Raw genomic sequence first — 57,325 nt, 5'->3', positions numbered from 1 at the left:
GAAACTGGTTTGAATTATTTGATGGTGAAAGAGGTCCCAACTTCCCAAATTATGCACAAGAACTCCCAACGCAGACAGCGCCTACTCAATTCGCACAGCCACAAGTATCTCCAACACAACAATTCGTTCAACGGAATGTGACAAACACAGTTGTGCCACACTATCATCCATCACACTTAACTACAGTAAATCAACACTATATTAATAATCAGCACTATTTTCCACATACTGAATCCGTAGTAAATGAATGCTTTGAAACGAATACAATGTGCGGAACGCCATTTAGACCACACACATGTGGTTGTTCAAAACGTAGACACTGGTAGAGGTTTGTTTGATTAAAGATGTATGCTTCTTTTCTTTACAGGATCTATTTCACATTCACCTTCTTCTTATATAAATTGAAATTATTTACTTTCCCTTAAAAAAGGCTGCGTCATGCATCATAAATTAACATGTTGTTCAATAGCACGCCCCGAAAGTGACTATTTAAAACTTTTGGAGCGTGTTTTATTTTGCAAATATGTAGATATTAATAAAAAGGCTAAAAATAAACACATTACTATGTGAACAAGAATAAGATGTTCTTTGTAGAAGTACCTTAGAGGTAGGTGTTCAAAAGTGAAAAAAAGCTGGATGGCTTTACTATGTATAGTATGCGCAATTGTATTAGCAGGATGTCAGGGGAAATCGGAGAAAGAAAAATCGTTAGAGAAAAAAGTAGTCGAATTGGAACAACAAATTAAGGAAATTAAAAATTCGGCTTCTGACGAGCAAGAGGAGGAGCCAGTGAATGGTCCTTTAATGATAACGATTGTTGATCCAAATACATTGGAAATCCTACACACGCTTACGCCACAAGACTTAGGTTATGGAGAAGGCTATGAAACGTATAAAAATAATATTAAAAAGTTAGCGAAGGAACTTGCAAGAGGGACGGAAAATAACCCTGGATATGACAAACGCATGGTGCTGGATCGTTTAGATGAAAATGGAGAAATTATAAAAGGAAGTCCTATGGTTTTGTTAAAGGAAAGTGAATTGGTAGAAAAAATTCTTGCTGCGTCGGCGATTGGAGGAAATGTTGAACTACCCATATATGTGACAGAAAGTGGCTATGATTCACAGGATATACCGTATCTAGATGATGTATTAGTTGGCTCCTATACAACGTATTTTAATGCTGCGGACGCTAATAGAAATAAAAACATTGAATTGTCGGCAAAGGCTATCAATAATGTCATCGTTGGAAGTGGCGATTATTTTTCCTTTAATACGGTTGTTGGCCCGAGAGATGAGGCGAGCGGCTATCAACCCGCACCAGAAATCATCAATAAAAAGTTAGTCATGGGTATTGGGGGAGGGATTTGTCAAACGTCTTCTACGCTATTTAATGCAGTTGATCAAGTACCTATAAAATTGGTGGAGCGTCATTTTCATTCATTAGATGTCGGTTATGTACCAAAAGAAAGAGATGCAACGGTTTCTTATGGCGGACTAGATTTCCGATTTCAAAATGCAAGCGATGCCCCTTTCCTAATAAAAGCAATTTACGGAAAAAACTTTGTTACAGTAGAAGTAAGAACAGCTTCCAAATATGAAAAAATTTTGAAAGAAAGATAAGCTTTATTAATTTAAAGATGAAATATTGGATCTAAAACATTGTTTGCAATGTTTTAGGTCCTTTTTGCTGTTTGATGAAGCGAATTAAAAATGAGCAGTAAAGAACCATTAATCATATTATTGAGTGTCGTTGCAAAGATAAAAAAGCTTGGAGGTATATTTTTTTGCAGTGAGGGTAATTAACTTAAAGAATGACTTCATTGAAGTTACATTCTTAATTCTAAACTTTAGCCAGTAGGAGGGATCGGTTTGAAAGCAGTAACATATCAAGGTGCAAAAGATGTGCAAGTAAAAGAAGTCCCAGATGCAAAAATTGAAAAGCCAGATGATATTATTGTCCGAATTACCTCAACCGCTATTTGTGGTTCAGATCTGCATATATACCGTGGAGTAATTCCGACAAAAGAAGACTTTGTGATTGGACATGAACCGATGGGTATTGTTGAAGAGGTTGGCCCAGAAGTCACAAAAGTAAAAAAGGGTGACCGGGTTGTGATTCCCTTTAATGTATCTTGTGGGGAGTGCTTCTACTGTCAAAATGAAATGGAAAGTCAGTGCGATAACGCCAATAATAATCCGGAAATTGATTCCGGTGCTTATTTTGGTTATACAGAGCGCTATGGGAATTTTCCAGGGGGACAGGCAGAATATATGCGTGTACCGTATGGGAATTTTATCCCGTTTAAAGTGCCGGATTCTTGTGAGTTAGAGGATGAGGCACTGCTGTTTATATCGGACGTCTTACCAACTGCTTACTGGAGTGTGGAGCACGCAGGCGTCAAAAAGGGAGATACTGTCATTGTGCTCGGCTCTGGTCCTATCGGTTTAATGGTTCAAAAGTTTGCATGGATGAAGGGCGCAAAACGTGTGCTTGTAGTAGACCCTCTATCCTATCGCCTGGAGCATGCTAAGAAAAAAAATAATGTAGAAATATTTAATTTTGATGATTTTGATGATATAGGCGGACATCTCCGTGAAATTACACAGGGCGGCGCAGATGTTGTGATTGACTGTGTAGGTATGGACGGCAAAATGTCACTATTTGAAAAGGTAGAGCAGAAGCTGAAGTTACAAGGCGGAACATTAAGTGCTATTAATGTTGGTATTAAAGCCGTGCGTAAGTTTGGGACAGTTCAGCTGACGGGTGTATACGGTTCGATGTACAATATGTTCCCTCTAGGTAATATTTTCGAGCGCAATGTAACGGTGAAAATGGGACAAGCTCCAGCTATCCATTACAGTCCGATGCTTTATGATATGGTTGCGCAAGGGAAGATTGATCCTACTGAAATCATTACGCATAAAATGCCGCTGTCAGAAGCGAGTGAAGCATACCGTATGTTTCACGATCACGAAGATCAAAGTATTAAGTTTATATTAAAACCATAGCTTTCTATCCAATTAAGTTGGGGCGCGAAAGATAGGAGAAATACTAGTCCTCCAAAACACTAATTAGTGTTTTGGAGGATTTTTTGTTTTCTATTTTAGTGAAGCTGCTTTTAGGGCTCGGTTCCTTTTACAAGATTAGTATAATAAATAGGGAATCATTAGAAATTAAAGAATTGTAGAGCTTATATGTTACTTCACCGCTATTTCTTATAAAACAGCATAGAAGTTTGGCAGTGGCATAAAAAAGTTCCAGTCTTTTGTAACGAAATACAATTTTTTTAGATATATAGGTGAAAGGAGGGACGATGTGGAGCGGTTAACCGAAATTTATGAGGAATATTCAGAGCTTGTCTTCAAATATTTAATGACCCTATGTAGAGATTCACACATAGCGGAGGAATTAACGCAGGATACATTTTACAAGGCAATTCAGTCGATTGAACGATTTAACGGCACATGTAAGATGTCCGTTTGGCTTTGTCAAATTGCAAAGCACACCTATTATCAATATGTGGACAAACAAATGAAGCAACCGGAATTGGTAACGTTACAATCAGGACCTTCTATAGAGCAACTATTAATCGCTCAAGAGGACAAAATTGAAATTTACCGTAAAATGCATCAATTAAAGGAGCCCTTCAGAGAAGTATTACATCTAAGGCTTTTAGGTGGACTAAGTTTTCAAGAAATTGGTGAGGTGTTAGGGAAAAATGAAAATTGGGCTAGGGTTACATTTTATCGAGCAAAGGTCAAATTACTAGAGGAGGGCAAGCAAAATGAACCAATGTGAAATTGTAAAGGATTTGCTGCCGATTTATATTGATGAGTTGTGCAGTGAAACAAGTAGCATATATGTAAAAGAGCACCTTGAACAGTGTGAAGATTGCCGCTTCGTTCACCAGCAAATGATGACTGAATTAAGCGAGGAGCATTTAGAAGTGAATAAATTGTCCATGCAACAAAAACGACCATTTGAGAAAATGAAAAAGGTTTTTAATTCTTACCGCTATATTTCAAAATTATTAGAATGGATGACGGTCATCGGCGTTGTTTTTGTTTTATTATTATTTGGTAAAGCATTTTTCGATATGAAACAAGTTACAAGTGATTTTAAGCATCAACAATTTATTGAAAATGAGCAAAAGGAAATTATGGAAAATGCTTTTAATAGCGTGGCTAAGGGCGGTCAAGCAGGGTTAGAGGAGCTCTCTGAGAAGTATCAATACAAAATCAATTATATAGCGCTATTTGATGCAACAGAGGTAGAGCCTTTATCTCCGGTCAATTCATTTCCGAAAGCTATTTATCCGATTCCTTATGAAAAAGCGGTTGCCACGTATAGGAATGGTCAATTGAATACGGAACAAATCATTCCAATGGACTATGATATTGCTACAATGGCAATGGAACGTGATGACTATATAATTCAATTTGAATATACACCTGAATATATACAGAGTGTAGAGCGTGCTTTTCAAACGAAACATTATGCACCTTCATATATAGAAATCTTCACACCTGCCTTTGTAGCATTAATTATTACAATGTGTATGTTTATCCTATGGAAGACCATTAAAAGGACAAATAGAAATGCGCAAAGCTTGATAGAATAAATATGAAGACTACTCGTTACATTATTAACATAAGAACCTGTTAACAACAGCGCCCAACATTAAGAAGTGGTGCTGTTTTTTCTTAATGATATTGGAAGTTGTTATTTTGTGGTATAAAATGGGATTTAAAACACGGAGGACAATTAACGTTAAAGAAGGGGAGATATGGTGAATTTTATGGATGTTCTAGTTACCCTAAATGCAACCATAAAATGAAGTTATCAAGAAATTTCCTATGACCTACAAATGAAAGGGAGAGTACATGATTGAATTTAGAGAAATAGACAGACATAATTTTTTTGAAGTAATTGATTTAACAGTAGAAGAAGAACAAAAAACATTTATCGCAACGAATCTATTCTCTTTAGCGCAAGCGAAAGCATATCCTGAGTGTATTTGCATAGCAATATATTATGAGGATAGTTTAGTAGGGTTTGCGATGTATTGTATCGATGCTGAGGATCATGAATATTGGATTTACCGATTCATGATAGATAAAAGATATCAGGGCAAAGGTTTTGGAAAGGCAGCGATGAAGAAACTTATTGATCGAATTAAAGAGGATCATACACATCGTGTCGTTTACTTAAGCTTTGAGCCAGATAATTCCTTAGCCAAAAAATTATAAGAAAAGCTTGGTTTTAAAGCGGATGGTCGAGAGATAGATGGAGAAATTGTTTACAAACTAAATTATTAATGATTAACGAATTCCTATCATTGGAATTCGTTTTTTGTATAAATTAAACGAAAAATAACAAACTAATAAGGCAATTTTAAAATGCATTAGGAGGTTAAATAATTGAATGATAAGCAGAAGAAATCCAATAATGCGCTAAGTCTTGGGAAGATGATTAATAATACGAAAGAGAATATAAAGGAAGCGGAAATTAGTAAGGAATTCGCGGGACCTGAGGAACTCGAAAATTTGGAAGAGAAAAATGCTCGCCGTAAACATTCCATTGACATAATGGAACAACAAATGCGGGATGAGGCAGCATTTAAAGAGCGAAAGAAAAGTTTTGAAGATTAATTAAAAGAACATCCATCAGTACTGACTCCAAAACCTGTAAAGCGAAGATATTTTTCTTCTTCTTCATCACAAAAATTGAGAACTGCTGCGAAATTTAAGTAGCTAACTAATGAAATTAAGTGAGCTCAACTAGCCTTTATAATAGTTGTTACTATTATGAGGCTTCCTATACATAAACATTTAAGTAACTCTTTTAAAAGGGTTGCTTATTTTTTAGTAATAGTGGGTAATGAATGAAATAAATAAAATAAATATAACCGTAATACAAAACAGTCATATTTAATACAGTAGCAATGAGTCTTTTTTTACTTGTATATTTTTTACACTTTTTAAATATATTGAAATAAAATAATTAGCGTAAGGAGAAATGAATATTCCTAAAATATCTTCTATTGGAACTTATACGCCACCTTTTTCATTGGCTCAGTCAAATATTGAACAATTAACAAAAGAGCTTTTTCAACACAAAATTTCAAAACTAGAACGACTATTAAAAGTTTTTGAAAATGGTGAAATTGAAACACGAAATTTTTGTGTTCCTCCAGATTGGTATCGTGAGGATCATACGTTTGAGGAGCGCAATGAGCTTTATATTGAGCTAGCTACGAAATATAGTGTGGAAGTTATTCAAAGGTGCTTGACGAACCGCACATTTTTATCCAATGATCTTTCTACCGAGGATATTGACGCCATTATTTTCGTTAGTAGTACGGGCATTTCCACACCGAGTATTGATGCACGTGTTATGAATATTCTCCCTTTTTCTGATCAGCTTGTTCGAATTCCTATTTGGGGACTAGGCTGTGCAGGAGGAGCGGGTGGTATTAGTAGAGCATATGACTATTGTAAAGCTTATCCACATGCTAAAGTTTTAGTCGTTTGTATCGAGCTTTGCAGCTTAACATTTCAAAAAGATGATTATTCAAAAAGCAACTTAGTAGGTACATCATTATTTGCAGACGGCGCGGCATGTGTACTCGTATGTGGAGACAAAGTAGAACTTGAACAATCTATGTATTTGCCACATATTCTTGGGAGCGGCTCGAAGTGGATGCCAAACTCGGAAAATGTAATGGGCTGGAATGTGAAAAGTGGTGGATTACATGTCGTGTTTTCTAAAAGCATCCCTGTAATTATTTCTACGTGGCTTGGTCCATTTATTCATGAATTTTTAAGTAAATACAATATACAACCTGATCAAATCGGAAATTTTGTTGCTCACCCCGGTGGCAAAAAGGTATTGAATGCTTACGAAGAAGCACTTCAATTAACGAAGGCACATACAAATGTTTCACGTGAAATATTAAAAGCTCATGGCAATATGTCTTCTCCAACTGTATTGTACGTTTTAGAGCAATTTATGCATAAGGAACATACAGCCAATACGTATGGCTTAATGGTAGCGTTAGGACCAGGATTTAGTGGTGAAGCACTGTTATTAGAATGGAGGAAGTAGTTTGTTTTTTTATGTCGTTTTTGCTTTAGTTATTATTCAAAGACTTGTAGAGTTGCTCATAGCAAAAAGAAACGAAAAAGCGTTGCTTGCAAAAGGTGCGTATGAAGTAGGTGCTTCCCATTATCCTTTTATGATAGTGTTACATGTAAGTTTTTTTATTAGTCTACTTGTAGAAGTGATGTATTTTAAATCAATACAACCTCCAAATGTCATATTACTTGTTGATTTTTTATTATTACAATTGGCAAGAGTTTGGTGTCTATTATCACTTGGTGCATTTTGGAATACAAAAATCATAATCTTACCAGGTGCTAATGTAGTTGCAAGAGGGCCATATGCTTATATACGTCATCCTAACTATTTAATCGTTTGCCTTGAAATTGCGCTATTGCCCCTTATGTTTCAGGCATACTTTACAACGATTTGCTTTACTATTTTAAATTTCATTATTCTTTCAATTCGAATCCCTGCTGAAGAAAGGGCATTAAAAGAAGCAACGAACTATAGTTTGTATATGGAGCGGAAAACGATTCATTAAAGGTGTAGACAAGCTTTCATAAAGATAAGGCTAGTCTCCAAGTGGACAAGGAAACTAGCCTTTAGCTATAACTATATATGGGGATTATACTCTTATAAAGCGCATGCGTAGAATTGCTAGTAAATAACAAAGAAGCGCTAAAAATAATGTAATTGCAATCCCTTTATACCAGTCGTGCCCAACAGACATTATTGTCTCTTTCGTAAACACATATTGGAAGGGGTTCAACCATTCCTTTGAAGGAAATGTTAGTTGACCAAGTAACAAATAACCCCCAATTAGAATGACCGTTATAATGAGTAATGTAGCAATTGAGTGTTTAAAAATAAGGCTAACTAATAAGCAAAGAGCAATAACGAATAGAGCAATTACCGTTGTAGAAGTTAGTGCGAAAAAGAGATACTCTGAAATTGTCAAAAAGTTAAGTTGGTCACCTTGTTCAACTAATAAAGGGTATAAAAAAGTACCTTGTTTGCCAAACATAGCACTAATTCCAAAGGCGGTGGCTAGTCCACAAAATATAACTAAGCCATACACAACAACTGCACTCCAAAACTTACTATGGATGATGGTACTTTTTTTCAACGGTTGAGTATATAAAAAATTGATACTTCGTTGCTCAAATTCAACGGTCAGCATATCACCTATTACAATAAGTATAATGATAATAGCCCCGAAATTTACAAGAATATCCACAACCTGTTTCAAATAATTTGGCACTGCAATACTATAACCTTCAGCTTCGGGAGGGATATTTGATGTAAGTAGTTGCTTATTCGTAGCTACTGTTCGTTGTATCGTATCGTTAAGTAGAGCGTAATCTCCGCCAGCTGCTTTAAATGCTAATACATCGTTTAAAAATTGATTTTCTTTCTCTAGCTCCTGTTTCCAATCATTTTCGATAAATGCTGTTCGGGTTTCGTATAACGTATCTACCATGCTTGTCATCATGACAAGCAATGCCTTCGTATTTTCATCATTTGGATCTTTAACAAGTGTTGTTTGATATTGGTTAATAATTTTTTGACCTTGTTGAATGTACGAAATTATTTGTTGTTCTCGTTCTTTCATAATCGATTCTTGAAAGGCAAAGTTCCTTGCAAACAATAGTGCAATTCCAATTAGAAGAAAGAGCAACAAGTAAAGAAGTCGTTTATTAAAGAAAATCTTCTTTATCTCAAATTGAAACATTCTCATCTCGCCAACTCGCTTTCAAAAAGCTCCATATAACGTTTTTCAGCACCAATTTTATAGTTTTCTATTTTGTTAATTTCCATGCCGTTAATATTAAGACTATGAATAACTGATTGGAGTGACACTTCCGTTTCTTCAAACAAAATGGTTGCATCGTCAAAGGAAATATTCACATCTTGTCCAGCTAATACTTCCTTTGCCTTCTCGAAATCAGATACAGTCAGTTTGTAGCGACTTGTTGAATAATCCTCTAATGATTCTTTTAAGAGAACACCATCCTTCATGAAATAAATATTATTTGTCAGTTTATCAATTTCATCTAAATTATGAGAAGAGATAATAATAGTTGTTCCTTTTTCATGTAAATCTAGAAGGATACTCCTCATGTGAATGGCACTAGTTGGATCAAGTCCATTAACAGGCTCATCAAGTAAGATTAATTTTGGCTGATTAATAATCGCCATTGCCAGTAAAAGATGTTGCTTCATACCGAGAGAATAACTGCGGACACGTTTTTTTAAGTAGCTTTCCATACCTACATATGCTGCTACTTCTTTTATACGAGCGCGAGGGAGTTTTTGAATGCGACATATGAAACGTAAGTGATCGTAACCAGTTAGATCTCCATATAAAATACGGTTATCTTGTAAATAGGAAACCTCATAAAATAAGGAAGTATCGTTATGCTTTTTCCCTAGAATCCGAATGCTACCTTCATGGAAAGGTAATAAGTTCATTAAACTGTTCATTAAAGTGGTTTTTCCCGAACCGTTAGGACCTACTAATGCAATAATCTGAGGTTCTTCTATTTGAATATCAATACCTTTCAATACGAGCTGTTTCTTATATTTTTTAAATAACCCTTTTACCTCGACAATCATCCAATTCCTCCTTTTCTAAACTTTGCAATAGTAAATGTCAGAGCTAATAGCACAATACTACTTATTAAAAGTGACAATAATCCTACTTGTAATGAAAATGAAAATTGATCATGAAGGAATGCATATTCATTTGTTACTATTTTGAATACATTTACATAGTGAAATGGTATCCAATGAGAAAAATTATATTGGAAAGTTTGAGGTACTATTTGCGTACCTAATATAAAGGTCGTAATGGTCAAACCTAATGCCAGGATAGCACGATTTGTAATAATGGAATAAAAGAATAAGAGCGAATAGCTAAATAATAAAAGTAGGATAAATAAACTAAAGCTCCTAATTAAAAATTCTCCCATTGCCATAAATGATAAAACATCATTTGCTCCATAAATAAGTACAGGATAGTACCAATCACCAATATCATCAAAAATAATACCGAGAAGCAAAGCGATTCCCCATATTAGAGCTATAAGGAATATAGAAATAAGTAATACCGTAAAAAGCTTCACAAATAAAATCTGATATCGTTTTATTGGTTGTGTTCTTAAAAATTGGATTGGCCCATTTCGCCCATAGCCCTCTTTTGTTACAATATCGCTAAAAAGGAACAGTAAAAATATAATTCCGATAAGAGAAAGTCCATATTCGAATAATTCATAGGAAAAATACATCCCAGTCGATGAATGCTTGTTAAAGGATGTTAGAACGAAATTTTCAATAACCGGATCAGTAAATTCCTCATCATAAGCCGTCATCCATGAAAAGTAATGTACAGGAAATACAGGTTTAATTGCATGTTGCTGCATCCACTTATATTTATCACCAAGGGATATGGTAGTGTACGGTGTTGGATACATATATTTATTAATTGATTGTTGAAGCAATTCTCCTTTCGCTATTTGTACGGAGGATTCGTAATTTTTAGCGAGTAGAGTGGAGTAAGTGGACCAGTCTTGTTTTTCGAGTGCATCTAGTATTGCATAATTTTGGGCAAGTATTTGTTCAGTGATTTCTAAATCTTGTTGTAGATTACGGCCAGGCTCCTCGATCCCCGCATCAATTTTATTTTTAATCTCAGTTACTTGTTGCTCAGCGAGGTATATCATATCCTGTTCACTAGCTATAATCGTATCAATGGACGTTGTATTCGCATAAGCGTATACATAGAAAGAAATTACAACAACTAGTAAAAAGGTTAGTAAAAACTTGAAGTATGAAGAACGCGATAATTTTTTTATTTCAAATAGAAAAAGTCGAATCAATTTACCACCTCCACAGAAATGTCATTTGTCAGAAAATTTAAGATTTACGATGTTTATAAGTCTATGAGGATGAAGAGTAGTCGTTTAATTACAGCTATAAAAACAGCCAGTAGCGAAGACAACCTGCTACTGGCTGTTTTTATTCAATTTCAGATAGATTGTAGGTATAAGATAAGTTCCACCGTAAATAAAAATACATGTACTTTTATATATTCGATTATATTTTATTGATTCCTTCAAAAAATTAATATATTTATTTTGTTATTAGTATATTGTTTTCTTTAATTGTGTACGTCTTTGATATCATCATCATCAGGACCGAAAGGCACAACATAATCAAAAAAAGCTTTCTCAGAATTTGTAGAAAGAAGCAGGTTACTTGAAAGAGAGATAGACCATATTAAACAAGTAGAAACGAATAAAATCTTTAACACTTTTTTCATTCTTGAAACTCCTCCTCATTTTCTCCATCTTTATAAAGTAAATTATTAATTACTTTAATGTTTTCAATTTTCCCTTCTATCTCAAAAATGGTTTTTGCTTGAGTTAAAGCAAATTTACCATGGTACCAATCATTTGTTTTTATATAAATGCGCCCTTTTTGGAAGAGCAGTTCCCCAAGTAAATAAAGGGATTCTTGTTGAATAGCTAGTTGAATAGCAGATTCACAATAAAGTAATGCAAGCTCATATTGTCCATTGTATAAATGAACTCTCGATAATCCGAAATATACTTTTTTAACGATGCTCGTATCTACATCTTTAATTTCTTTAATAAGATTTAGACAACGTTCATATTCTTCTAACGCAAGTGTGTAGTTACTTTGATTGAAATGGATGATTGCGCGGCTATTTCGAATTGAAATAGGCAATGTGCTATTAGAATCTAGAGGAATTTTGAGTGCCTTTTCAAAGAGAGTAAGTGCGCTTAGGGCATCCTTTGAAATCTCCCATTCGCAAATACCTTTGTGCCAGTACAAGAAAACCAACTCTTCAGAAGATAAATTAAATTTTTTTTCTAATTCTGCCTCTACAAGAATTTTTACAGAAGGATAGTCATGCTGGGAGACGAGCTTTCGAATTAGTTGATGAATATGGTTATGGTTATCTAAAAGTTTTGTTGAGGGCTTAAGATCGGTGAAGAATTCATTTATATCAATGGACAAACGGTCAGCTAATTCATATAAGACAACACTTGATGGGATTGATTCTCCTTTCTCAAAGTGGCTAATCATTGCTTGTGTACAAATTCCATCGGCTAATTGCTGCTGTGTTAATCCTTTTTGTTTTCTAATGAGTTTTAGTTTACTTCCGATTTCACTTTTCAATTAGTTTCATCCTTTAATAAGTAATATGTAACCTTATATAATATTATTTCTAGCTGTATCTAAAAATACCTTCAATTAATTTAATTTATAAATAAATTAATGCAGATTGAACATGTTATGATGTCATGTATAATTGTGGTATATATTTACAGTAGGAGGGCGAAGGATGAAACGACTTTTATTAATTTTTGTTACATTTTTTATTGTAAGCGGATGTACAAATAATGATGAAATTCTATCCATAGAGAACACACAATCTGTTTATGTGGGAAATGTTGAACCTCGTGAAGTGAGTATTATTATAAAAGATGCAGCATTTAGTGCTTATCCAGATCGATTTTGTTGGAACAAAGATATAAAAGTGTGTAAAAAAATGGAACCCCGTCATCCGAAAGATGTTGAAGTGAAACACAATTTACCTATAGGGAGAGTTGAGATTGGGGAAGTTGTTAAAATTCAATATGATTTTAGTAATTACAGCACGTTACCGAAAGGAAATCATTTTGAACTCATGCTTTACCAAGGAGACGAGATTATCCCAATTGAGGTGAAAGAGGAGTCTTTTATTGTACCTGATATAAAAGGAATGCAATATTATGTATATAAAGTGACATCGGATAAGGAGTATAAAGGTATTGCCTATCATACGTTTGTGTTAAATGCGCAAGAATAAAAGGGCTTGAGGTTCAGGTAAGAGTACGCCCCTAGAAGGTATACTCGGAGCGAAAATCAATTTCTATAGCAAAATCAGGCTTTTCTTTTTAAAGAAGCCTGATTTTTTATTAGGTGCTGCTCTTTTATTGTGCTTTAATTTCCTCGGCAATTTTAAGACATTTATTTAATGCCCAATCATAGTGATGAACAGTATTGGCTGCGAAATAACTATAGAGATTGCTTGTTTTTGTCCATTTGTAATATTTTTTTGTGAAAATTTGTTCATCGGTATGCGCCTCAATAAGTTGAATTACTCTATGATGACTAAGTGTTAGTTTTTTAATGGCACTAGATAATGTAACATCCTGATAATGATCCCAAATTTTCATATTTAATTGGTGGAGTGTACGCCATTTATAACCTGGGGCAGGCATTGAGGGGATATCGCCACACATTCCTTCAACGTACCATCTTTCCAGCATTGCATGCCACTCATACAAATGCATTAAAATATCTCGGAAGTTCTTATCTCGATCTGCTGTCTCGATGGATAGTAATCTCTTTCGAGGAGGTATCTTTTCAATTAGTTGTAATAAACGGTCAAAGCTTTCTTGGCAATTTTCAATTAGTAATTGTTTGTGAGGATTTTCCATAATCATTTCTCCAATTCAATATGTTTTATCAAGTGTATAATTTGATTATAAGTAATAGTTGTAAAATAATGAATATTTTTATACTTTGAGAGAAAAATATGAGTAGTTGTTTCGAATTGAAAAATATGGTTGAATAGCATTAGAAAAAAGGGGAGTTGAAATTACAATGTATTCACGAAATAAACAATTTTTATTCATGCTTATCATAATGGCACTTGCAGTAGTATTAACTGCATGTAATAATGATTCTTCAAAACAGGATGCAGAGCCACAAAATTTAGACTATGCATCAGAAGTAAAAGAAAATCCAATTGTTACAATTACAATGGAAAATGATGAGCAAATTGTGATGGAATTAGAGCCTAAGGTAGCGCCAAATACAGTGGCCAACTTTATTTCACTTATAGAAGAGGGCTTTTACAATGGGTTAATCTTCCACCGTGTCATTCCAGGCTTTATGGTCCAAGGCGGCGATCCAGATGGAACAGGAATGGGAGGGCCAGATTATACAATTAAGGGTGAATTCTCTTCTAATGACTTTGAAAATACGTTAGCTCATGAGCGCGGTGTTGTATCAATGGCACGTACAAATGAACCTGATTCAGCAGGATCACAGTTTTTCATTATGGTAGAAGAGACAACAGATTTAGACGGGAAGTACGCGGCTTTTGGTAAAGTCATCGAAGGTATGGACGTTGTGGATGCAATCGTTGGAGCTGAGCGTGATGGTAATAATAAACCAATAGAAGATCAAAAAATGAAAAAAGTAGAAGTAGATACAAAAGGCTTTGATTACCCAGCGCCTGTCGTACAAAAATAAATAGTAAACATCCCATTTGCTAGTAGAGATATCTCTTTTAGCTAGTGGGATGTTTTTTATTTGAGCACTTTTTAAATAAATCCAGCCATTTCTGTTAAAAGAAATGCATCCATCTTCATTAATTCGATTTGATTCATCGGGCCGTGCTTCTCCAAAAAAGATTGGATGATTCGGTAGCCCGTACAATAACCTATCCATGGAGGCAAACCTACTAGCTCATCTCCAAACAAAAACGGTTTATGATTGTGTAGTCCTTTTATTTGAAGAGCAGAGACGAAATGAGTTTGCCAATAACTTTTTACTTCATCCATTGTATATAGCTTAGTCCACGAACTTAAAGCGTGCTCACCAAATAGCTCCTCCACTGCATGTTCTGCAAGTCCTTCCATAATAAGCGAGTCGAGTAATGTTGGGGGCTCCTTTATAAATTGGCGATGGCACATATGGTGATATTCGTGGGAAAATAAGGCATGTAATTCTTTAATCGTTACCCTTGGAGAGACGAAGAGACAAATTCCGTTTTGATAAGCTACGCCATTTTTTACAAATCCATTTTTAATAGGAAGGATATAAATAGGAATGTCTGGACCATCCCATACGTGCATCAGCTGTTGAAGCTGATGATTTACAAGTGCCCAAACATCTAGTGTTAACAGAATCTTACCATTCTGCATTAAGCCTTGTTGGAGTATTTCATATTGAATTGCTTCAGGGGGGACTCCAGTAAAAATAGGGAGTAATAAATCTCTTACAAGAAGATCTCGATTTACGGTATTTTCAAAAAGATGTTTTGTATCGATAACGGGCATTTCAATCCCCTTTTTCACAATATATGAATTAGACGATGCGCTCGTGTGTGCGCAAAATTGAAACATATATTAGAAGATAGTCTTGGTGAAAGGAGGGGAAACAACGATGAATGTATCCGATGCCTATAATTTATGCTGTAAATATCAAGGAAAGCGTGTACGAATTACGGATAATCGAGGCAATGTACACATGGGACGTATCACAAAAGTAGATAATCGGAAGGTTTGGCTTATGCCTGATAATGTTGGCGGTGGGTATGGCATTGGCTTCTGGGGATTCGGTGGCTTTGGTTACGGCTACGGTTACGGAATTGCACTAGGTGCAATTACTGGTATTGCATTGGCCTCACTATTCTTCTTTTAATATTAAAAGGTGGATCCTTTTGGAATCCACCTTTTCGCCAATTTATTGTGAGAAAATTAATCATTTGTAAAGAAAATAGCAATTGTTCCACGGCCTACATGGGCACCAATAACAGAGCCAATCGTTGTTTGTTCAATCACCCTTGGGTTTAATGCCTCCTCAATAGCAACCTTTACTTCATATAAAAGGGTTTCATCATTGCTATGAGAAATACCAATTGTTTTATTTGAAAAATCGCCACCACGTTCTTTCATTAACGCAATCATACGTTGTGTCGCCTTTTTAAAGCCGCGTGTTTTTTCAAGTGGAACAAGCTTCCCATCTTCAACATTTAAAATAGGCTTAATATTGAGTAGTCCACCAACAAAAGCACTCGATTTTGAAACGCGACCACCTTTTGCTAAGTAATTTAAATCGCCAACAGTAAATAAATGCTCCATCGATTGTGCCATTTTTGTTAAAGATTCAACTACTTCATCAAAATTAATGCCAAATTTATTTAACTTCACTGCTTCTTTGACAATTAGCCCTAAGCCGTATGAAGCACATTTTGTATCAATAATAGCTAGTTGTAAATCTGGATAGCTTTCAAGAATTTGATTTTTGGCCATTATAGCAGTTTGGCATGTACCAGAAAGCTCAGATGAAAAGGCAAGATAAATTCCTTCCTCCCCTGATTTTGCAAGCTCTTCAAAAGCTGTTAAAAAAACGTCCAATGAAACTTGTGATGTTTTAGGCTGTTCTCCTTGTTCGATTGCAGCATATACTTGATCGGTAGTTATGCCAACAATATCGTCATATTCTGTCCCATTGACTAATACGCGAAGTGGAAATAAATGAACCTCTTCCTTTTCAAAAAAGTCCTTTGATAAGTCAGAACCGCTGTCTGTAAAAATTCGCATAAAAATCCCCCTATTCCATTCAAAACTAATTTTATATTGAATAACATAGATGAACTAATTACATTTGTCATGTGTTGGCAGTGATGTTTGTACCATTTATTTTTTAAAGATATATTATTACTTCTTCATTTGTTATAAAATCCCTTTATATTATGATGGAATTAATATATTTGGAAACGAGGGGAACTATGCAGCGTACTGTAAAAAATCAAGTAACTGGTGAACAAATTACTTTTGTAGAAACAGCAAAAGAAACGAAAGGGCAATATTTATTGATCGAGGTATCATTACCACCTCAAGGAGTTGGACCACCTTTACATATTCATGATGAGTTCGAAGAGGAATTTGAAGTTATTTCAGGAAGTTTAACCGTAACAGTGGGGAAGGAAATACATATTCTGAAGTCAGGTGATCGTCGTTTAGTAACATTAAACATGCCCCATACATTTACAAATAACCATGATGAGCCTGTCATTTTTCATGTTCGCTTAACTCCACCTAGTGATTTCGAGGATTCTGTACGAATTCACTATGGACTAATAGACGATGGACTTGTAGATGCAAAGGGAAACCCGAAAGATATTGCTTACACGGCCCTTATTTTATCGATGCAAAATACGCTAGTTGCAGGAATTCCGTACTGGTTACAACGTAATTTATTTAAATTTATCGTTAGTCGAGCGCATAAAAAAAATCGATATGCCGCATTAGAGAAATATACAGGCAAGGTAATAAAAAAGTAGAAATATATTATTTAAAAATACAGAATTTAACAACAATAATACAAAAAATGCTTACAATTGTTGTTAGTTTTCTCGTTAATTACAACCTTTTCAATTGCTTCCTGCTAAGGGATTTGTATATATTTTAATCTTTTAACAATTGTGTTACACTACAATAAGGTAATAAATGATACAGAATGAGTAGGATTTCTTTTATTATTTTGTCGATAATAAAGGGAGCGCTTACATTAGTTCTGCAAATCTTAATATATATATAAGGGAAGGTAAAAATGAGTAACAAGCATATCAAATCAGACGTTATCTTAATTGGTGCCGGAATTATGAGTGCAACTTTAGGAACTTTACTTAAAGAATTAGCACCGGATTGGAAAATTACAGTTTTTGAGAACTTAGCAAAAGCTGGTGAGGAGAGTTCTCACGAATTAAACAACGCAGGAACAGGACATGCCGCTTTATGTGAGCTGAACTATACAAGTGAGAAAAAAGACGGGACAATCGATATTACAAAGGCAATTAATGTAAACGAGCAATTCCAAGAGTCTTTACAATACTGGTCTCACCTTGTAGCAAGTGGTCAAATTTCAAATCCACAAGATTTCATTATGCCATTGCCACATATGAGTATGGTTCAAGGTACGAAAAACGTAGAGTACCTTAAAAAGCGTCATGAAACAATGGCAAACAATCCATTATTCGAAGGTATGGAATTCTCAGATGATCCTGAAACTTTAAAACAATGGATTCCATTAATTATGAATGATCGTAATTCTGAAGAACCGATTGCAGCAACAAAGATTGATTCGGGTACGGACGTGAACTTCGGTGCATTAACACGTATGTTAATCGATAACTTACAAAAGCAAGACGCTGACGTGAACTACAACCACAATGTGCGTGACGTAAAACGTTTAAAAGATGGTACTTGGGAAGTCAAAGTACACGATAAAGATAGCGGTAAAGTAGAATACCATACAGCGAAGTTTGTCTTCTTAGGTGCTGGTGGCGGTAGCTTAGAGTTATTGCAAAAATCAGGTATTCCTGAATCTAAGCACGTTGGTGGATTCCCGATTTCCGGTTTATTCTTAGTTTGTAAAAACGAAGACATTATTAACCAACATCATGCAAAAGTATATGGTAAGGCGGCAGTTGGTGCTCCACCAATGTCAGTACCTCACTTAGATACTCGTTATATCGATGGTAAAAAATCATTATTATTCGGACCTTTCGCAGGCTTCTCTCCGAAGTTCTTAAAAACAGGTTCAAATATGGATTTAATCGCTTCCGTGAAGCCACATAACTTATTTACATTATTAGCTTGTGGTGCGAAAAACATGGATTTAACAACTTACTTAGTTGGGCAATTACTATTATCAAAAGAAAAACGTATCGAAGAGTTACGTCAGTTCGTTCCAGCTGCTAAGAGTGAAGACTGGGATATTATCGTAGCTGGTCAACGTGTACAAGTTATTAAAGATACGGACGCTGGTAAAGGTACATTACAATTCGGTACTGAAGTAATTAACTCTCAAGACGGATCAATCGCTGCATTATTAGGTGCATCACCAGGTGCTTCTACTGCAGTATCTGTAATGTTAAAAGTAATCAAGCAATGTTTCCCACAAGAAATGAAAGCTTGGGAGCCAAAAATTAAGGAAATGATTCCTTCATACGGCACAAAATTAGTAGAAAACCCAGAATTACTAAAAGAAATTCATACGACAACAGCAGAAGCTTTACGCTTAAAGTAAGCTAATTTTTATAGAAAAGAACCTTTAATCTGTGAGAGATTAAAGGTTCTTTTAATTACAATCTGTCGTAATTTTAATATTTGAAGGAAGGGTGTATCGATATGTATACGTTAGATTATGTTTCCCCCCTTGGTATTATTGAAATAAAAGGAACTGAGGAAGGAATTTTCTCTGTATTATTTGCCAAAAGAGAACAGGAGCTTTATACGAAACAAGCCAATACGCCCAATGTTGTTTTGCAATGTTTCGAACAATTGAATGAGTATTTCTTAGGAGAACGTTTGGTGTTTACTGTTCCGTTCATCCTGGAAGGAACAGTATTTCAAAAAACAGTATGGCAAGCGTTGACAACAGTACCTTATGGAAAAACGGCTTCCTATAAAGAAATCGCCTCGTTTGTAGGAAATGAAAAGGCAGTACGTGCTGTTGGGACAACGAATGGGAAAAATTTGATTAGTATTATTGTGCCATGTCATCGAATTATTGGGGCGAATGGAAAGTTAACAGGTTATGCAGGTGGATTATGGCGTAAAGAGTGGCTCTTAGCTCATGAACAGAAATTTAGAAAGAAGGGCTAGGCGGGTCAGATGAATGAACAACAGTATGAAAAGCATTTAAATATTAATACATCAGGATTTCAATATGGATTTCCAAAACTTGTTCAGTACCATCGCTATGAACCGACACCCTATAGTGGGTTAGATCAGTTGTTTGAGCACTATGAGCTTCCACCAAATGCACATTTCCTTGATATTGGTTGCGGTAAAGGTCGTGTGCCAATTTATATTCATCATCAATTTGATATTCCTGTTACGGGCATTGAAATGGATCCGAAATTTTTTGTAGAAGCTGAGCACAATAGGGAGCAATATTTAAAAAAGATGAAGAAAAAGGGGGCATCCATCCGCTTTATAAATGTTTTAGCTGAAAATTATGAAATTAAAAAGCAAGACAATGTGTTCTTCTTCTTTAACCCCTTTTCGGTGCATGTATTTCGTCAATTTATAAAGCAAATATTTAATTCAATTGAAAAAAATCCCCGTCTTGTAGACCTCATTTTATATTATCCCTCGCCAGAATATATAGCGTACTTACAAAAGGAATTAGCAGTAGATTTTCTTTTAGATGTAAAGCTACCACACGAAAAAAACGAAAATGAACGAATTGTCGTTTTCAGAATGTAGTAAGTCTGAGTTGATTAAATTTTACAAATTATCGACAAGTAATTGATTGTAAATTTAATCAACTCAGAATATACATAATTTACAGAAAAATCACACTAGACTAATAATTATGTTTCTATTACAATACAGAAGTTGGAATAAATGAGAACAATACTATTGTTCAGAATATTTTAAATTTAGATTGTCGTAGAGTAGGGTATTCAGTATAATTATCAGAAATATCAAACATTTTACTTTTTTAGGGGGAGTCAATGATGACAAAGTACAGAAAGATGAAGAAATATGGCTCATTATTTATGGCGACAGCGCTTGTGACGGGGGCATTAGCAGGTTGTGGAACAAGTGACGATTCAAGCTCTTCAAGTGGCAACACAGTAACTGGAGATGTCATAAAAATTGGTGCTAACTTAGAGCTTTCAGGTGGCGTAGCCTCATATGGTTCATCAATCAATGACGGTGCAAAATTAGCTGTTGAAGAAATTAACGCTGCAGGCGGTATTGACGGTAAAAAAATTAAGCTAGTTGCTGTAGATAATAAATCAGAAACAGCAGAAGCAACTGCTGCAGCGACTCGTTTAGCAGAGCAAGAAAAAGTAGTAGCAATGCTGGCGCCAGCTACTTCGGGTAACTCAGTAGCAACTGTTCAAATTGCAAAACAGCATAAGGTGCCAATTGTAACTGCATCAGGTACAGCGCCTAATGTAACTGTAAATGATGATGGTTCAGTAAATGAATATGCATTCCGTACGTGTTTTATTGATCCTTTCCAAGGGACGGTTGCAGCAAACTTTGCAACAAATGAGCTTGGTGTAAAAAATGTAGCCATCTTTGCAGATAATGCTTCTGATTATGCAAAAGGTTTAGCTGCCTCATTTAAAGAAACGGTTGAAGCGAATGGTGGGACAGTAGTAGCTGAAGAGGCGTACGTAGCAAAAGATGTAGATTTCAAATCACAATTAACAAATATTAAAGGAAAAAATCCAGACTTCATCTTTATTCCTGGCTATTACGAAGAGGTAGGTCTTATTGTAAAGCAAGCACGTGAATTAGGCATCAATGCGCCGTTAATGGGTGCAGATGGTTGGGATTCACCAACTTTAGTGGATTTAGCTGGTGCAGAAGCATTAAACAACACATTTATTACTAATCACTATTCTTCTGAAGATCCAGATGCAAAAATTCAAGGCTTTGTAGAAGCGTTTAAAGCGGAGTATAACCAAGCACCAAATGCATTCCACGCTTTAGGTTATGATTCTATTTACTTTATTGTAGATGCAATTAAGCGTGTGGATGGGGAGATTACAGGGGAAGCAATTCAAAAACAACTTGCAGCTACAAAGGATATTAGCTTAATTACAGGAACATTCTCAGTTGATGAAAACCATAACCCAGTAAAATCAGCAACAGTTCTAGAATTCGTAGACGGTAAGCAACAGTTCAACTCGAAAGTTAATCCTTAATTTTGGTCGCTAGGAAAATACAGCTTTCCTTCGACATAAGAAGGGACATCATCTTGCGTAATATTCGTACAAGATATGTCTTTCTAAACAAGTAAGGGGGGCGAACTTGCCCTCCTTTTTTTTATAAGAACATACTTCAAAAGATAAAAGGAGTGAAGTGTATGGAATGGGTACAGCAGCTTGTGAACGGGATATCTCTCGGCAGTATTTATGCGCTCATTGCACTTGGCTATACGATGGTATACGGAATTATTAAACTAATTAACTTCGCCCATGGTGATGTGTTTATGCTTGGTGCCTTCATTGGTTTTTATGCAATTGCACGATGGGAAATGAACATCTTTTTAGCATTAGTATTAGCAATGATTCTTTGTGCAGTAATTGGGGTTATTATTGAGCGGGTTGCCTATAAAAGGTTACGGAATGCAACACGTATCGCAGCACTTATTACTGCAATTGGGGTTTCCTTATTAATTGAGTATACAGTAATTTTCTTCCGAGGAGCTTCACCAGAGGCGTATCCAAAAGTGTTTACTACAACAAACATTGAAATTTTTGGGGCGCAAATTAGCACGCTAGCTATTTTCATCTTGTCAGTATCGATTTTCTTAATGCTTTTACTACAATTTATCGTTCATAAAACGAAAATCGGAAAAGCAATGCGTGCAGTATCACATGATGCTGATGCAGCACGATTAATGGGAATTAACGTAGACAGAACAATTTCTGCAACTTTTGCAATTGGTTCAGCTTTAGCAGGTGCGGCAGGTGTTATTTTTGGGATTTATTATACACGTATCGATCCATTAATGGGTGTTATGCCGGGGATTAAAGCATTTATCGCAGCGGTACTTGGTGGTATTGGGATTATTCCCGGAGCAATGGTCGGCGGATTAGTACTGGGTGTTGTTGAAACGATTGTATCGGCTCTTGGTTACTCCTTATGGCGTGATGCAGCCGCATTTGTGATTTTAATTTTAATTTTAATTTTACGTCCTGCGGGTATTTTCGGCAAAAATACACGCGAGAAAGTGTAGGTGGAAAGCATGAAAAAGTCTAAAATCTTTTGGGGCTATACTATCTTAGCGCTTGTTATTTATGCCATTATTCAAGTATTAATTAACACGGGTGCAGTCGGGTACCACTATCAAAATATGCTTATTACGATGTGTATTAATATTATGCTTGCCGTGAGTTTGCACATCATTATTGGGATTACTGGTCAGTTTTCGATTGGGCATGCTGGATTTTTGGCAGTAGGTGCTTACATTTCTGCTATTTGTACGATGAAGCTCGGTATGCCATTCGTTACAGCGATTTTAATTGGTGCTATAGTGGCCGCATTAGCTGGTCTTTTAGTAGGCATTCCATCATTACGTTTAAAAGGGGATTACTTAGCTATTGCTACATTGGGATTTGCTGAAATTATTCGGATTGTCTTTTTAAATATTGATTATGTGGGTGGTGCGGCAGGAATGCAGGTGACGCATCAATCTACTTGGACATATGCATTCTTCGGTGTATTTGCTACGATTTTAGTAATTTCAAACTTTACGAATTCTCGCCATGGTCGAGCATGTATTTCCATTCGTGAAGATGAGATTGCAGCTGATGCCATGGGGATTAATACGACATACTATAAAGTAGTCGCATTCGCAATCGGATCATTCTTTGCCGGGGTAGCTGGTGCGATATACGCACATAATTATTATTTAATTCAACCAACAGCATTTGGCTTCTTAAAATCTTTTGATATTTTAATCTTCGTCGTATTGGGAGGGTTAGGAAGTCTTTCGGGCTCTGTTATTGCAGCGATTTTATTAACGATTGTCTCGACATACCTACAAGGCTTCCCAGAGACACGTATGATTATTTATTCTTTAGTATTAATTTTAGTCATGCTTTATCGCCCAACAGGATTATTAGGAACAAAAGAAATTACCCATTTCTTCAAGTTTGGTAAAAAAGGAGGTACACGTGTATGAGTACACTTCTTAAGGTAGACCAATTAGGGATACAGTTTGGTGGTCTGAAAGCTGTACAAAATGTGGCTTTATATATGAATGAAGGCGAGCTTATCGGTTTAATCGGTCCAAACGGTGCAGGTAAAACGACAACATTTAATATGTTAACAGGTGTTTATGCACCAACTGAAGGGACAATTGCATTTGATGGAAAATCAATTGGTGGGTTAGATCCATATAAAGTAACACGCCAAGGAATTAGCCGTACATTCCAAAATATCCGTCTATTTAAAGAGCTTTCTGTTTTGGATAATGTAAAAGTAGCAAACCACGGTTTAGCTAAGCATAATCTTTTATCGAGCATTTTCCGTTTGCCGAGCCATTTTAAAGGTGAAGAAAAAATGGAACAGGAGTCATTAGCCTTTTTAAAGATTTTTGGTCTAGATGTGTACAAAAACGAGCTCGCCAAAAACTTACCATACGGGATGCAGCGTCGTTTAGAAATTGCACGTGCGCTAGCAGCTGGTCCGAAGCTTTTATTACTAGATGAACCTGCAGCTGGAATGAACCCTCAAGAAACACATGATTTAATGGAGTTGATTGCGTTCATTCGAAAGGAATTTAACTTAACGATTTTGCTAATTGAGCACGATATGAGCTTAGTTATGGGTATTTGTGAGCGTATTTACGTCCTCGACCACGGACAATTAATAGCTGATGGGACGCCTGAGGAAATCCGTTCAAATCCAAAAGTAATTGAAGCTTACTTAGGTGAGGAGGTTACACAATAATATGTTAAAAATCAATGACATCGATGTATACTATGGAAATATTCAAGCATTAAAAGGAATCTCCCTCGAGGTAAATGAAGGTGAAATTGTCACATTAATCGGAGCGAATGGTGCAGGGAAAAGTACACTACTTAAAACGATTTCAGGATTACTAAAGCCAAAACGTGGTTCAATCGAATATTTAGGGACAGCTATTGATGGTAAAGCGGCACAGTCTATTGTGAAGGCAGGTATTTCGCATGTGCCGGAAGGACGTCGTGTATTCTCTAATATGGCCGTGGAAGAAAATTTAGAGCTGGGTGCCTACTTACGAAATGATCGGGTTGGTATAAAAAAAGATATAGACCATGTATATGAATTATTCCCTCGCCTTTTTGAACGTCGAAAACAGCTATCAGGTACATTATCTGGTGGCGAGCAGCAAATGTTAGCAATGGGGCGAGCGCTAATGGCCAAGCCAAAGCTTATTATTATGGATGAACCATCAATGGGTCTTGCACCACTTATGGTAAAAAATATTTTCAATATTATTGAAATGGTAAACAAAGAGGGTACAACGGTCCTTCTAGTCGAGCAAAATGCCAATATGGCATTGTCCGTTGCTGACCGCGCTTACGTATTAGAAACAGGAAAAATCGTACTTTCAGGGGGAGCAAAGGAATTACAGGAAAGCGATGAAGTAAAAGCCGCTTATTTAGGTGGACTATAAAAATGAGAGATTTCTCGATTGGAAACTTTCGAGAAGTCTCCTTTTTTCATGTGTAAACCATAGTATAATGAATCCATCAACATAGGAAAGGCGTGAGAAGATGTTAAATCCACAGCAAATGATAGAAGGATTTCAATTACAACCTCATCCAGAAGGGGGCTTTTATCGTTCAACGTTACGAGCAGAAGAGTCCTTATTATTAGAACGAGGAGAGCGCCCTTTTTATACGAGCATCTATTTTTTACTTCGCTCAGAAGATATTTCCCATTTTCACCGACTTCAATCAGATGAAGTTTGGTATTTCCATGGTGGCAGTGCTTTAACCGTTCATATGATTCATCCAGATGGGACTTACGAAGCAAAAAAGCTTGGGTTAAATGTTGCCCTTGGTGAAGAGCCTCAAATCGTTGTGCAGAAAAATACGATTTTTGGTTCCTCTGTAGAAGCGGACAATACATATGGATTTGTTGGATGTATGGTCGCACCCGGTTTTGATTTTGCTGATTTTGAGTTATTTACGCAGCAGCAGTTAATCGAGCAATATCCAGCGCACGAGGCAATTATTAAAAAGATGGCGTATGAAAAAATATAAAAGGTGAAGCTGTAATTTTCTGTTACAGCCTCACCTTTTCATAGTATTTAGAATTAGTTACTGCTTTGGTGTGTAGTTTAGTAAATCAAATAATTCCTGTTGCTCTTTTTCAGTTAGATCTCGCCATTGACCAACCTTTAGATTCCCAAGGTGAATATTCATAATTCGAATGCGCTGTAATCGTTTGACTGAATAGCCAAGGGCTGAACACATGCGACGAATTTGACGATTTAAACCTTGTTCTAAAATAATTTTAAATACTTGAGAAGAAACCTTTTCTACACGACATGGTAATGTTTTTGTATCTAAAATTTCAACACCTGCGCCCATGTCATGTAGAAACTTCTCTGTAATCGGTTTATCTACTTGCACCACATATTCCTTTTCGTGATGATTTTCAGCACGTAAAATTTCATTCACGATATCACCATCATTCGTTAGTAAAAGTAAACCTTCGGAATCTTTATCTAAACGCCCGATATGGAAAATGCGAAGTGGATGATTGACGAAATCGACAACATTGCCTTCAATATGTTTTTCCGTTGTACTCGTAATACCGACTGGTTTGTTAAGCACAATGTAGACAAGCTTTTCTTCACGTTTTACTGGTTTGCCATCAACACAAACGTCATCCCCAGTTTCTACCTGACTACCGTTTGTCGCAAGGACACCGTTAATTGTAATGCGGCCTTCTTCGACCCATTTATCCGCACCGCGACGAGAAACGATGCCTGTTTCTGCTAAAAATTTATTTATACGCATAATTTTCACCTACTAATAGAATAACCTCAGTATACAATATCTCTCGAATAAATTCGCTCTTCAGAAATAAATCTAAAATAATATTATAATTTTCAGAAAAAAGAAGTTTTAAAAATTGAAATCAAATAACATTTCTGACAATATATTAAATGAGGATACCTTTTGAAAGAGAAAGTTTTTCAGCATGAATAAGTCACGGCCTTTAAAGAAGGTATGTCAAAAACTTTATGCAAAGGGGAGAATTTTCAATGACAGGAGTTTATCAAAATCCAAACACAGATGGCGCAGTAGTAAGTTTTAAAGAGCGTTACGACAATTATATCGGTGGCAAATGGACAGCACCTGTAAAAGGAGAGTATTTTGACAATGTGACACCAGTCACGGGGAAAGTGTTCACACAAATAGCTCGTTCAACGGAGGAAGATATAGAGTTAGCATTAGATGCGGCACACGCTGCGAAAGATGCTTGGGGGAAAACTTCGGCAACAGAGCGTAGTAATATTTTATTGAAGATTGCAGATCGTATGGAACAAAATTTAGAAATGTTAGCGGTAGCAGAAACGTGGGATAATGGAAAAGCAGTTCGTGAAACATTAAATGCAGATTTACCATTAGCAATTGACCATTTCCGCTATTTTGCAGGCGCATTACGTGCACAAGAGGGGGCATTAAGCCAAATCGATGACAATACGGTTGCGTATCATTTCCATGAACCAATTGGGGTTGTTGGACAAATTATCCCGTGGAATTTCCCATTGCTAATGGCCGTATGGAAGCTTGCGCCGGCACTTGCAGCAGGGAACTGTGTTGTACTAAAACCTGCAGAGCAAACACCGGCATCTATTATGGTGTTGTTGGAGCTAATTGAAGATTTATTGTCTCCAGGTGTTTTAAATGTGGTTAATGGCTTTGGGTTAGAAGCCGGGAAGCCATTAGCATCGAATCCACGCATAGGTAAAATTGCCTTTACTGGAGAAACAACGACAGGTCGTTTAATAATGCAATATGCATCCCAAAACTTAATCCCTGTCACACTAGAGTTAGGTGGTAAGTCACCAAACATTTTCTTTGAAGATATTATGGATGCAGATGATGCATTTTTAGATAAAGCTGTTGAAGGCTTTGTATTATTCGCATTGAATCAAGGGGAAGTATGTACGTGCCCTTCTCGCGCATTAATTCAAGAATCGATTTATGAGAAGTTCATGGAACGCGTATTAAAACGTGTTGAAGCAATTCAAACGGGGAATCCACTGGATCCGAATACGATGATGGGTGCGCAAGCCTCCTCAGAACAAATGGAAAAAATTCAGTCCTATTTGCAAATTGGTAAAGAAGAAGGGGCAGAATGCTTAATTGGTGGAGAGAAAAATGAGTTAGGCGGCGAGTTTAAAGAAGGTTACTATATTAAGCCAACTGTCTTCAAAGGGCATAATAAAATGCGAATTTTCCAGGAAGAAATTTTTGGCCCAGTTGTAGCAGTGACGACATTTAAAACAAAAGAAGAGGCATTGGAAATTGCGAATGACACATTATATGGCTTAGGGGCAGGTGTTTGGACACGAGATATGAACACAGCGTACCGTTTCGGTCGTGGGATTCAAGCGGGTCGGGTTTGGACAAACTGTTACCATGCTTACCCAGCACATGCGGCATTCGGTGGTTACAAAATGTCAGGTATTGGACGCGAAAACCACAAAATGATGCTAAGTCATTACCAACAAACGAAAAACTTATTAGTGAGCTATGATGAAAATCGCTTAGGCTTCTTCTAAGAGAGGGGGTGCTTTAACTTGGTTGAACGAGTAGTTGCAACCGACGAAGCACTGAAGCTAATAGACAAGTTAAAAGAACGCCATGGTCCCATTATGTTTCATCAATCGGGCGGGTGCTGTGACGGTTCATCGCCTATGTGTTATCCAGATGGAGATTTAATTGTTGGCAACCAAGATGCATTGCTTGGTTATATTGGAGGAAGCCCGTTTTATATGCATAAAAATCAATATGATTACTGGAAGCATACACAAATCATCATTGATGTTGTGAATGGACGTGGAGGGATGTTTTCCCTTGAAGGGGTAGAAGGTAAACGTTTTTTATCCCGTTCACGCGCATTTACAAAAGAAGAACTGGACCATCTATCAAGTTAAACATAAGGAAGCACGAGAAAAGGCATTTGCTGTTTTTCGTGCTTTTTTATTTTTTCCTATGACAAAAAATAGGCGTATAATTAAAATAGGAGTGTGAAAAATGGATAAACTAAATTTTTTATCATTACTACAACAAAACTACGATCGAATTTCGAATTTTTTTGGCTATGATAAGGCGACCGCGATTCGAATTCCATTAGCAGTACAATATACTTTTTCAAGGGAAACATTTAGTGGTGTAGCGTTTGAAAAAAACGTGGAAAAAATACAAAAAGAAAATGCAAAGCAATCCTTTGTTGAACTCATAACAACTTTTTCAAGTACGTCTACGTTGAGCTATAAACTAGCGGCGTATTTAGTATTACATAAAACGTCTCAAAAGGAAGTTGAGAGGTTAATCGAAAATGAACAGTATTTAGTAGCAGCAGGTTTTAAGAAAAGTCCGTATCAAAATATAGCGGCTGTTTTCTTAAATGATGCAGCACATGCAAAACGAGCAAAAAAGCTCCATGAAGAGATGAGAAAGCATCATTATTTTTTAACTGGTAAAGATGATATTCCGTATGCCGTCTTATTAACAAAAGATCTAGCTGATGCACAAGTACAAGCACAAACAATGCGTACATATTACGATCATTTAATAAATCAAGGCTTTAAAGGTGGAGATTCCTTACAGGCCGCTTGTCAGCTATTAACGCTTTATAATGAACAGTTTCAACCTGAATTTGTAGATTACATTAGCGCTATTAAAGCAGCGTTAGCATCCAAGGAGATTCTCGTAAAAAAAAGACATTATCCTTACTTAGCTGTACTGGCATTAACGGCATCGACAACAGCAATAGTCGAGAACATTGCTGACATGACGAAAGCATTAAGTACATTAAAAATGTATCAAGGAGATCATGTTTATCCTTTAATGACGGCTATACATTATGTCGTCCATGAAATGATTGAAGCGGAAAAACTTGTCCAATTAACGGATATTTCATCGCTTATGCAAGCATTAGACGTAAGTGATTTTCTACTTGATTTTACATTCTTCTTTGGACTAGATATTTTGGATTTATTTACGTAGTCTTTTTGAAAAATGGGAATAGATATTATAGGAGTGATTATAATGAAACAAACTAAGTTATGGATAAATGGTGTATGGGAAACTACTGAAAAATCTACAGAGTTAAAAGCGCCTTATACAGGTGAAGTATTAACGAGGGTTGCAAAGGCAACCATTGCAGATGTAGAACGTGCGATTGAAGGGGCACATGAAACCTTTCAATCATTTAAGAAAACGACTGCATATGAACGCGCAGAAATTTTGTATAAGGTTGTAGCCATTATGCGGAACCGAAAGCAGGAGCTAGCAGAAATTTTAGCAAAAGAAGCGGCTAAACCCCTCACAGCAGGATTAGCCGAAATTGATCGTACGATTGCAACGTATCAATTTGCAGCAGAGGCAGCGAAGCAAGTGACAGGTGAGACAATTCCGATGGACGCAGCACCGGGAGTGACGGACCGTATTGGTTATACGAAGCGAATTCCGTTAGGTGTTGTTTCAGCAATAACGCCATTTAACTTTCCATTTAATTTAATCGCCCATAAGCTTGGACCGGCACTTGCAGTAGGCAATACCGTTGTATTAAAGCCAGCATCTCAAACCCCACTAAGTGCTCTTGTGATGGCACATATTTTTAAGGAGGCAGGCTTACCTGATGGGGCACTGCAAATTGTCACAGGGAGTGGCGGGGAATTAAGTGATACGCTTGTGACACATCCTCTTGTAAAAAAAGTGACATTTACGGGAAGTGGTGCAGTCGGTTTAAAAATAAAAGAAAAAGTAGGGCTTCGTAAAGTAACGTTAGAGCTAGGTTCCAATGCAGCAGTTATTGTAGAGCCTTCTACACCACTTGAAAAAATAATGGCGCGCTGTGTAAGTGGAGCTTTTGGCTTTGCTGGGCAAGTTTGTATTTCGTTACAACGTATTTATGTTCACCAATCGATCTATCATGAATTTACAAAACTCTTCGTTGAAGAAACTGAAAAATTAGCTGTAGGAGATCCGCTTGATAAAAAAACAGACGTTAGTGCCATGATTAATCCAAGTGAGGTAGAGCGCATCAAAAACTGGATTGACGAAGCAAAACAGCAAGGTGCCATTGTTGCAACAGGAGCAAAATTTACAGACCGTACATGTACGCCAACGGTAATGACAAACGTTAAAGCGCATATGAAAGTTGTTTGTGAAGAAACATTTGCGCCAATTGTATCAATCATTCCTTATAACACATTAGATGAAGCCATCGAATATGTGAATGAGTCGGAGCTTGCATTAAATGCGGGTATTTATACAAACGTTTTAACTGATGCGATGAAGGCAGCGGATTTACTTGAAGCTGGAGCGGTCGTTATCAATGATATTCCCACGTTCCGAGTTGATAATATGCCCTATGGTGGCGTAAAGATGAGTGGTTACGGAAAAGAGGGTATTAAATATGCCGTTGAGGAAATGACAGATTTAAAACTCATTACAATGAAATTAAATTATTAACAGTAGTGATTAGCGGTGTGGTATACTAGAGAGTAGCATGAAAGGCTGGAAAGGGGGGGAGTTAGTGAAGTCGACTTTACCTATGAGTTATTCTCGAACAATTCAAACTCGATTAGTACTACCACCAGATACGAATCATCATCAATCAATTTTTGGTGGGAAAGTTTTAGCATATATTGATGAAATTGCGGCAATTGCTGCGATGAAGCATGCACAAGGTGAAGTGGTGACAGCATCCATTGACTCGGTAGATTTTATTTCGGCCGCTTACGCAGGGGATATGATTGAGCTAGAGGCCGTTGTGTCTGGGACAGGTCGTACATCGATGGAAGTTTATGTTCGGGTTGTTTCACGCAATATTAAAAACGGTGCGAAGAAGTTAACGACAGAATCTTTTGTAACGATGGTCGCGATTGACGAAGAGGGAAAACCAAAAGAGGTTCCAGGTATTGAGCCTGAGACCGATTTCGAACGTCATTTATTCGAAACGGGTCCAATTCGTCAAGAGCACCGGAAAGAAAAACGTGCCTTATCAAAAAAAAGACGCGGGTAATCATGATAGGGGGTGTCCAGCTAGTAATAACTGAGCGACATCCCCTTTTAAATTAGCTGTAATAATGAAATCGATTATATAGTCCATAGAAATGAGTTTTAGTATAACTTCTAAAATTGACGATATTTGTAATTTATTTTTTGGCATTGTATCATATGGGTAAGATTGCATTCATTATTTACTAGAAAAGGACGTTGGATGATGAAATTTCATGTAGGCCGTTTAAAATTTGTTTTACCATTATCGTTAGGTGTAGCAATTGCTTCCTATATTATGCTTGTGAATAATTATGAAGAAGTAGTTGGGCGGGATCGTATACTTATTGTTATTGGAGCAGCGATATTAACAGGGATTATTTCGTATTTTTTATTTCCTCAAGAGGGAGATAATCCAAAAGATCGTGGACCATATTAACAAGGCTTTTACTAATTTCAACCTCAAAAGAATATTAAAATTTTATATAAAATATGAATCTTTTTTGAACATTATCCGTAAATTAATTAACGAAAACAAAGTGAGGTTGATTATAAATGGAATCTAAATGGTCAAAGGTAATTGTTCACGCAAGTGCATTTTTTGCTCCCTTTTTAGTACCGATTCTATTTTTCTTAATAAGTACAGATGATGATGTGAAGCGTATTTCCATTCAAGCGTTATTATTCCAAGTAGTATTTGGTATTTTAATTGCTATTGCGGGCTTTTTATCATTCATTTTAATAGGATTACCATTCTTATTAGTATTTTTAGCAATCTTCTGGATTGCCCCAATTATTGGTATTGTTAAAGCGATATCTGATAGTGATTGGAACTACCCAATTGTTGGTCGTTGGGTATAACATCGGAAAAAGCCGTGAAATCTGTTAGTACAGGTTTTACGGTTTTTTTTCGTTTTATTAGGGAAGAGAACATTTAAGCGTGATTATTTGCAAAGTGAAATTTATGTATTGTATATTTAAGTCAAAGATAGTCAAAGTCAGTTGTAAGAGAGGTGACAGACAGCATGAGGAATATATCTGACATTATTGAAGGGTATTTGAAAGAGGTTATTGAATTAGATGGTCAAGGACATATTGAAATTAAGCGAAATGAATTAGCGAAGCAATTTGCTTGTGCACCATCGCAAATTAACTATGTCATTAATACACGGTTTACAACTGAGCACGGATATTATGTAGAAAGTAAACGTGGTGGTGGCGGCTATATTCGAATATTGCGTGTGACGATCCATTCGAAAAAAACCCTTTTAGATGAAATGGCTACACAAATTGGTGAGGCCATTGCACAGATGAATGCAGAGCGAATTATTTATCGTCTATTCGAGGAAGAGATTATTACTGAACGTGAGGCGATTCTTATGAAGGCTGCAATGGATCGAGCAACGTTACAATTAGGATTGCCGTTACGAGATCAAATTCGTGCACGTATTATGCAAGCGATGTTAAAAACGATTTCCTTTGAGAAATAGGGGTGTTTTCACATGATTTGTGAATATTGTAAGCAAAGACAGGCAAATGTTACGGTGACACAAATTCAAAATGGTCAGCAAATGGAGCGACATTACTGTGATGTTTGTGCGGAGCATTTTCATCCATTTCAATTCCAGACAACAGAAGAGCCAGCATCTTTTCAGCAACTGATTTCAAACTGGTTTAATTTTGCTCCTTCAGCAGCGAAGAAGGAAAATGCTGTGGCAGAAGGGCAGCAGAGTAATACCTGTCCAACTTGTGGGTTTACGTATCGCCAATTCCTTAAGAAAGGGAAGTTTGGCTGCGAAAATTGCTATGAAACCTTTTATAAGCAATTACCTCAGCTACTAGAGCGAATTCAGGCAGGGACAAAGCATGTAGGGTTTGTGGAAGAGGTACCCTCATCTGAAAAAATCGAACAAAAAATTTCACAGCTTCGTGAGCATATGCAAGAAGCAATCGCAGAAGAACGCTTTGAGGATGCAGCGAAAGTTCGTGATGAAATACGTTTATTAGAAAGTAAAATCCCTCTAAAAGGAGAGGAGCGGACATGAATATCGAGCATTTTTTAACGAATGCCAATCCACGATGGATGCAAAGTGAAGGTGCTTCGGATATTGTCATCAGTACACGTATTCGACTTGCTCGAAATATTGCAGGTACGCGCTTTCCGATTAGTTTTAACGAACAAGAGGCACAAAATGTAGAAGAAAAATTGATAAAGGCCTTGCTTAGCATTGAAGAAAATCCGTATCAGTTTTCTTTCTTTCAAATTAAAGATATGCCGCTTTTGCAACGACAAATTTTAGTGGAAAAGCATTTAATTAGCCCAAATTTAGCAAATAGAAAGAAAATCGGTTCGTTTTTTTTAACAAAAGATGAGTCGATAAGTATTCTAGTGAATGAAGAGGATCATATTCGAATACAATGTTTAGCTCATGGTATGAATTTAGAGGAGGCATTCAGGGAGGCCCGTAAAATAGACCGTTTCTTAAGTAAGCATATAACCTATGCATATCAAGAGCAATACGGTTATTTAACAAGCTGCCCAACAAATGTCGGTACAGGTTTACGTGCTTCTGTCATGCTCCATTTACCTGCCCTTACCCTTACGAAACAAATGAATACATTAATTCAAATGATGACGCGACTAGGAATGGTTGTTCGAGGGATATATGGTGAAGGTAGTGAAAATTTAGGCAATATTTATCAAATATCCAATCAAATCACGTTAGGGAAATCGGAGCTTGATATTTTACAGGAGTTACGTGATGTTGTTGAGCAAGTTATAAAAAAAGAACAGCTAGCCCGAAAAAAATTACTAACAAGCGCTCCTTCTATATTAGAAGATCGCTTGAGTAGATCGCTTGGCACATTAAAGTATGCCAAAATTTTATCCAGTGAAGAGGCCGCAAGTTGTTTATCCAACGTGCGTCTAGGGGTAAATTTAGGATTATTAGAACCGATTTCACAAAGTCGACTAAATGAATGTATGTTACTGATGCAACCAGGATTTATTCAACAACATGTAGGTACAACACTTCAACCAGCCGAACGCGATATGTATCGGGCAAAGCTTTTACAGGATAAGTTAAATCAACAGGATGATACCATAAACAATGGGGAAGAAGGAGAGGATTTATATGATGTTTAATCGATTCACACAACGCGCTCAAAAAGTGTTACAACTTGCTCAAGAAGAGGCCATTCGCCTTAAGCACAAGGAAATTGGAACAGAGCATATTTTACTTGGGTTAATTCGCGAAGGTGGAGGTATTGCAGCAAAAGCGCTGGAAGCCATTAATATTAGCCCTCAAATGATTGAATCAGGTATTGAAGAGCTTGTAGGAAAAGGGACAGAAGAGGTTGGTCCGATTGTACACTACACACCACGTGCAAAAAAGGTAATCGAATTATCCTTAGATGAGTCTCGCAAATTAGGTCATGCGTATGTTGGAACAGAGCATATTTTATTAGCATTAATTCGTGAAGGCGAGGGTGTGGCAGCACGAGTATTAGCAAATACAGGTGTAAGTATTAATAAAGCACGCCAGCAAGTGCTCTTACTTTTAGGCAATAATGATACAAATAATGCTGGAAACACGACATTGAATCAAACAGTGAATACGCCAACACTAGATAGTTTAGCTCGAGATTTAACAGCTGTTGCTCGAGAAGGCTCTCTTGACCCAGTAATTGGACGTTCAAAGGAAATTACTCGTGTTGTAGAAGTATTATCTCGCCGTACAAAGAACAATCCGGTTTTAATCGGTGAGCCAGGTGTAGGTAAAACAGCAATCGCAGAAGGCCTAGCGCAACAAATTATTAATAATGAAGTGCCTGAAATTTTACGTGATAAACGTGTTATGACACTAGACATGGGGACAGTTGTTGCTGGCACAAAATACCGTGGTGAATTTGAAGACCGTCTGAAAAAGGTAATGGATGAAATACGCCAAGCAGGGAATATTATTCTCTTTATCGACGAGCTTCACACATTAATTGGTGCAGGTGGTGCAGAAGGGGCAATTGATGCCTCAAATATTTTAAAACCATCGTTAGCGCGCGGTGAATTACAATGTATCGGTGCAACGACGTTAGATGAGTACCGCAAATATATCGAAAAAGATGCAGCGTTAGAGCGTCGTTTCCAACCGATTCAAGTTGATGAGCCGTCAGTAGATGAAACGATTCAAATTATTAAAGGCTTGCGTGACCGCTACGAGGCGCATCACCGTGTCAAAATTTCAGATGAAGCGGTCGAAGCTGCAGCGAAATTATCAGATCGTTATATTTCAGATCGTTTCCTTCCAGATAAGGCGATCGATTTAATTGATGAGGCGGGCTCTAAAGTACGCTTGCGTTCGTACACAGTGCCACCAAATTTAAAGGAACTAGAAGATAAGCTTGAAAGCATTAAGTCTGAAAAGAATGCGGCGGTTTCAGGTCAAGAATTTGAAAAGGCAGCAGCTTTACGTGATTCCGAACAAAAGCTTAAAACGGAATTAGAACAGTTGAAAAAAGAATGGAAAGAAAAGCAAGGAAAAGAGGAATCGACTGTTAACGTTGATGACATTGCGCAAGTAGTGGCTATGTGGACTGGAATTCCAGTGTCCAAAATTGCACAGGAAGAAACAGCGAAGCTATTACATCTTGAAGATGAATTACACAAGCGTGTCGTTGGTCAAGGTGAAGCAGTAGAAGCCATTTCTCGCGCAATCCGTCGTGCTCGTGCAGGTCTGAAGGATCCGAAACGTCCGATTGGTTCATTTATTTTCCTTGGCCCAACAGGTGTTGGTAAAACAGAGCTTGCTCGTGCATTAGCAGAAGTAATGTTCGGTGATGAAGATGCGATGATTCGTGTCGACATGTCGGAATATATGGAAAAGCATTCAACTTCACGTTTAGTAGGCTCACCTCCAGGCTATGTTGGCTTCGATGATGGTGGTCAATTAACGGAAAAAGTACGTCGTAAACCATATTCTGTTGTACTTTTAGATGAAATTGAAAAAGCACATCCAGACGTCTTCAATATTTTATTACAAGTATTAGAAGACGGGCGCTTAACGGATTCAAAAGGTCGCGTAGTAGACTTCCGAAATACGGTCGTTATTATGACATCAAACGTAGGTGCAGATGCATTGAAATATCGAAAGCATGTAGGGTTTAACGTTGGGGATGTAACTTCGAAAAATAAAGATATGAAGGGCACAATGCTAGAAGAGTTGAAAAAAGCATTCCGTCCAGAATTCTTAAACCGTATCGATGAGATGATTGTGTTCCATTCATTAGAAAAAGAACATTTAAAAGAAATTGTTTCACTAATGGTCGCTTCATTGACAAAACGTTTAAAGGAGCAAGATATCGAGCTTCAATTAACAGATGCAGCGCTTGAGAAAATTACGGATGAAGGGTATGATCCAACATACGGTGCACGTCCACTACGTCGAGCTCTTCAAAAGCATGTAGAAGATCGTTTATCTGAAGAACTGTTAAAAGGGACGTTAGATAAATCTCAAACAGTTATACTTGATTATGTAGAGAATGAATTTATCGTTCGACCACAAGAAAAGGTATCAACAAATTAGTAGTATGAACGAGGTAGGGGAATTCCCTACCTCGTTTTTTTAACTGAAGAAATAGAAATTTTCAATGGAATATTAGGCGTTCACTTGAGTTTCATGTACAATAATAGAACAAACATTCGAAGGAGTACGCGACATGGCAAAGAAAAAATCAAAATTTATGTGTAGTAGCTGTGGCTATGAAGCAGCAAAATGGATGGGGCGTTGTCCTGGATGTGGCGAGTGGAATACGATGAACGAGGAAGTCGAGGTTATTTCAAAAGGACCTCGTGGAGCATTCCAGCACTCTTCTACAACGACAAAAGCAACACCTATTATTCATGTAGAAGTACAGGAAGAAACTCGTATCGTAACGCAAATGGACGAGTTTAACCGTGTGCTAGGCGGAGGTATTGTGCCTGACTCTCTTGTGTTAATCGGTGGGGACCCAGGTATCGGGAAATCGACCCTGTTATTGCAAGTATCGGCCCTATTATCAAACCAAGGAAAGCGTGTTTTATATATTTCAGGGGAAGAATCTGTGCGTCAAACGAAGTTACGAGCTGAACGTTTAGGTGTTAAATCAGCGGAGCTTTATATTTACTCTGAAACGAACTTAGAATTTTTAAATCAAACGATTGAAGAAGTACAGCCTAAGTTTGTAATTGTAGACTCGATTCAAACGGTACATCATCCTGAAGTGACGAGTGCACCAGGAAGCGTATCGCAAGTTCGTGAATGTACGGCGGAATTAATGCGAATCGCGAAAACGAAAAATATTGCTATCTTTTTAGTCGGACACGTAACGAAGGAAGGACAAATTGCCGGACCACGTATTTTGGAACATATGGTGGATACAGTTCTTTATTTTGAAGGGGAACGCCATCATAATCATCGTATTTTGCGTAGTCAAAAAAACCGTTTCGGGTCAACGAATGAAATCGCCATTTTTGAGATGCTTCAAGGTGGCTTAAAAGAAGTGTTAAATCCATCTGAATTATTTTTACAAGAACGTTCTCAAGGCGCACCAGGTTCGACAATTGTTGCCTCGATGGAAGGAACACGCCCAATCTTAGTTGAAATCCAATCTCTAGTGACGCCAACTAGCTTTAATTATCCAAAGCGAATGGCGACAGGGGTCGATCAAAACCGGGTGCAATTATTAATGGCGGTGCTAGAAAAGCGTATGGGGATGATGCTACAAGCACAGGATGCTTATATTAAAGTAGCAGGCGGTGTGAAGCTTGATGAACCTGCCATTGATTTAGCCGTATTAACAAGTATTGTCTCTAGTTTTAAAGATCAAGCAGTTCGCCCAACCGATTGCTTTATCGGTGAGGTTGGTTTAACAGGTGAGGTTCGTCGTGTGTCTCGTATTGAACAACGTGTCCAAGAAGCTGCAAAATTAGGGTTCCAGCGTGCCTTTATTCCAGCATCCAATATAGGCGGATGGGAGTTCCCGGCAGGAATCCAAGTCGTCGGAGTCGAAACGATAAGTGATTCGTTGCGAGCTTCATTTCAAGACTTATAAATAAAAAAGGGGAAGCAACTAATTAGGTCGCTTCCTCTTTATCTTTATATTAGGCTTTAGCTGTTGAAGATTTTTTTTCAAATGCTTCACGTGTAAAAATACCGAATGGCTTTCCAATTGGTAAAAAGTTAAAGCCGAAATGTTTGTTTAATACGTTTGCACCCGCACCGTAGAACGATAATAATGCGATGACCAATTCAGAGTAAGCTGCTAATAAGTGCATACCATGCTCCATAATACCGAAAGAGCTTAATGATAAGCCGATAAATAATAAATCAATCATAACAAAAATTGCGAATAATACTTTGTTCGTTTCAGCTGCGCCAATTGTCATGAAGATGGTGAAGATTAAGTAGCCTAAGTACACAACGCCTAATTGACGTGTATCGACAGAAGCTTGTAATGCTTCGCCAAATACACCCGCTTGTACTAACCAGCTCATCCCAACACCCATCCAGAATAAACCGTATGCGCCGAAAGCTGTTGTCCCAAATGTATTATTGTGTTTCGAGTCTAAAACTGAAGCGTAAAATTGTGCAATGCCCCCTAAAAATAGTGCCCAAGGAAGCACTAGGCCTAAACCATCTGTCCAACCAAGCTTTTGTGTTGATGCTACGAATGTAACGATCGCTAAACCGAATAAACCGATTGCTGATGGATCGGCAGTAGAAATTTTAATATCTTTTGTTGTATTCAAAACATATTCTCCTATTCCATGATCTATTTTTTCTATTATTCGAAATAATATACTAAAATAGGATTATGAACTATAAAGTGATATTAATTTGAAGAAAGAACGTCATTAATGATGTGATTAGTCGCAAATTTAACAAATAAAAAACGAGTCAAAACGGATTGTTTAGAAAAAAATTATATTAGAAAGATTATTTTGTTGTAACGTAGTTAAAATTGTTATTTTCTGTTGTAGTACAAATGATGGTGTTTGTTTTTAGCATTGAAAGCAAGATGCATGTATAATTACTATTGGAGGTGAATTGTATGTTAAAGAAAGTTATTCAAGTAGCATTCTTATTTATCGGTGGAGCATTAGGTCTAATTTTCTTACCGCCATTATACGAATTTATGAATTTATCATCCCATCCATGGCTTAATAATCCATATTTTAGTGTTGCAATCGGTGCTGCTTTATTATTCGTATTATCTTTTGCATTATCTGATTACTTTGTTAAGTTAATAACGTGGTTAGAGGAAGTTTTATTTAAATTACCTGCTGCAGATTTATTATTCGGGACTTTAGGCTTGATTGTTGGGCTAAGCGTTGCCACTTTAGCAGGTGTTGCCATCAATCAAATGAATATTCCCTTTGTAACGGCTGTAGTGCCAGCAATATTATCCATTGTTTTAGGATATTTAGGATTCCGTTTAGGCTTTAGTAAGCGTGATGAATTATTACAAATATTTTCTGGGAAATCCACTGGAAAAAAACGTGTGAATGATTCAACGAATAAAGAGGTACAAGAGCATTATAAATTACTTGATACGAGTGTCATTATTGATGGACGTATTGCAGATATTTCAGCGACGGGCTTTGTAGAAGGTGTTCTTGTTGTACCGCAGTTTGTGTTAACTGAATTACAGCATATTGCGGACTCTTCAGATACGTTAAAACGTACACGTGGTCGACGAGGACTAGATATTTTAAAACGCCTACAAGACGAGCGTGCTTCAAAAGTACTTATTACAGAAATTGATTTTGAAGACGTATCTGAGGTGGATTTAAAATTAGTACGCTTAGCGAAAAAAATGGATGCACAAATTTTAACGAATGATTTTAACTTAAATAAAGTATGTGAATTACACCGTGTTCAAGTATTAAATATTAATGATTTGGCAAATGCCGTAAAACCTGTTGTTATTCCAGGGGAAGATATGCAAGTCGTAGTGATTAAGGACGGGAAAGAGCATAACCAAGGTGTTGCCTATTTAGATGATGGTACAATGATCGTTGTTGAGGGTGGTCGTAGCTATATAGGTCAGGCGATTACTGTGACGGTGACGAGCGTATTACAAACGTCAGCTGGTCGAATGATCTTTGCAAAGCCAAAAGAAGATTAGGAAGTGAATTGTTTGCGTTATGAAGTTGTTTTGCCTGCAGCAGGTAGTGGAAAGCGTATGGGAGCAGGTCAAAATAAATTGTTTTTACGTTTATTAGACAGGCCTATATTAGTGCATACATTGCAGGTATTTGAGCAAGATGAAAATTGCACAGGAATATGGCTAGCAGTAAAAGACGAAGAACGTCCATTTATACAATCATTATTAGATAAATACCAAATTTCGAAAGTGAAGGGCTTGCCAACAGGTGGTGCAGAGCGCCAACATTCTGTACATTCATGTATAAAAGAAATGAATGCAGTAGATGTTGTACTTGTCCACGATGCTGCGCGTCCATTTATTACGCTTTCAACGATTGCAGAGCTTTCAAAAATAGCCTATGAAAAAGGTGCTGCCATTGCGGGTGTACGTGCGAAAGATACAATGAAAGTTGTGCACAATGGTCTCATTAAAGAAACGGTAGACCGCGATTCGTTATGGATGGTTCAAACCCCACAGGCATTCAAGTTTGATTTATTAGTGGAGGCAGAAGATGTTGCGGAAAAGGTCGGCTTTTTAGGAACAGATGAAGCTATGCTAGTAGAGCGATTAGGTCATGAAATTCACATGGTGGAAAGCAGCTATGAGAATGTTAAAATGACAACGCAGGAAGATTTAATTTTTGGTGAAGCAATATTAAATCGTCGTAATGCAATACAATAAAAAATGTGCCCGGGAACAAATTAATGTTTTCAGGGCATTTTTGTTTGCGAGGGAAAGGGAATTAATTTTTTCGTCCATACTTAGAAAAGACAATACTTCGCTTTCTTTGGCGAAAGTTTTGTTTTTCTTACGAAGTTTTGATTATACTAGAACTAATGAGATTACGAGAAAGAAGGTGAGGGCTAGTTTGTCTTATTAGATAGGCTAGCGTGAAATGATGTTTCGAATTGGACAAGGCTTTGATGTTCACGAATTTGCAGAAGGACGTCCTTTGATTTTAGGTGGCATTACGATACCACATGAGCGTGGCTTATTAGGGCATTCGGATGCAGACGTGTTATTACATACTGTAACAGATGCAGCACTAGGAGCTATCGGTGAAGGGGATATCGGTCGTCACTTCCCGGATACAGACCCGGAATGGAAGGATGCGGACTCAGCTAAGCTACTTGCGTATATTTGGAAGATGGTAGAGGAGCGCGGCTATAAATTAGGAAATGTTGATTGCACAATTATGGCACAACGTCCTAAAATGGCTCCGTATATTGAACCAATGCGTAATCGTATCGCAGAGCTTTTGAATGCAGATCCATCACAAGTAAATGTGAAAGCAACAACAACGGAAAAGTTGGGCTTCGTTGGTCGTGAAGAAGGTATTGCGGCAATGGCAACGATTTTATTAATCCAAGCTTAAATAGGTTGCGTGTGCCATATTTCGGCTCACGCTACTTTTATTTAGTAACTTACAGTGGTAAAATGAACAAAGTTAAAGGGTCGAAAAGTTTTTTCTGACGCAAAATTAGGAGGCACAATTATGACGAAATCAGTCCGCGTTCGTTATGCACCATCGCCAACAGGATTTTTACACATCGGTGGCGCACGTACAGCGTTATTCAACTATTTATATGCAAAACATCACAACGGTACTTTCGTAGTACGTATTGAAGATACAGATATCGAACGTAACGTAGAGGGCGGAGAAGCTTCTCAGTTAGATAACTTACGTTGGTTAGGTATTACGCCAGACGAGACAATTGATATCGGTGGTCCATACGCACCATACCGTCAAATGGAACGTTTAGAAATTTATAAAGAGCATGCTGAAAAAATGCTAGAAGCGGGCCAAGCGTACAAATGTTTCTGTTCTTCAGAAGAATTAGAAGCATCACGTGAATCTCAAAAAGCACAAGGTGTAGCTGCACCGACTTATAACGGGAAATGTCGTCACTTATCAGCGGAAGAAGTAGCATCAAAAGAAGCTTCTGGTATTCCATACACAATTCGTATGCGTGTTCCTGCTGATACAACATATAAATTTACGGACTTAGTGCGTGGGGATGTAACATTCGAATCGAAGGATATCGGGGATTGGGTTCTTGTAAAAGCAAACGGGATTCCGACGTATAACTATGCAGTCGTATTAGATGATCACTTTATGGACATCACACATGTATTCCGCGGGGAAGAGCATTTATCAAATACACCTAAACAAATGATGATATTTGATGCGTTTGGTTGGGAATACCCTGAATACGGTCATATGACATTAATTGTTAATGAAGAACGCAAAAAGTTATCAAAACGTGACGAGTCGATTATTCAATTCGTTACACAATATAAGGATCTTGGTTATTTACCAGAAGCGATGTTTAACTTCTTCGCATTACTTGGCTGGTCTCCAGAAGGGGAAGAAGAAATCTTCTCCCACGATGAGTTCATCAAACTATTCGACGAAAAACGTTTATCAAAATCACCATCAATGTTTGATAAAACAAAGCTTACTTGGATGAATAATCAGTACATTAAAAAGCTATCTCGTGAAGAAGTAGTTGCTTTAGCATTACCTCATTTACAAAAAGCAAATTTACTTCCTGCTGAGTTAACTGCAAAAGAGCATGCTTGGGCTGCTGAATTAATTGGTCTTTACCATGAGCAAATGAGCTTTGGCGCGGAAATCGTAGAATTAACAAGCCTATTCTTCACAGATGAAATAGCATATGATGAAGAAGCGAAGGAAGTATTAGCTGGTGAAACGGTTCCAGCTGTAATGGCTTCATTCAAAACGCAATTAGAAGGTTTAGAAACGTTTGATGCAGATTCAATTAAAGCGGCGATTAAAGCTGTTCAAAAAGAAACAGGCGCGAAAGGTAAAAACTTATTCATGCCAATCCGTGTTGTGACGACTGGTCAAACACACGGTCCAGAATTACCAAACGCTATCGCATTAATTGGAAAAGAAAAAGCGATTGCTCGTGTAGAGAAATTTGCAAATTAACGCACAAACTGATTGATTTTTCAGAAAATAATTGTAAAATGAATTTAAATTGTATATAACATAAACGCGTTGAGAAGGAGAAGTACGTGGCGCACACCTATTAGAGAGGATCATCACCGGCTGAAAGTGATCTAGGTCAAGGCAAAGCAGAAATGCACCTTTGAGCATTTAATTGAACTTTTAAGTAGGTTAAATCGTCTAGTCCACGTTATCGGGCTCTTTAAGCGGAAAAAGTCTTCGTACTTCTTCAACCAGAGTGGAACCGCGCGTGTATGCGTCTCTGTCACCCCAATTTAGGTGATGGAGGCGTTTTTATTTTTGGGAAAATTTAAAAAACGAAAAGGAGGGGAAGTATGTTTATAAGGATGAAAGAGGATATAGATAATATTTTTGAAAATGACCCAGCAGCACGAAGCGTGTTGGAAGTGGTGTTAACCTATTCAGGTTTACATGCGATATGGTCGCATCGTATTGCGCATTGGTTTTTCAAACGAAAATTTTTCTTTATTGCACGTGCGATTTCTCAAATTACCCGTTTCTTTACAGGAATTGAAATTCACCCTGGAGCAAAAATTGGCCGACGCTTTTTCATAGACCATGGTATGGGAGTAGTGATTGGGGAAACATGTGAAATTGGAAATGATGTAACACTTTATCAAGGAGTAACACTTGGTGGTACTGGTAAAGAAAAAGGGAAACGTCATCCAACGTTAGAGGATGGTGTCTTAGTAGCAACAGGGGCAAAGGTGCTCGGCTCAATTACGGTGGGCGCGAATAGTAAAATCGGCGCCGGCTCGGTCGTATTAAAAGAAGTGCCACCCAATGCTACGGTTGTAGGTATTCCAGGTAAGGTTGTAATGATTGATGGTGTGCGAACAGAAGCGAAAAGATTAGATCATCAAAACATACCTGACCCAGTAGGCGACCGCTGTGATATGTTAGAAAAAACGATTGAAGCATTGCACCAAGAAATTGCGAATTTAAAGAAGGAGCGACAATTATGAGTATTCAAATATTCAATACCTTGACACGTCAAAAAGAACCTTTTATTCCTTTAGAAGAAGGAAAAGTAAAAATGTATGTATGTGGTCCAACTGTATACAACTATATTCATATCGGCAATTCTAGACCGGTTATAGTTTATGATACAGTACGCCGCTATTTACAATATGCAGGATACGATGTGAAATTTGTTTCGAACTTCACAGATGTAGACGACAAAATTATAAAAGCGGCAAATGAGCTAGGTGAAGCAACATCAGAGCTTACGGAGCGTTTTATTGCAGCATACTTTGAAGATATTACAGCTTTAGGTTGCAAAAAGGCAGATGCACATCCTCGAGTAACAGAGCACATGGATGATATTATTCAATTTGTTCAAGTGCTAATTGATAAAGGCTTTGCATATGAATCACAAGGTGATGTTTACTATCGCACGCGTAAATTCAATGGTTACGGCAAATTATCGCACCAATCTATTGATGATTTAAAAGTAGGAGCGCGTATTGAAGCGGGTGAAAAGAAGGAAGACCCGCTAGATTTCGCATTATGGAAATCAGCGAAGCCAGGTGAAGTGAAATGGGATTCTCCATGGGGTGCAGGGCGTCCGGGCTGGCATATTGAATGTTCGGTAATGGCTCGTGAGCATTTAGGAGACACAATTGACATCCATGCGGGAGGTCAAGATTTAACATTCCCTCACCATGAAAATGAAATTGCACAATCAGAGGCTCATAATGATAAGGCATTTGCGCGTTATTGGATGCACAACGGGTATATCAATATTGATAACGAAAAAATGTCAAAATCATTAGGGAACTTTATTTTAGTAAATGATATTCGCCAGCAAATCGATCCGCAAGTTTTGCGATTCTTTATGTTATCTGTACATTACCGCCATCCAATTAATTTTGCGCAAGATTTAGTGGAAGCAGCGAAAAATGGTTTAGACCGTATTCGAACAGCCTATGCGAATGTCGAGCATCGTTTAGAGGCATCTGCTGGATTAGCTGAAAATAGTGAAGATTGGTTGGCAAAAATTGTTCAAATAAAAGTCGACTTTGAAGCGGCTATGAATGACGATTTTAATACAGCAAATGCTATTTCCGCACTATTTGAACTTTCTCGCATCGCAAACGTTTATTTAAACGAGAGCAATACGGACCCGCAAGTATTACAAGCTATCTTAAATATGTTCAATACAATTGGGGATGTATTAGGCGTGCAAGTGAAAGTAGAAGCGGGTTTATTGGATGAAGAGATTGAAGCATTAATTGAAGAACGAAATATGGCCCGTAAAAACCACGATTTTGCACGTTCAGATGAGATTCGTGACCAATTGTTAAATATGGATATTGTACTAGAAGATACTCGCCAAGGAACACGCTGGAAACGAGGTCAGTAAATGCAAAACTTAACAGCACATGATGTCAAACAACTCAATGCCCTCGCCGTTGCTTATATGGGTGACGCGGTACTAGAGCAAAGAATTCGTGAACATTTAATTTTATCAGGCAGGGCCAAGCCGAATACACTTCATAAAGAAGCAACAAGCTACGTATCAGCAAAATCTCAGTCGATGATCGTCCATCGCATGATGGACGAAGATTATTTAACGGAAGAGGAACTCGCAGCTTTTCGACGTGGTCGTAATGCCAAATCAGGTTCAGTCCCTAAAAATACAGATGTACGAACGTATCGAAATAGTTCTGGTTTTGAAGCGGTTCTAGGGAGTTTATTTTTATGCAAAGAGCACGAACGTGTAAATGAAATTATTGACTACGCAATTCAAATTGTAGAACAGTCAAAAGGAGTGTAACTATGGCGGAGAGAAGACAACGAGATCGTAAGCCGAGTGATTTTAAAGGACGCGATAAAAAATCAACGGCTTTAAAAGTCTATGATAAGAAACAACAACAAGAGAAGCCACAATCCGCTCCAGAAGAAGTTAATGGAGAAATGATTGCAGGGAAAAACCCGGTATTAGAAGCACTACGTTCAGGCCGTGAAATTAACAAGGTATGGATTGCTGAAGGGGTCAAAAAAACAGGTGTACAAGAGTTAATGGACTTAGCAAAAGAGCAAGGTGTATTAGTTCAATTTGTTCCAAAGCAAAAAATTGATAAATTAGCCGATAATCATCAAGGAATCGTAGCATCAGTAGCAGCTTATAATTATGCGGAACTAGATGATTTATTCCAAGCAGCTAAAAACAAAAATGAAGATCCGTTTTTCTTAATTTTAGATGAATTAGAGGATCCGCATAATTTAGGGTCGATTATGCGTACAGCAGATGCGATCGGTGCTCACGGGATTATTATTCCGAAGCGTCGCGCGGTTGGCTTAACAGCCGTCGTTGCAAAAGCATCAACAGGCGCAATTGAACACGTACCTGTTGTACGTGTGACAAATTTAGCACAAACTGTGGACGAGCTAAAAGACCGCGGTGTTTGGATTGCAGGTACAGATGCAAAAGGTTCAGCAGATTATCGTAATATGGATGCAACATTACCGCTTGCATTAATTATTGGTAGTGAAGGTAAAGGGATGAGCCGTCTCTTAAAGGATAAATGTGATTTCTTGTACCACTTACCAATGGTTGGTCATGTAACATCACTTAATGCCTCAGTAGCAGCTGCGTTGCTGATGTATGAAGTGTACCGCAAACGTCAAGAAGCTAACGGATGAGGGTATGCAAAACATTTTGCTAGTAGACGGCTATAATATGATCGGTGCATGGAGTGAGCTTCGTCCATTACGAGAGCCTCATTTCGAAGATTCACGAGATCGATTAGTTGAAAGAATGGCTGAATATAAAGCACATACTGGATGGCGCGTCATTGTTGTATTTGATGCGCATCTTGTCCCTGGGACGGAACAGCTTTATATCCAACATGACGTAGAGGTTATTTACACAGGGAAAAATGAAACAGCAGACGAACGAATTGAAAAATTATCAAATGAGCTTAAAGGACGAAAAGTACAAATTCATGTAGCAACTTCTGATATGACGGAACAAAACGTCGTATTTGGTCATGGCGCATTACGTAAATCAGCACGTGAACTAGAAATTGAAATGCAAATTATTCAATCTAAAATATCATCTAAAGTAAAAGAGACAATAGACGAAAAACCAGCCTCGAGGATACAATTATCTAAAGAGGTAGAGTTGCAGTTTGAAAAATGGCGAAGAGGGCTTAAGTAATAATTTGCCCGTAATTTCCAATTAAGTTATACTGTTCCTAATGATTCTGGCGTAGCTGAGGTGATTTCCATTGCTTAAAAGTGAGAAGATACAAGTCATACAGCAGTTTGAGAGTTTAACAGATGAAGATCTTATAGAACAAGTGCATCAAGGCAATGCGGATGCGTTAGATTTTTTGATCTCGAAATATCGACTTTTTGTCAAAGCAAAGGCAAGGTCGTATTTTTTAGTAGGCGCAGATAAAGAGGATATCATTCAAGAAGGCATGATTGGTCTGTATAAGGCGATTCGTGACTTTAAGGAGGATAAGCTTGCGTCGTTTAGAGCATTTGCGGAGCTTTGTATTACAAGACAGATAATTACGGCTATTAAGACGGCAACGCGCCAAAAGCATATCCCACTTAATTCGTACGTTTCATTAGATAAGCCCATTTACGATGAGGAATCCGAACGTACATTAATGGATGTCATTACAAGTCCTATTTCAGAAGACCCTGAATACTTAATGATTCATCGTGAAGATTACCGCCATTTAGAACGTAAGATGGGTGAAGTATTAAGTGAGTTAGAGCAACAAGTATTAATCCGATATTTAGAAGGACAATCCTACAATGAAATTTCGGAAGATTTGAATCGTCATGTAAAATCAATCGATAATGCTTTACAACGTGTAAAGAGGAAATTAGAGCGTCATATCGAATTAAAAGAAATGACTTAAACACTTGGAGCCTTTATTGACAGTGGCAAATTTAGGTGTTAGTCTTGAAAAGACAAAATGCCCAAAAAGGTGATATAAATGGCAAAGAAAGTCGTTTTAAGTTGCGAAAAATGCGGTTCTAGAAACTATCATGTTCCTCAAAAAGAAGGAGCTACAGAACGTCTTGAACTTAAGAAATTTTGTTCGCATTGCAATGAACATACAATGCATAAACAAACGTTATAATTGAAACATAGATAAACACGTAGTACGGAGGTTAGGCGAAGATGAGTAAAGTTACAAGCTTTTTCCAAGAAGTCGGCTCAGAAATGCGTAAAACAAGCTGGCCAAAAAGCAAAGAGTTAACAAAGTATACAGTAGTAGTAGTTTCAACTGTTATTGTAATGGCGTTATTCTTTACAGTAGTAGACTTAGGAATCTCAGAATTATTCCGTTGGTTCTTGTCTTTATAAGTTCTATCATGTTAATATTTCGAAATAGCCCGTCCATGCCATATAACGGGTTTTTTCATTTGTTTTAAAGTGATTTGTTTGTTTAAATTGAAAAAATAGATTAATGAAGTTTTGTGAATGGGAATAGTATTTCTACCACATTGAATGTAAAGGAGGGGCGGACGATTTAGTCCTACCTATATGGAAAAAAATTGGTATGTAGTGCATACGTACTCAGGTTATGAAAACCGAGTGAAAGCGAATCTTGAAAAACGTGTTGAAACAATGGGAATGCAAGATAAAATTTTCCGTGTAATTGTTGCAGAGCACGAGGAAATCGATGTAAAAGAAGACGGTAAGAAAAAAGCAGTAATGCGTAAAGTATTCCCAGGTTATGTATTAGTAGAGTTAATTATGACGGATGATGCTTGGTATGTAGTACGTAATACACCAGGTGTTACGGGGTTCATTGGATCTTCAGGTGGTGGGGTAAAACCAACACCATTATTACCGGAAGAAGCAGATCGTCTATTAGAACAAATGGGTATGAACGAAACGCAAATCGGTGAAGTGGAAATTACTGTTGGTGAAGTTGTTGAAGTGTTAGAAGGACCATTCGCTCATTTCCAAGGTCGTGTAGAAGAAGTAGATATCGAGAAAGCAAAATTAAAAGTTCTTGTTGATATGTTTGGTCGCGAAACAGTGATGGAGCTAGACTTTAACCAAGTTCAAAAAATATAGAATTATTTAGACTTGATTAAGCATTTTAAAAGTGTTATCATTTCATAGGTCAGACTGTCATTCATTTGATAGATGATTATAGTTTAGTTTTAATGTTATCGGCAAGTTAGCTGACGAACAGATATTTGAGTGGGAGGGGCAACCCAATTACCACATCACGGACTTAAGGAGGTGTGTCTCGTGGCTAAAAAAGTTATTAAAGTTGTAAAACTTCAAATCCCTGCTGGTAAAGCAAACCCAGCACCACCGGTTGGTCCTGCATTAGGTCAAGCAGGTGTTAATATCATGGGATTCTGTAAAGAATTTAACGCTCGTACTGCTGATCAAGCTGGTCTTATTATTCCGGTTGAGATTTCAGTATTCGAAGACCGTTCATTCACTTTCATTACTAAAACTCCACCTGCAGCAGTATTACTTAAAGTAGCAGCTGGTATCCAATCTGGATCTGGTGAACCAAACCGTAAGAAAGTTGCAACGGTTAAACGTGATAAAGTTCGCGAAATCGCTGAACAAAAAATGCCAGACCTTAACGCAGCATCAGTTGAAGCTGCAATGTTAATGGTTGAAGGTACTGCACGAAGCATGGGTATCGTTATCGAAGACTAATCCCATCTTCACACTTGATGATGTTTTTGTTTTTGGAAGGTTGCTGCACTCGGATACTTGTTTGAGGGGTGCGCAACCTTTATTCGTGGGAGGTCAAATCCGTTACAACCACAATCAAGGAGGAAATTATAATGGCTAAAAAAGGTAAAAAACTGCAAGATGCAGCTAAATTAATCGATCGCGCTACTTTATACTCTGTAGAAGAAGCAGTAGCTTTAGCGCAAAAAACATCTACAGTTAACTTCGATGCAACTGTAGAAGTAGCATTCAAATTAGGTATCGACACTCGTAAGAATGACCAACAAATCCGTGGTGCTGTAGTATTACCACACGGTACTGGTAAAACTCAACGCGTATTAGTTTTCGCTAAAGGTGAAAAACTTAAAGAAGCAGAAGCTGCTGGCGCTGACTATGTAGGCGATGCAGAATACATCCAAAAAATCCAACAAGGTTGGTTCGATTTCGATGTAATCGTTGCAACTCCTGACATGATGGGTGAAGTTGGTAAATTAGGTCGTGTATTAGGTCCTAAAGGTTTAATGCCAAACCCTAAAACAGGTACAGTTACTTTCGACGTAACTAAAGCTATCGAAGAAATCAAAGCTGGTAAAGTAGAATACCGTGCTGAAAAAGCTGGTATCATCCACGCTCCTATTGGTAAAGTTTCTTTCGATACAGAAAAATTAGTAGAAAACTTCTTAGCAGTATTTGAAGTTGTTCAAAAAGCTAAACCAGCTGCAGCAAAAGGTACTTACATGAAGTCTGTAAATGTTACAACTACAATGGGTCCTGCTGTTAAAGTTGACGCTGCTAACGTAGTAATCAAATAATTTATTCCCGGTTTAAAAACCGTTTAATTAAATTAGTTGACAACGCGCCGCTTACTTGGTAAGATGGATGCTGTTGTGAATCATCCATTTGTACCGTAGACAGTAGGAGTGCGTTAAGCACTTAATGATCCTACCGAGGACATCGGAATTCGGATTCTTTTTAAGATGATGACTTTCAGCCTCTATGTCTTTTTGATATAGAGGCTTTTCTTTTGTCGGTATAAATGACTCATTCTAATAGGAGGTGTCATCATGAGCAAAGCAATCGAAACAAAATCAGTACAAGTTCAAGAAATCGCTGCTAAATTCGAAGCTGCTGCTTCTGTAGTAGTAGTTGACTACCGTGGTTTAACAGTTGCCCAAGTAACAGAATTACGTAAGCAATTACGTGAAGCTGGTGTTGAGTTCAAAGTTTACAAAAACACTTTAACTCGTCGTGCTTCTGAAATCGCAGGTGTTGAAGGAATCAACGAATTCTTAACTGGTCCAAACGCTGTTGCGTTCTCAAACGAAGACGTAGTAGCTCCAGCAAAAATTATCAACGAGTTCGCTAAGAAAAACGAAGCTCTTGAAATCAAAGCTGGTATCATCGAAGGTACAATCGCATCTGTTGAAGACGTTAAAGCTCTTGCAGAACTTCCATCTCGCGAAGGTCTATTATCAATGCTTTTATCTGTACTTCAAGCTCCAGTGCGCAACTTCGCACTTGCAACAAAAGCTGTTGCAGATCAAAAAGAAGAGCAAGGCGCATAATTTTCGCCGCTTAACTTCAAAACAAGGCAAGATTGCCTAAAAAACTATAAACATTCCATAGGAGGAAATTAAAATGAACAAAGAGCAAATCTTAGAAGCTATCAAAGTTATGACAGTTCTAGAATTAAACGATTTAGTAAAAGCTATCGAAGAAGAATTCGGTGTAACAGCAGCAGCTCCTGTAGCTGTAGTAGCTGGCGGTGCAGCTGGTGGCGCTGAAGAAAAAACTGAATTTGATGTAGTATTAGCTTCTGCTGGTGCTGAAAAAATCAAAGTAATCAAAGTGGTTCGTGAAATCACTGGTTTAGGTTTAAAAGAAGCTAAAGAGGTTGTTGACAACGCTCCTAAAGCTCTTAAAGAAGGCGTTTCTAAAGATGACGCTGAAGCAATCAAAGCTAAACTTGAAGAAGTTGGCGCTTCAGTAGAAGTTAAATAATTTTAGTTTAACTTTAATGACTAAGCGGTATGCTTAGTTTTATAGGGAAAGCTCGTCTCAATTTTGTGGCGGGCTTTTCTTTTTTAGACTATAGAAGTAGTTAAATATTTCTATTAGGATATGTGAGACATCATTAAGTGCTTTAAAGGACATTGATGTGACTTGCGAATAAAATTTTTTAGGGGCGTGTCGTATGTCTGAACATTATTATTCAAATAAGCCTCAAACTGAGAGTAAACCACGCCAATGGAAATTTACTTTATTAGGAAATACATTTATATTCGAAACAGATGCCGGTGTATTTAGTAAAAGCGAAGTAGATTTTGGTTCCCGTGTGTTGATTGATGCATTCGAAATGCCAAACGTTGAAGGTGTTTTACTTGATGTAGGATGTGGTTATGGACCAATCGGCTTGTCGATTGCGAAAGACAATCCTGAGCGTGAAGTGTTAATGATGGATATTAATACACGTGCGGTGGCATTGTCGCAAAAAAATGCACAACTAAACGGGGTTCAAAATGTACGAATTTTTGAGAGTGATGGATTAAGTACAGTTGATGCGAATACAAAAGCAGCGGCCATTTTAACAAATCCACCAATTCGCGCTGGTAAGGAAACAATTTTTAAGTTTTATAATGGGGCGTATGAATTGCTAGTGGAGAATGGTGAGTTGTGGGTAGTTATTCAGAAGAAACAAGGTGCGCCATCGACAATGAGTCATTTAGAGGAAATGTTTTCAGAAGTTGACGTCGTTGAGAAGAAAAAAGGATATTGGATCATACGTGCAAAAAAATAAGTAAGATTCACTTGGATTATTGACTTGACAAATTGACTATGATAACATAATAAAATGCAAAATTATTATTTTGAGGAAGTATGCCCTTTTGCATAATTAATAATCTTTTATGGGTATGCTAACTAAGAATAAGTTTAGTTTAACCGAAAATGAGATCTATGAAAAGACTCGTTTTCTTTTTGTCTTTCGAAATCATACACTATTTGTAAGGTTTTGCAAAGACCTATTATCGCTTTATTGAGGGGTGAATGAGTTGACAGGTCAACTAGTTCAGTACGGACAACACCGCCAGCGTAGAAGCTTTGCGCGTATTAGTGAGGTGCTGGAACTTCCGAATTTAATCGAGATTCAAACAGCATCTTATGAGTGGTTCCTTGAAGAAGGATTGCGTGAGATGTTCCACGACATTTCTCCAATCGAAGATTTTACAGGTAATCTTTCATTAGAATTCGTCGACTATACATTAGGAGATCCTAAGTATGACGTTGATGAGTGTAAAGAACGTGACGTAACTTACGCTGCGCCATTACGTGTAAAAGTACGTTTACACAACAAAGAAACAAACGAAGTAAAAGAGCAAGATGTCTTCATGGGTGACTTCCCATTAATGACAGAAACAGGCACATTTATTATTAACGGTGCTGAGCGCGTTATCGTTTCTCAGTTAGTTCGTTCTCCAAGTGTATACTTCCACGAAAAAACGGATAAAAACGGTAAAAAAGGCTTTGGTGCGACAGTTATTCCTAACCGTGGTGCATGGCTTGAATATGAAACTGATGCAAAAGATGTCGTTTACGTACGTATCGACCGTACGCGTAAATTACCTGTAACGGTATTATTACGTGCATTAGGCTTTGGCTCAGACCAAGAGATTTTAGATATCATTGGCGACAATGAATACTTACGTAATACGCTTGAAAAAGACAACACAGAAAGCACTGAAAAGGCGCTTCTTGAAATTTACGAGCGTTTACGCCCAGGTGAACCACCAACAGTTGAATCAGCGAAGAATTTATTATATTCTCGTTTCTTTGACGCAAAACGCTATGATTTAGCGAATGTTGGTCGTTACAAAATGAACAAAAAGCTTCACATCAAAAATCGTTTATTCAACCAAACGATTGCTGAAACATTAGTAGACAATGAAACAGGTGAAATTATTGTTGAAGCTGGTACATTATTAGATCGTCGTAATTTAGATAAGTTAATCCCTTATTTAGAAAAAGGTGTAGGCTTCCGTACGTTAACACAAGTTGGTGGCGTATTAGAAGATGACATTACAATTCAGTCGATTAAAATTTATGCACCAAATGATGAAGCGCAAAAAGAAATCAATGTTATTTCAAATGCATACATTGATGAAGAAGTTAAAAATATTACACCAGCTGACGTAATTGCATCTGTGTCTTACTTCTTTAACTTACTTTACAATGTGGGTAACACAGATGATATTGACCATTTAGGTAACCGTCGTTTACGTTCTGTTGGTGAGTTATTACAAAACCAATTCCGTATCGGTTTATCTCGTATGGAGCGTGTTGTACGTGAGCGTATGTCAATTAATGACACAGCAGCAATCGTACCACAGCAATTAATTAATATTCGTCCAGTTATCGCATCGATTAAAGAGTTCTTTGGTTCATCTCAGTTATCACAATTCATGGACCAAACAAACCCACTTGCAGAGTTAACACACAAACGTCGTTTATCTGCATTAGGACCTGGTGGTTTAACGCGTGAGCGTGCAGGTATGGAAGTACGTGACGTTCACTACTCTCACTACGGCCGTATGTGTCCGATTGAGACACCAGAGGGACCAAACATTGGTCTTATCAACTCTTTATCTTCATTCGCCAAAGTAAATAAGTTTGGATTTATCGAAACACCTTACCGTCGTGTAGACCCGGAAACAGGTGCAGTAACAGATGATATCCATTACTTAACTGCTGACGAAGAAGATAACTATGTAGTAGCACAAGCAAACTCTGAATTAACAGCAGAGGGTACTTTTGCTAAAGAAGAGGTAGTAGGTCGTTTCCGTGGGGACAACACTGTGTTCAACCGCGATCGTATCGACTACATGGATGTATCACCAAAACAAGTAGTATCTGCTGCCACTGCATGTATCCCGTTCTTAGAGAACGACGATTCAAACCGTGCCCTAATGGGAGCGAACATGCAACGTCAAGCGGTTCCATTACTATATCCAAACGCACCATTCGTTGGTACTGGTATGGAGCATGTTGATGCACGTGACTCAGGTGCTGCTGTCGTTGCAAAATATGATGGCATCGTTGAACACGTAGAAGCGCGTTCTATTCATGTACGTCGTATTGAATTAGTAGACGGCAAAGAAGTTAAGGGCGACTTAACAAAATATAAATTACAAAAATTCATTCGTTCAAACCAAGGTACTTCTTATAACCAACGTCCAATTGTAAAAGTTGGCGACCGTGTTAAACCTCGTGATATTTTAGCTGATGGTCCTTCAATGGAAAAAGGTGAATTAGCACTAGGTCAAAACGTACTTGTTGCGTTCATGACATGGGACGGCTTTAACTACGAGGATGCGGTTATTATGAGTGAGCGCCTTGTAAAAGACGATGTATATACTTCTGTTCATATTGAAGAATATGAATCAGAGTCTCGTGATACAAAGCTTGGACCTGAAGAAATCACACGTGACATTCCGAACGTTGGGGAAGACGCACTGCGTAACCTAGACGATCGTGGAATTATCCGTATCGGTGCGGAAGTACGTGACGGTGATATTCTAGTTGGTAAAGTAACACCTAAAGGGGTTACAGAACTAACTGCTGAAGAGCGTTTATTACATGCAATCTTTGGTGAAAAAGCACGCGAAGTGCGTGACACGTCTTTACGTGTACCACATGGCGCTGGCGGTATCATCTTAGATGTAAAAGTATTCAACCGTGAAGATGGAGACGAATTACCACCAGGTGTTAACCAATTAGTTCGTGCTTATATTGTTCAAAAACGTAAAATTCGCGTTGGTGACAAAATGGCCGGACGTCACGGTAACAAAGGTGTAATCTCTCGTATTTTACCGGAAGAAGACATGCCATTTATGCCAGACGGCACACCGGTTGATATCATGCTTAACCCACTTGGGGTACCTTCACGTATGAATATCGGACAAGTTTTAGAGCTTCATTTAGGTATGGCTTCACGCTATTTAGGCGTACACATGGCTACACCAGTATTTGACGGCGCGAACGAAGAAGATGTTTGGGAAACGATGGAAGAAGCTGGAATGAACCGTGATGGTAAAACAACTCTGTATGATGGACGTTCAGGTGAACCGTTCGATAACCGTGTAACTGTTGGTGTCATGTACATGATCAAACTTGCCCACATGGTTGACGACAAACTTCACGCACGTTCAACTGGTCCTTACTCATTAGTAACGCAACAACCGCTTGGTGGTAAAGCACAATTCGGTGGACAACGTTTCGGTGAGATGGAAGTATGGGCACTTGAAGCATACGGTGCTGCTTACACATTACAAGAGATTTTAACTGTAAAATCAGATGATGTAGTAGGTCGTGTGAAAACATATGAAGCAATCGTTAAAGGTGAAAGTGTACCAGAACCAGGTGTACCAGAATCATTCAAAGTATTAATTAAAGAACTTCAATCATTAGGTATGGATGTTAAAATGTTAACAATCAACGACGAGGAAGTAGAACTTCGCGACCTTGACGATGAAGAAGAAGTAACAGCACCAGCTCCAGAGTTGGAAAACCCAGTACCTTCTGAGGATAAAGAAGAAGACCCAGTAGAGTCATTTGAATAATTTCAAAATGAATCGGGCAGGTATATGCCCTGCCCGATTTTTCGTTTTATAACCATTGAAGGCAAGTTTCATTATGGCCTAATGTGAAACTTTGCGATTGCCGAGCTACAAATAAAGTCACTTAAGGACTTATAACTAAAGGGAGGTAGGCTCCTTGATCGAT

Annotated in this window: 65 protein-coding genes and 2 other annotated features (2 of these 67 cut by a window edge); of the genes, 55 read left to right on the top strand and 10 right to left on the bottom strand. The window is 37.5% G+C overall.

Features of this window, described 5'->3' with window-relative positions; all coding sequences use genetic code 11:
- The 10 genes from MKZ17_RS19800 to MKZ17_RS19760 all read left to right on the top strand — a co-directional run.
- Positions 1–326 carry the 3' portion of a CotD family spore coat protein gene (locus tag MKZ17_RS19800; protein WP_340725408.1) on the top strand. 10 nt of this gene lie to the left of the window's left edge, so only the last 326 of its 336 coding nucleotides appear in the window; its start codon lies off the left edge, out of view; it ends in the stop codon at positions 324–326.
- Between the two features lie 295 nt (positions 327–621).
- Positions 622–1,623 (top strand): VanW family protein, encoded by a 1,002-nt coding sequence (locus MKZ17_RS19795; RefSeq protein ID WP_340725407.1) that lies wholly within the window; start codon positions 622–624, stop codon positions 1,621–1,623.
- A 249-nt stretch (positions 1,624–1,872) separates the two neighbouring features.
- Positions 1,873–3,012 carry a zinc-dependent alcohol dehydrogenase gene (locus tag MKZ17_RS19790; RefSeq protein ID WP_340725406.1) on the top strand — a complete coding sequence of 380 codons (1,140 nt, stop codon included), beginning with the start codon at positions 1,873–1,875 and terminating at the stop codon, positions 3,010–3,012.
- Between the two features lie 307 nt (positions 3,013–3,319).
- Positions 3,320–3,802: an RNA polymerase sigma factor gene (locus MKZ17_RS19785; protein ID WP_340725405.1), complete on the top strand. Its 483-nt coding sequence runs from the start codon at positions 3,320–3,322 to the stop codon at positions 3,800–3,802.
- A complete protein-coding gene (locus MKZ17_RS19780; protein ID WP_340725404.1) occupies positions 3,789–4,625 on the top strand; it encodes a zf-HC2 domain-containing protein in 837 nt (278 codons plus the stop codon). The genes MKZ17_RS19785 and MKZ17_RS19780 overlap by 14 nt, the downstream gene beginning before the upstream one ends.
- A 98-nt stretch (positions 4,626–4,723) precedes the next feature.
- On the top strand, positions 4,724–4,864 hold the full coding sequence (locus MKZ17_RS20670; protein WP_350462053.1) for a topoisomerase DNA-binding C4 zinc finger domain-containing protein: 141 nt from the start codon (positions 4,724–4,726) through the stop codon (positions 4,862–4,864).
- A gap of 23 nt (positions 4,865–4,887) precedes the next feature.
- Positions 4,888–5,253: a GNAT family N-acetyltransferase gene (locus MKZ17_RS19775; RefSeq protein WP_340725403.1), complete on the top strand. Its 366-nt coding sequence runs from the start codon at positions 4,888–4,890 to the stop codon at positions 5,251–5,253.
- Between the two features lie 171 nt (positions 5,254–5,424).
- On the top strand, positions 5,425–5,655 hold the full coding sequence (locus MKZ17_RS19770; RefSeq protein WP_340725402.1) for a spore protein Tlp: 231 nt from the start codon (positions 5,425–5,427) through the stop codon (positions 5,653–5,655).
- A 373-nt stretch (positions 5,656–6,028) separates the two neighbouring features.
- Positions 6,029–7,111 (top strand): type III polyketide synthase, encoded by a 1,083-nt coding sequence (locus MKZ17_RS19765; RefSeq protein ID WP_340725588.1) that lies wholly within the window; start codon positions 6,029–6,031, stop codon positions 7,109–7,111.
- 1 nt (position 7,112) lies between these two features.
- The gene (locus MKZ17_RS19760; protein WP_340725401.1) at positions 7,113–7,649 is read left to right on the top strand and encodes an isoprenylcysteine carboxyl methyltransferase family protein; all 537 of its coding nucleotides are present in this window, start codon (positions 7,113–7,115) and stop codon (positions 7,647–7,649) included.
- Positions 7,650–7,733: 84 nt separating this feature from the next.
- On the opposite strand, the gene MKZ17_RS19755 is transcribed toward MKZ17_RS19760, so the two are convergent.
- The 5 genes from MKZ17_RS19755 to MKZ17_RS19735 form a co-directional block, all read right to left on the bottom strand.
- Positions 7,734–8,840 (bottom strand): ABC transporter permease, encoded by a 1,107-nt coding sequence (locus MKZ17_RS19755; protein WP_340725400.1) that lies wholly within the window; start codon positions 8,838–8,840, stop codon positions 7,734–7,736.
- Positions 8,841–8,842: 2 nt separating this feature from the next.
- Positions 8,843–9,724 (bottom strand): ABC transporter ATP-binding protein, encoded by an 882-nt coding sequence (locus tag MKZ17_RS19750; RefSeq protein ID WP_340725399.1) that lies wholly within the window; start codon positions 9,722–9,724, stop codon positions 8,843–8,845.
- On the bottom strand, positions 9,721–10,986 hold the full coding sequence (locus MKZ17_RS19745; protein ID WP_340725398.1) for a hypothetical protein: 1,266 nt from the start codon (positions 10,984–10,986) through the stop codon (positions 9,721–9,723). Before MKZ17_RS19745 ends, MKZ17_RS19750 begins: the two co-directional genes overlap by 4 nt.
- Before the next feature lie 281 nt (positions 10,987–11,267).
- Complete coding sequence (locus MKZ17_RS19740) at positions 11,268–11,429, bottom strand: hypothetical protein (protein ID WP_340725397.1); 162 nt, start codon at positions 11,427–11,429, stop codon at positions 11,268–11,270.
- Positions 11,426–12,313 (bottom strand): helix-turn-helix domain-containing protein, encoded by an 888-nt coding sequence (locus MKZ17_RS19735; RefSeq protein WP_340725396.1) that lies wholly within the window; start codon positions 12,311–12,313, stop codon positions 11,426–11,428. Before MKZ17_RS19735 ends, MKZ17_RS19740 begins: the two co-directional genes overlap by 4 nt.
- Positions 12,314–12,479: 166 nt before the next feature.
- On the opposite strand from MKZ17_RS19735, the gene MKZ17_RS19730 reads away from it, so the two are divergent.
- Positions 12,480–12,986: a hypothetical protein gene (locus MKZ17_RS19730; RefSeq protein ID WP_340725395.1), complete on the top strand. Its 507-nt coding sequence runs from the start codon at positions 12,480–12,482 to the stop codon at positions 12,984–12,986.
- Positions 12,987–13,110: 124 nt separating this feature from the next.
- On the opposite strand, the gene MKZ17_RS19725 is transcribed toward MKZ17_RS19730, so the two are convergent.
- Positions 13,111–13,620 (bottom strand): ClbS/DfsB family four-helix bundle protein, encoded by a 510-nt coding sequence (locus tag MKZ17_RS19725; RefSeq protein ID WP_340725394.1) that lies wholly within the window; start codon positions 13,618–13,620, stop codon positions 13,111–13,113.
- Positions 13,621–13,786: 166 nt separating this feature from the next.
- On the opposite strand from MKZ17_RS19725, the gene MKZ17_RS19720 reads away from it, so the two are divergent.
- Positions 13,787–14,440 carry a peptidylprolyl isomerase gene (locus MKZ17_RS19720; protein ID WP_340725393.1) on the top strand — a complete coding sequence of 218 codons (654 nt, stop codon included), beginning with the start codon at positions 13,787–13,789 and terminating at the stop codon, positions 14,438–14,440.
- Between the two features lie 71 nt (positions 14,441–14,511).
- Here MKZ17_RS19720 and MKZ17_RS19715 read toward each other — a convergent pair whose 3' ends face one another.
- Complete coding sequence (locus tag MKZ17_RS19715; protein WP_340725392.1) at positions 14,512–15,249, bottom strand: DUF2268 domain-containing protein; 738 nt, start codon at positions 15,247–15,249, stop codon at positions 14,512–14,514.
- Positions 15,250–15,355: 106 nt separating this feature from the next.
- On the opposite strand from MKZ17_RS19715, the gene MKZ17_RS19710 reads away from it, so the two are divergent.
- Entirely contained in the window at positions 15,356–15,613 is a 258-nt protein-coding gene (locus tag MKZ17_RS19710) for a hypothetical protein (RefSeq protein WP_340725391.1), read from the top strand.
- Between the two features lie 56 nt (positions 15,614–15,669).
- Here MKZ17_RS19710 and MKZ17_RS19705 read toward each other — a convergent pair whose 3' ends face one another.
- Positions 15,670–16,515: a DegV family protein gene (locus MKZ17_RS19705; RefSeq protein ID WP_340725390.1), complete on the bottom strand. Its 846-nt coding sequence runs from the start codon at positions 16,513–16,515 to the stop codon at positions 15,670–15,672.
- A 188-nt stretch (positions 16,516–16,703) separates the two neighbouring features.
- On the opposite strand from MKZ17_RS19705, the gene MKZ17_RS19700 reads away from it, so the two are divergent.
- The 10 genes from MKZ17_RS19700 (at position 16,704) to MKZ17_RS19655 (ending at position 25,706) form a co-directional block, all read left to right on the top strand.
- Complete coding sequence (locus tag MKZ17_RS19700) at positions 16,704–17,258, top strand: cupin domain-containing protein (protein WP_340725389.1); 555 nt, start codon at positions 16,704–16,706, stop codon at positions 17,256–17,258.
- Positions 17,259–17,527: 269 nt separating this feature from the next.
- The gene (locus tag MKZ17_RS19695) at positions 17,528–19,006 is read left to right on the top strand and encodes a malate:quinone oxidoreductase (protein ID WP_340725388.1); all 1,479 of its coding nucleotides are present in this window, start codon (positions 17,528–17,530) and stop codon (positions 19,004–19,006) included.
- Between the two features lie 101 nt (positions 19,007–19,107).
- Complete coding sequence (locus tag MKZ17_RS19690; RefSeq protein ID WP_340725387.1) at positions 19,108–19,584, top strand: methylated-DNA--[protein]-cysteine S-methyltransferase; 477 nt, start codon at positions 19,108–19,110, stop codon at positions 19,582–19,584.
- Positions 19,585–19,593: 9 nt separating this feature from the next.
- The gene (locus MKZ17_RS19685) at positions 19,594–20,190 is read left to right on the top strand and encodes a class I SAM-dependent methyltransferase (RefSeq protein WP_340725386.1); all 597 of its coding nucleotides are present in this window, start codon (positions 19,594–19,596) and stop codon (positions 20,188–20,190) included.
- Between the two features lie 254 nt (positions 20,191–20,444).
- Complete coding sequence (locus tag MKZ17_RS19680) at positions 20,445–21,650, top strand: ABC transporter substrate-binding protein (RefSeq protein WP_340725385.1); 1,206 nt, start codon at positions 20,445–20,447, stop codon at positions 21,648–21,650.
- Positions 21,651–21,811: 161 nt separating this feature from the next.
- Positions 21,812–22,687, top strand: a complete 876-nt coding sequence (locus tag MKZ17_RS19675) for a branched-chain amino acid ABC transporter permease (protein WP_340725384.1) — start codon at positions 21,812–21,814, stop codon at positions 22,685–22,687.
- 9 nt (positions 22,688–22,696) lie between these two features.
- The gene (locus MKZ17_RS19670) at positions 22,697–23,635 is read left to right on the top strand and encodes a branched-chain amino acid ABC transporter permease (protein ID WP_340725383.1); all 939 of its coding nucleotides are present in this window, start codon (positions 22,697–22,699) and stop codon (positions 23,633–23,635) included.
- Entirely contained in the window at positions 23,632–24,405 is a 774-nt protein-coding gene (locus MKZ17_RS19665) for an ABC transporter ATP-binding protein (protein ID WP_340725382.1), read from the top strand. Before MKZ17_RS19670 ends, MKZ17_RS19665 begins: the two co-directional genes overlap by 4 nt.
- A gap of 1 nt (position 24,406) precedes the next feature.
- Entirely contained in the window at positions 24,407–25,114 is a 708-nt protein-coding gene (locus MKZ17_RS19660; RefSeq protein ID WP_340725381.1) for an ABC transporter ATP-binding protein, read from the top strand.
- A gap of 100 nt (positions 25,115–25,214) precedes the next feature.
- On the top strand, positions 25,215–25,706 hold the full coding sequence (locus MKZ17_RS19655; RefSeq protein WP_340725380.1) for a cupin domain-containing protein: 492 nt from the start codon (positions 25,215–25,217) through the stop codon (positions 25,704–25,706).
- A 57-nt stretch (positions 25,707–25,763) separates the two neighbouring features.
- Here MKZ17_RS19655 and rluF read toward each other — a convergent pair whose 3' ends face one another.
- Complete coding sequence (rluF, locus tag MKZ17_RS19650; protein WP_340725379.1) at positions 25,764–26,468, bottom strand: 23S rRNA pseudouridine(2604) synthase RluF; 705 nt, start codon at positions 26,466–26,468, stop codon at positions 25,764–25,766.
- A gap of 248 nt (positions 26,469–26,716) precedes the next feature.
- Between rluF and adh the strand changes: the two genes are divergently transcribed.
- From adh to radA, 12 genes are all read left to right on the top strand, one after another.
- Positions 26,717–28,243 carry an aldehyde dehydrogenase gene (gene adh / locus MKZ17_RS19645; RefSeq protein WP_340725378.1) on the top strand — a complete coding sequence of 509 codons (1,527 nt, stop codon included), beginning with the start codon at positions 26,717–26,719 and terminating at the stop codon, positions 28,241–28,243.
- An 18-nt stretch (positions 28,244–28,261) separates the two neighbouring features.
- Positions 28,262–28,618 carry a DUF779 domain-containing protein gene (locus MKZ17_RS19640; protein WP_340725377.1) on the top strand — a complete coding sequence of 119 codons (357 nt, stop codon included), beginning with the start codon at positions 28,262–28,264 and terminating at the stop codon, positions 28,616–28,618.
- 100 nt (positions 28,619–28,718) lie between these two features.
- Positions 28,719–29,693 carry a DUF4003 family protein gene (locus MKZ17_RS19635; protein WP_340725376.1) on the top strand — a complete coding sequence of 325 codons (975 nt, stop codon included), beginning with the start codon at positions 28,719–28,721 and terminating at the stop codon, positions 29,691–29,693.
- Positions 29,694–29,735: 42 nt separating this feature from the next.
- Entirely contained in the window at positions 29,736–31,163 is a 1,428-nt protein-coding gene (locus MKZ17_RS19630; RefSeq protein ID WP_340725375.1) for an aldehyde dehydrogenase family protein, read from the top strand.
- Positions 31,164–31,227: 64 nt separating this feature from the next.
- Positions 31,228–31,716, top strand: coding sequence for an acyl-CoA thioesterase (locus tag MKZ17_RS19625; RefSeq protein WP_340725374.1), 489 nt, complete (start codon positions 31,228–31,230; stop codon positions 31,714–31,716).
- A 201-nt stretch (positions 31,717–31,917) separates the two neighbouring features.
- Complete coding sequence (locus MKZ17_RS19620; protein ID WP_340725373.1) at positions 31,918–32,130, top strand: acyltransferase; 213 nt, start codon at positions 31,918–31,920, stop codon at positions 32,128–32,130.
- 116 nt (positions 32,131–32,246) lie between these two features.
- A complete protein-coding gene (locus MKZ17_RS19615) occupies positions 32,247–32,552 on the top strand; it encodes a DUF4870 domain-containing protein (RefSeq protein WP_340725372.1) in 306 nt (101 codons plus the stop codon).
- Between the two features lie 164 nt (positions 32,553–32,716).
- The gene (locus MKZ17_RS19610) at positions 32,717–33,181 is read left to right on the top strand and encodes a CtsR family transcriptional regulator (protein ID WP_340725371.1); all 465 of its coding nucleotides are present in this window, start codon (positions 32,717–32,719) and stop codon (positions 33,179–33,181) included.
- A 12-nt stretch (positions 33,182–33,193) separates the two neighbouring features.
- Entirely contained in the window at positions 33,194–33,736 is a 543-nt protein-coding gene (locus tag MKZ17_RS19605) for a UvrB/UvrC motif-containing protein (RefSeq protein ID WP_340725370.1), read from the top strand.
- Positions 33,733–34,836, top strand: coding sequence for a protein arginine kinase (locus tag MKZ17_RS19600; protein WP_340725369.1), 1,104 nt, complete (start codon positions 33,733–33,735; stop codon positions 34,834–34,836). Before MKZ17_RS19605 ends, MKZ17_RS19600 begins: the two co-directional genes overlap by 4 nt.
- Positions 34,826–37,270 carry an ATP-dependent Clp protease ATP-binding subunit gene (locus MKZ17_RS19595; protein WP_340725368.1) on the top strand — a complete coding sequence of 815 codons (2,445 nt, stop codon included), beginning with the start codon at positions 34,826–34,828 and terminating at the stop codon, positions 37,268–37,270. The genes MKZ17_RS19600 and MKZ17_RS19595 overlap by 11 nt, the downstream gene beginning before the upstream one ends.
- 133 nt (positions 37,271–37,403) lie before the next feature.
- On the top strand, positions 37,404–38,777 hold the full coding sequence (radA, locus tag MKZ17_RS19590) for a DNA repair protein RadA (protein WP_340725367.1): 1,374 nt from the start codon (positions 37,404–37,406) through the stop codon (positions 38,775–38,777).
- A 49-nt stretch (positions 38,778–38,826) separates the two neighbouring features.
- On the opposite strand, the gene MKZ17_RS19585 is transcribed toward radA, so the two are convergent.
- A complete protein-coding gene (locus tag MKZ17_RS19585; protein WP_340725366.1) occupies positions 38,827–39,474 on the bottom strand; it encodes an acetate uptake transporter in 648 nt (215 codons plus the stop codon).
- Between the two features lie 302 nt (positions 39,475–39,776).
- Here MKZ17_RS19585 and MKZ17_RS19580 point away from each other — a divergent pair, with 302 nt between their 5' ends.
- The 20 genes from MKZ17_RS19580 to rpoC all read left to right on the top strand — a co-directional run.
- Positions 39,777–40,853: a PIN/TRAM domain-containing protein gene (locus MKZ17_RS19580; protein WP_340725365.1), complete on the top strand. Its 1,077-nt coding sequence runs from the start codon at positions 39,777–39,779 to the stop codon at positions 40,851–40,853.
- 12 nt (positions 40,854–40,865) lie between these two features.
- Positions 40,866–41,555: a 2-C-methyl-D-erythritol 4-phosphate cytidylyltransferase gene (gene ispD, locus MKZ17_RS19575; RefSeq protein WP_340725364.1), complete on the top strand. Its 690-nt coding sequence runs from the start codon at positions 40,866–40,868 to the stop codon at positions 41,553–41,555.
- Positions 41,556–41,772: 217 nt separating this feature from the next.
- A complete protein-coding gene (gene ispF, locus MKZ17_RS19570; RefSeq protein WP_340725587.1) occupies positions 41,773–42,249 on the top strand; it encodes a 2-C-methyl-D-erythritol 2,4-cyclodiphosphate synthase in 477 nt (158 codons plus the stop codon).
- A gap of 120 nt (positions 42,250–42,369) precedes the next feature.
- Positions 42,370–43,830, top strand: a complete 1,461-nt coding sequence (gltX, locus tag MKZ17_RS19565) for a glutamate--tRNA ligase (RefSeq protein WP_340725363.1) — start codon at positions 42,370–42,372, stop codon at positions 43,828–43,830.
- A 60-nt stretch (positions 43,831–43,890) separates the two neighbouring features.
- Positions 43,891–44,115 (top strand) — a binding site (T-box leader).
- Positions 44,116–44,183: 68 nt separating this feature from the next.
- Positions 44,184–44,834, top strand: coding sequence for a serine O-acetyltransferase EpsC (gene epsC, locus MKZ17_RS19560; RefSeq protein WP_340725362.1), 651 nt, complete (start codon positions 44,184–44,186; stop codon positions 44,832–44,834).
- Positions 44,831–46,234 carry a cysteine--tRNA ligase gene (gene cysS, locus MKZ17_RS19555; protein WP_340725361.1) on the top strand — a complete coding sequence of 468 codons (1,404 nt, stop codon included), beginning with the start codon at positions 44,831–44,833 and terminating at the stop codon, positions 46,232–46,234. Before epsC ends, cysS begins: the two co-directional genes overlap by 4 nt.
- Positions 46,235–46,648, top strand: coding sequence for a Mini-ribonuclease 3 (locus tag MKZ17_RS19550; RefSeq protein ID WP_340725360.1), 414 nt, complete (start codon positions 46,235–46,237; stop codon positions 46,646–46,648).
- Between the two features lie 140 nt (positions 46,649–46,788).
- Positions 46,789–47,517, top strand: coding sequence for a 23S rRNA (guanosine(2251)-2'-O)-methyltransferase RlmB (rlmB, locus tag MKZ17_RS19545; protein ID WP_445326957.1), 729 nt, complete (start codon positions 46,789–46,791; stop codon positions 47,515–47,517).
- A gap of 4 nt (positions 47,518–47,521) precedes the next feature.
- Positions 47,522–48,034, top strand: a complete 513-nt coding sequence (locus tag MKZ17_RS19540) for an NYN domain-containing protein (protein ID WP_340725358.1) — start codon at positions 47,522–47,524, stop codon at positions 48,032–48,034.
- A 70-nt stretch (positions 48,035–48,104) separates the two neighbouring features.
- Complete coding sequence (gene sigH, locus MKZ17_RS19535) at positions 48,105–48,752, top strand: RNA polymerase sporulation sigma factor SigH (RefSeq protein ID WP_340725357.1); 648 nt, start codon at positions 48,105–48,107, stop codon at positions 48,750–48,752.
- A gap of 78 nt (positions 48,753–48,830) precedes the next feature.
- Complete coding sequence (gene rpmG, locus MKZ17_RS19530) at positions 48,831–48,977, top strand: 50S ribosomal protein L33 (RefSeq protein ID WP_340725356.1); 147 nt, start codon at positions 48,831–48,833, stop codon at positions 48,975–48,977.
- 41 nt (positions 48,978–49,018) lie between these two features.
- On the top strand, positions 49,019–49,204 hold the full coding sequence (secE, locus tag MKZ17_RS19525; protein ID WP_340725355.1) for a preprotein translocase subunit SecE: 186 nt from the start codon (positions 49,019–49,021) through the stop codon (positions 49,202–49,204).
- Between the two features lie 180 nt (positions 49,205–49,384).
- Positions 49,385–49,924 (top strand): transcription termination/antitermination protein NusG, encoded by a 540-nt coding sequence (nusG, locus tag MKZ17_RS19520; RefSeq protein WP_340725354.1) that lies wholly within the window; start codon positions 49,385–49,387, stop codon positions 49,922–49,924.
- A 180-nt stretch (positions 49,925–50,104) separates the two neighbouring features.
- The gene (gene rplK / locus MKZ17_RS19515; RefSeq protein ID WP_042478596.1) at positions 50,105–50,530 is read left to right on the top strand and encodes a 50S ribosomal protein L11; all 426 of its coding nucleotides are present in this window, start codon (positions 50,105–50,107) and stop codon (positions 50,528–50,530) included.
- Positions 50,531–50,661: 131 nt separating this feature from the next.
- Positions 50,662–51,360 carry a 50S ribosomal protein L1 gene (rplA, locus tag MKZ17_RS19510; protein ID WP_340725353.1) on the top strand — a complete coding sequence of 233 codons (699 nt, stop codon included), beginning with the start codon at positions 50,662–50,664 and terminating at the stop codon, positions 51,358–51,360.
- 75 nt (positions 51,361–51,435) lie between these two features.
- Positions 51,436–51,580 (top strand) — a sequence feature (ribosomal protein L10 leader region).
- Positions 51,581–51,612: 32 nt separating this feature from the next.
- The gene (gene rplJ, locus MKZ17_RS19505; RefSeq protein ID WP_340725352.1) at positions 51,613–52,113 is read left to right on the top strand and encodes a 50S ribosomal protein L10; all 501 of its coding nucleotides are present in this window, start codon (positions 51,613–51,615) and stop codon (positions 52,111–52,113) included.
- Between the two features lie 73 nt (positions 52,114–52,186).
- Positions 52,187–52,549 carry a 50S ribosomal protein L7/L12 gene (gene rplL, locus MKZ17_RS19500; RefSeq protein ID WP_340725351.1) on the top strand — a complete coding sequence of 121 codons (363 nt, stop codon included), beginning with the start codon at positions 52,187–52,189 and terminating at the stop codon, positions 52,547–52,549.
- Between the two features lie 193 nt (positions 52,550–52,742).
- Entirely contained in the window at positions 52,743–53,345 is a 603-nt protein-coding gene (locus MKZ17_RS19495) for a class I SAM-dependent methyltransferase (RefSeq protein WP_340725350.1), read from the top strand.
- A 253-nt stretch (positions 53,346–53,598) separates the two neighbouring features.
- On the top strand, positions 53,599–57,162 hold the full coding sequence (rpoB, locus tag MKZ17_RS19490; RefSeq protein WP_340725349.1) for a DNA-directed RNA polymerase subunit beta: 3,564 nt from the start codon (positions 53,599–53,601) through the stop codon (positions 57,160–57,162).
- Positions 57,163–57,316: 154 nt separating this feature from the next.
- Positions 57,317–57,325, top strand: partial view of a DNA-directed RNA polymerase subunit beta' gene (gene rpoC, locus MKZ17_RS19485; RefSeq protein WP_340725348.1) — the start only. It continues 3,672 nt past the right edge of the window; only the first 9 of its 3,681 coding nucleotides appear in the window; the start codon lies at positions 57,317–57,319; its stop codon lies beyond the right edge, outside the window.

Origin of the sequence: Solibacillus sp. FSL R7-0682 (assembly GCF_038005985.1) — a bacterium.
Taxonomy (GTDB): domain Bacteria; phylum Bacillota; class Bacilli; order Bacillales_A; family Planococcaceae; genus Solibacillus.
The sequence above is the reverse complement of the archived record's forward strand: the minus strand, read 5'-3'. Positions and strand labels throughout refer to the sequence as shown.

What these genes read in the sequence shown, in the direction of transcription:
- MKZ17_RS19715 (WP_340725392.1), bottom strand. Translation starts at nt 15,249, where the DNA reads ATGCCCGTTATCGATACAAAACATCTTTTTGAAAATACCGTAAATCGA.
- MKZ17_RS19615 (WP_340725372.1), top strand. Translation starts at nt 32,247, where the DNA reads ATGGAATCTAAATGGTCAAAGGTAATTGTTCACGCAAGTGCATTTTTT.
- rplA (WP_340725353.1), top strand. Translation starts at nt 50,662, where the DNA reads ATGGCTAAAAAAGGTAAAAAACTGCAAGATGCAGCTAAATTAATCGAT.
- MKZ17_RS19690 (WP_340725387.1), top strand. Translation starts at nt 19,108, where the DNA reads ATGTATACGTTAGATTATGTTTCCCCCCTTGGTATTATTGAAATAAAA.
- ispF (WP_340725587.1), top strand. Translation starts at nt 41,773, where the DNA reads ATGTTTCGAATTGGACAAGGCTTTGATGTTCACGAATTTGCAGAAGGA.
- MKZ17_RS19630 (WP_340725375.1), top strand. Translation starts at nt 29,736, where the DNA reads ATGAAACAAACTAAGTTATGGATAAATGGTGTATGGGAAACTACTGAA.
- MKZ17_RS19660 (WP_340725381.1), top strand. Translation starts at nt 24,407, where the DNA reads ATGTTAAAAATCAATGACATCGATGTATACTATGGAAATATTCAAGCA.
- MKZ17_RS19780 (WP_340725404.1), top strand. Translation starts at nt 3,789, where the DNA reads ATGAACCAATGTGAAATTGTAAAGGATTTGCTGCCGATTTATATTGAT.
- MKZ17_RS19595 (WP_340725368.1), top strand. Translation starts at nt 34,826, where the DNA reads ATGATGTTTAATCGATTCACACAACGCGCTCAAAAAGTGTTACAACTT.
- MKZ17_RS19680 (WP_340725385.1), top strand. Translation starts at nt 20,445, where the DNA reads ATGACAAAGTACAGAAAGATGAAGAAATATGGCTCATTATTTATGGCG.
- MKZ17_RS19635 (WP_340725376.1), top strand. Translation starts at nt 28,719, where the DNA reads ATGGATAAACTAAATTTTTTATCATTACTACAACAAAACTACGATCGA.
- rluF (WP_340725379.1), bottom strand. Translation starts at nt 26,468, where the DNA reads ATGCGTATAAATAAATTTTTAGCAGAAACAGGCATCGTTTCTCGTCGC.
- MKZ17_RS19720 (WP_340725393.1), top strand. Translation starts at nt 13,787, where the DNA reads ATGTATTCACGAAATAAACAATTTTTATTCATGCTTATCATAATGGCA.
- MKZ17_RS19775 (WP_340725403.1), top strand. Translation starts at nt 4,888, where the DNA reads ATGATTGAATTTAGAGAAATAGACAGACATAATTTTTTTGAAGTAATT.
- gltX (WP_340725363.1), top strand. Translation starts at nt 42,370, where the DNA reads ATGACGAAATCAGTCCGCGTTCGTTATGCACCATCGCCAACAGGATTT.
- nusG (WP_340725354.1), top strand. Translation starts at nt 49,385, where the DNA reads ATGGAAAAAAATTGGTATGTAGTGCATACGTACTCAGGTTATGAAAAC.
- MKZ17_RS19750 (WP_340725399.1), bottom strand. Translation starts at nt 9,724, where the DNA reads ATGATTGTCGAGGTAAAAGGGTTATTTAAAAAATATAAGAAACAGCTC.
- rplL (WP_340725351.1), top strand. Translation starts at nt 52,187, where the DNA reads ATGAACAAAGAGCAAATCTTAGAAGCTATCAAAGTTATGACAGTTCTA.
- epsC (WP_340725362.1), top strand. Translation starts at nt 44,184, where the DNA reads ATGTTTATAAGGATGAAAGAGGATATAGATAATATTTTTGAAAATGAC.
- cysS (WP_340725361.1), top strand. Translation starts at nt 44,831, where the DNA reads ATGAGTATTCAAATATTCAATACCTTGACACGTCAAAAAGAACCTTTT.
- MKZ17_RS19620 (WP_340725373.1), top strand. Translation starts at nt 31,918, where the DNA reads ATGAAATTTCATGTAGGCCGTTTAAAATTTGTTTTACCATTATCGTTA.
- MKZ17_RS19655 (WP_340725380.1), top strand. Translation starts at nt 25,215, where the DNA reads ATGTTAAATCCACAGCAAATGATAGAAGGATTTCAATTACAACCTCAT.
- MKZ17_RS19495 (WP_340725350.1), top strand. Translation starts at nt 52,743, where the DNA reads ATGTCTGAACATTATTATTCAAATAAGCCTCAAACTGAGAGTAAACCA.
- MKZ17_RS19725 (WP_340725394.1), bottom strand. Translation starts at nt 13,620, where the DNA reads ATGGAAAATCCTCACAAACAATTACTAATTGAAAATTGCCAAGAAAGC.
- radA (WP_340725367.1), top strand. Translation starts at nt 37,404, where the DNA reads ATGGCAAAGAAAAAATCAAAATTTATGTGTAGTAGCTGTGGCTATGAA.
- MKZ17_RS19740 (WP_340725397.1), bottom strand. Translation starts at nt 11,429, where the DNA reads ATGAAAAAAGTGTTAAAGATTTTATTCGTTTCTACTTGTTTAATATGG.
- MKZ17_RS19710 (WP_340725391.1), top strand. Translation starts at nt 15,356, where the DNA reads ATGAATGTATCCGATGCCTATAATTTATGCTGTAAATATCAAGGAAAG.
- MKZ17_RS19670 (WP_340725383.1), top strand. Translation starts at nt 22,697, where the DNA reads ATGAAAAAGTCTAAAATCTTTTGGGGCTATACTATCTTAGCGCTTGTT.
- MKZ17_RS19730 (WP_340725395.1), top strand. Translation starts at nt 12,480, where the DNA reads ATGAAACGACTTTTATTAATTTTTGTTACATTTTTTATTGTAAGCGGA.
- MKZ17_RS19755 (WP_340725400.1), bottom strand. Translation starts at nt 8,840, where the DNA reads ATGTTTCAATTTGAGATAAAGAAGATTTTCTTTAATAAACGACTTCTT.
- rplJ (WP_340725352.1), top strand. Translation starts at nt 51,613, where the DNA reads ATGAGCAAAGCAATCGAAACAAAATCAGTACAAGTTCAAGAAATCGCT.
- MKZ17_RS19600 (WP_340725369.1), top strand. Translation starts at nt 33,733, where the DNA reads ATGAATATCGAGCATTTTTTAACGAATGCCAATCCACGATGGATGCAA.
- MKZ17_RS19700 (WP_340725389.1), top strand. Translation starts at nt 16,704, where the DNA reads ATGCAGCGTACTGTAAAAAATCAAGTAACTGGTGAACAAATTACTTTT.
- MKZ17_RS19675 (WP_340725384.1), top strand. Translation starts at nt 21,812, where the DNA reads ATGGAATGGGTACAGCAGCTTGTGAACGGGATATCTCTCGGCAGTATT.
- rlmB (WP_445326957.1), top strand. Translation starts at nt 46,789, where the DNA reads ATGATTGCAGGGAAAAACCCGGTATTAGAAGCACTACGTTCAGGCCGT.
- MKZ17_RS19705 (WP_340725390.1), bottom strand. Translation starts at nt 16,515, where the DNA reads ATGCGAATTTTTACAGACAGCGGTTCTGACTTATCAAAGGACTTTTTT.
- secE (WP_340725355.1), top strand. Translation starts at nt 49,019, where the DNA reads ATGAGTAAAGTTACAAGCTTTTTCCAAGAAGTCGGCTCAGAAATGCGT.
- rpmG (WP_340725356.1), top strand. Translation starts at nt 48,831, where the DNA reads ATGGCAAAGAAAGTCGTTTTAAGTTGCGAAAAATGCGGTTCTAGAAAC.
- MKZ17_RS19685 (WP_340725386.1), top strand. Translation starts at nt 19,594, where the DNA reads ATGAATGAACAACAGTATGAAAAGCATTTAAATATTAATACATCAGGA.
- MKZ17_RS19605 (WP_340725370.1), top strand. Translation starts at nt 33,194, where the DNA reads ATGATTTGTGAATATTGTAAGCAAAGACAGGCAAATGTTACGGTGACA.
- MKZ17_RS19610 (WP_340725371.1), top strand. Translation starts at nt 32,717, where the DNA reads ATGAGGAATATATCTGACATTATTGAAGGGTATTTGAAAGAGGTTATT.
- MKZ17_RS19665 (WP_340725382.1), top strand. Translation starts at nt 23,632, where the DNA reads ATGAGTACACTTCTTAAGGTAGACCAATTAGGGATACAGTTTGGTGGT.
- MKZ17_RS19580 (WP_340725365.1), top strand. Translation starts at nt 39,777, where the DNA reads ATGTTAAAGAAAGTTATTCAAGTAGCATTCTTATTTATCGGTGGAGCA.
- MKZ17_RS19695 (WP_340725388.1), top strand. Translation starts at nt 17,528, where the DNA reads ATGAGTAACAAGCATATCAAATCAGACGTTATCTTAATTGGTGCCGGA.
- MKZ17_RS19550 (WP_340725360.1), top strand. Translation starts at nt 46,235, where the DNA reads ATGCAAAACTTAACAGCACATGATGTCAAACAACTCAATGCCCTCGCC.
- adh (WP_340725378.1), top strand. Translation starts at nt 26,717, where the DNA reads ATGACAGGAGTTTATCAAAATCCAAACACAGATGGCGCAGTAGTAAGT.
- MKZ17_RS19540 (WP_340725358.1), top strand. Translation starts at nt 47,522, where the DNA reads ATGCAAAACATTTTGCTAGTAGACGGCTATAATATGATCGGTGCATGG.